The 57,671-nt window shown below is 41.5% G+C and carries 66 protein-coding genes (1 of these 66 running past the window's edge); 59 read left to right on the forward strand and 7 right to left on the reverse strand.

Annotated elements, in window-relative coordinates:
• Positions 1-76: 76 nt before the first annotated feature.
• Positions 77-208 (reverse strand): YpzI family protein, encoded by a 132-nt coding sequence (locus BA1_RS18570; RefSeq protein WP_008344525.1) that lies wholly within the window; start codon positions 206-208, stop codon positions 77-79.
• A gap of 119 nt (positions 209-327) precedes the next feature.
• Between BA1_RS18570 and BA1_RS05970 the strand changes: the two genes are divergently transcribed.
• From BA1_RS05970 to ypjB, 36 genes are all read left to right on the forward strand, one after another.
• Positions 328-930 carry a YphA family membrane protein gene (locus BA1_RS05970; protein ID WP_420196188.1) on the forward strand — a complete coding sequence of 201 codons (603 nt, stop codon included), beginning with the start codon at positions 328-330 and terminating at the stop codon, positions 928-930.
• Positions 927-1,811, forward strand: coding sequence for a YIEGIA family protein (locus BA1_RS05975; RefSeq protein WP_008356722.1), 885 nt, complete (start codon positions 927-929; stop codon positions 1,809-1,811). The genes BA1_RS05970 and BA1_RS05975 overlap by 4 nt, the downstream gene beginning before the upstream one ends.
• Before the next feature lie 6 nt (positions 1,812-1,817).
• Positions 1,818-2,012 carry a capping complex subunit for YIEGIA gene (locus tag BA1_RS05980; RefSeq protein WP_008344527.1) on the forward strand — a complete coding sequence of 65 codons (195 nt, stop codon included), beginning with the start codon at positions 1,818-1,820 and terminating at the stop codon, positions 2,010-2,012.
• Positions 2,013-2,173: 161 nt separating this feature from the next.
• Complete coding sequence (gene der / locus BA1_RS05985) at positions 2,174-3,484, forward strand: ribosome biogenesis GTPase Der (RefSeq protein WP_008356724.1); 1,311 nt, start codon at positions 2,174-2,176, stop codon at positions 3,482-3,484.
• 14 nt (positions 3,485-3,498) lie between these two features.
• Entirely contained in the window at positions 3,499-4,536 is a 1,038-nt protein-coding gene (locus BA1_RS05990; RefSeq protein WP_008356726.1) for an NAD(P)H-dependent glycerol-3-phosphate dehydrogenase, read from the forward strand.
• 266 nt (positions 4,537-4,802) lie between these two features.
• On the forward strand, positions 4,803-5,006 hold the full coding sequence (locus BA1_RS05995; RefSeq protein ID WP_008344530.1) for a DUF2768 domain-containing protein: 204 nt from the start codon (positions 4,803-4,805) through the stop codon (positions 5,004-5,006).
• Between the two features lie 18 nt (positions 5,007-5,024).
• Positions 5,025-5,750 (forward strand): hypothetical protein, encoded by a 726-nt coding sequence (locus BA1_RS06000; protein ID WP_008356728.1) that lies wholly within the window; start codon positions 5,025-5,027, stop codon positions 5,748-5,750.
• A gap of 205 nt (positions 5,751-5,955) precedes the next feature.
• Positions 5,956-7,434 (forward strand): stage IV sporulation protein A, encoded by a 1,479-nt coding sequence (gene spoIVA, locus BA1_RS06005; RefSeq protein ID WP_008356730.1) that lies wholly within the window; start codon positions 5,956-5,958, stop codon positions 7,432-7,434.
• A 375-nt stretch (positions 7,435-7,809) separates the two neighbouring features.
• On the forward strand, positions 7,810-8,088 hold the full coding sequence (gene hbs / locus BA1_RS06010; protein ID WP_008356733.1) for a non-specific DNA-binding protein Hbs: 279 nt from the start codon (positions 7,810-7,812) through the stop codon (positions 8,086-8,088).
• A gap of 190 nt (positions 8,089-8,278) precedes the next feature.
• Positions 8,279-8,848 carry a GTP cyclohydrolase I FolE gene (gene folE / locus BA1_RS06015; RefSeq protein WP_008356734.1) on the forward strand — a complete coding sequence of 190 codons (570 nt, stop codon included), beginning with the start codon at positions 8,279-8,281 and terminating at the stop codon, positions 8,846-8,848.
• 23 nt (positions 8,849-8,871) lie between these two features.
• On the forward strand, positions 8,872-9,102 hold the full coding sequence (gene mtrB, locus BA1_RS06020; RefSeq protein ID WP_008344541.1) for a trp RNA-binding attenuation protein MtrB: 231 nt from the start codon (positions 8,872-8,874) through the stop codon (positions 9,100-9,102).
• Positions 9,103-9,217: 115 nt separating this feature from the next.
• Positions 9,218-9,985 (forward strand): heptaprenyl diphosphate synthase component 1, encoded by a 768-nt coding sequence (locus tag BA1_RS06025; protein ID WP_008356736.1) that lies wholly within the window; start codon positions 9,218-9,220, stop codon positions 9,983-9,985.
• Between the two features lie 3 nt (positions 9,986-9,988).
• Entirely contained in the window at positions 9,989-10,693 is a 705-nt protein-coding gene (locus tag BA1_RS06030; RefSeq protein WP_008356738.1) for a demethylmenaquinone methyltransferase, read from the forward strand.
• Between the two features lie 24 nt (positions 10,694-10,717).
• Positions 10,718-11,680, forward strand: coding sequence for a heptaprenyl diphosphate synthase component II (gene hepT / locus BA1_RS06035; RefSeq protein WP_008356740.1), 963 nt, complete (start codon positions 10,718-10,720; stop codon positions 11,678-11,680).
• A 129-nt stretch (positions 11,681-11,809) separates the two neighbouring features.
• Entirely contained in the window at positions 11,810-12,256 is a 447-nt protein-coding gene (ndk, locus tag BA1_RS06040) for a nucleoside-diphosphate kinase (RefSeq protein ID WP_008356741.1), read from the forward strand.
• A 143-nt stretch (positions 12,257-12,399) separates the two neighbouring features.
• Positions 12,400-13,179: a CheR family methyltransferase gene (locus BA1_RS06045; protein WP_008356743.1), complete on the forward strand. Its 780-nt coding sequence runs from the start codon at positions 12,400-12,402 to the stop codon at positions 13,177-13,179.
• Between the two features lie 73 nt (positions 13,180-13,252).
• Complete coding sequence (gene aroC, locus BA1_RS06050) at positions 13,253-14,425, forward strand: chorismate synthase (RefSeq protein ID WP_008356745.1); 1,173 nt, start codon at positions 13,253-13,255, stop codon at positions 14,423-14,425.
• Entirely contained in the window at positions 14,425-15,516 is a 1,092-nt protein-coding gene (gene aroB / locus BA1_RS06055) for a 3-dehydroquinate synthase (RefSeq protein WP_008356747.1), read from the forward strand. Before aroC ends, aroB begins: the two co-directional genes overlap by 1 nt.
• A complete protein-coding gene (gene aroH, locus BA1_RS06060) occupies positions 15,513-15,896 on the forward strand; it encodes a chorismate mutase (protein WP_008356748.1) in 384 nt (127 codons plus the stop codon). Before aroB ends, aroH begins: the two co-directional genes overlap by 4 nt.
• A 231-nt stretch (positions 15,897-16,127) precedes the next feature.
• Positions 16,128-17,675, forward strand: a complete 1,548-nt coding sequence (trpE, locus tag BA1_RS06065; RefSeq protein WP_008356751.1) for an anthranilate synthase component I — start codon at positions 16,128-16,130, stop codon at positions 17,673-17,675.
• The gene (gene trpD, locus BA1_RS06070) at positions 17,647-18,669 is read left to right on the forward strand and encodes an anthranilate phosphoribosyltransferase (RefSeq protein WP_008356753.1); all 1,023 of its coding nucleotides are present in this window, start codon (positions 17,647-17,649) and stop codon (positions 18,667-18,669) included. Before trpE ends, trpD begins: the two co-directional genes overlap by 29 nt.
• Positions 18,662-19,414 (forward strand): indole-3-glycerol phosphate synthase TrpC, encoded by a 753-nt coding sequence (gene trpC, locus BA1_RS06075; RefSeq protein WP_008356754.1) that lies wholly within the window; start codon positions 18,662-18,664, stop codon positions 19,412-19,414. Before trpD ends, trpC begins: the two co-directional genes overlap by 8 nt.
• Positions 19,411-20,079: a phosphoribosylanthranilate isomerase gene (locus BA1_RS06080; protein ID WP_034738565.1), complete on the forward strand. Its 669-nt coding sequence runs from the start codon at positions 19,411-19,413 to the stop codon at positions 20,077-20,079. The genes trpC and BA1_RS06080 overlap by 4 nt, the downstream gene beginning before the upstream one ends.
• A complete protein-coding gene (trpB, locus tag BA1_RS06085) occupies positions 20,060-21,259 on the forward strand; it encodes a tryptophan synthase subunit beta (protein ID WP_008356758.1) in 1,200 nt (399 codons plus the stop codon). Before BA1_RS06080 ends, trpB begins: the two co-directional genes overlap by 20 nt.
• Positions 21,256-22,059 (forward strand): tryptophan synthase subunit alpha, encoded by an 804-nt coding sequence (gene trpA, locus BA1_RS06090; protein ID WP_008356760.1) that lies wholly within the window; start codon positions 21,256-21,258, stop codon positions 22,057-22,059. Before trpB ends, trpA begins: the two co-directional genes overlap by 4 nt.
• 11 nt (positions 22,060-22,070) lie before the next feature.
• Positions 22,071-23,168 (forward strand): histidinol-phosphate transaminase, encoded by a 1,098-nt coding sequence (hisC, locus tag BA1_RS06095; protein ID WP_034738567.1) that lies wholly within the window; start codon positions 22,071-22,073, stop codon positions 23,166-23,168.
• Positions 23,169-23,285: 117 nt separating this feature from the next.
• Entirely contained in the window at positions 23,286-24,401 is a 1,116-nt protein-coding gene (locus BA1_RS06100) for a prephenate dehydrogenase (protein WP_008356763.1), read from the forward strand.
• A 10-nt stretch (positions 24,402-24,411) separates the two neighbouring features.
• A complete protein-coding gene (gene aroA, locus BA1_RS06105) occupies positions 24,412-25,698 on the forward strand; it encodes a 3-phosphoshikimate 1-carboxyvinyltransferase (protein WP_008356765.1) in 1,287 nt (428 codons plus the stop codon).
• A 289-nt stretch (positions 25,699-25,987) separates the two neighbouring features.
• Positions 25,988-27,259 (forward strand): tetratricopeptide repeat protein, encoded by a 1,272-nt coding sequence (locus tag BA1_RS06110; protein ID WP_008356767.1) that lies wholly within the window; start codon positions 25,988-25,990, stop codon positions 27,257-27,259.
• 75 nt (positions 27,260-27,334) lie between these two features.
• Complete coding sequence (locus BA1_RS06115; RefSeq protein WP_008344562.1) at positions 27,335-27,874, forward strand: ReoY family proteolytic degradation factor; 540 nt, start codon at positions 27,335-27,337, stop codon at positions 27,872-27,874.
• Positions 27,875-27,935: 61 nt separating this feature from the next.
• Positions 27,936-28,382, forward strand: coding sequence for a YpiF family protein (locus tag BA1_RS06120; RefSeq protein WP_008356769.1), 447 nt, complete (start codon positions 27,936-27,938; stop codon positions 28,380-28,382).
• A 144-nt stretch (positions 28,383-28,526) separates the two neighbouring features.
• Positions 28,527-29,033 carry a ubiquinol-cytochrome c reductase iron-sulfur subunit gene (locus BA1_RS06125; RefSeq protein WP_007500911.1) on the forward strand — a complete coding sequence of 169 codons (507 nt, stop codon included), beginning with the start codon at positions 28,527-28,529 and terminating at the stop codon, positions 29,031-29,033.
• 2 nt (positions 29,034-29,035) lie between these two features.
• Positions 29,036-29,710, forward strand: a complete 675-nt coding sequence (gene qcrB, locus BA1_RS06130) for a menaquinol-cytochrome c reductase cytochrome b subunit (protein WP_003215804.1) — start codon at positions 29,036-29,038, stop codon at positions 29,708-29,710.
• Between the two features lie 41 nt (positions 29,711-29,751).
• A complete protein-coding gene (locus BA1_RS06135; RefSeq protein WP_008356771.1) occupies positions 29,752-30,519 on the forward strand; it encodes a menaquinol-cytochrome c reductase cytochrome b/c subunit in 768 nt (255 codons plus the stop codon).
• A gap of 101 nt (positions 30,520-30,620) precedes the next feature.
• Complete coding sequence (lhaT, locus tag BA1_RS06140; protein ID WP_008356773.1) at positions 30,621-31,214, forward strand: lipoprotein heptaprenylglyceryl N-acetyltransferase LhaT; 594 nt, start codon at positions 30,621-30,623, stop codon at positions 31,212-31,214.
• Between the two features lie 65 nt (positions 31,215-31,279).
• Positions 31,280-32,083, forward strand: coding sequence for a sporulation protein YpjB (gene ypjB, locus BA1_RS06145; protein WP_008356775.1), 804 nt, complete (start codon positions 31,280-31,282; stop codon positions 32,081-32,083).
• Between the two features lie 32 nt (positions 32,084-32,115).
• Here ypjB and BA1_RS06150 read toward each other — a convergent pair whose 3' ends face one another.
• Positions 32,116-32,988, reverse strand: a complete 873-nt coding sequence (locus tag BA1_RS06150) for a YitT family protein (protein ID WP_008356777.1) — start codon at positions 32,986-32,988, stop codon at positions 32,116-32,118.
• A 137-nt stretch (positions 32,989-33,125) separates the two neighbouring features.
• On the opposite strand from BA1_RS06150, the gene BA1_RS06155 reads away from it, so the two are divergent.
• The 17 genes from BA1_RS06155 (at position 33,126) to BA1_RS06230 (ending at position 48,084) form a co-directional block, all read left to right on the forward strand.
• Complete coding sequence (locus tag BA1_RS06155) at positions 33,126-33,461, forward strand: nucleotide pyrophosphohydrolase (RefSeq protein ID WP_008344575.1); 336 nt, start codon at positions 33,126-33,128, stop codon at positions 33,459-33,461.
• Between the two features lie 5 nt (positions 33,462-33,466).
• Positions 33,467-34,270 carry a 4-hydroxy-tetrahydrodipicolinate reductase gene (dapB, locus tag BA1_RS06160; RefSeq protein ID WP_008356779.1) on the forward strand — a complete coding sequence of 268 codons (804 nt, stop codon included), beginning with the start codon at positions 33,467-33,469 and terminating at the stop codon, positions 34,268-34,270.
• 19 nt (positions 34,271-34,289) lie between these two features.
• The gene (gene mgsA, locus BA1_RS06165) at positions 34,290-34,709 is read left to right on the forward strand and encodes a methylglyoxal synthase (RefSeq protein ID WP_008356781.1); all 420 of its coding nucleotides are present in this window, start codon (positions 34,290-34,292) and stop codon (positions 34,707-34,709) included.
• A complete protein-coding gene (gene bshB1 / locus BA1_RS06170) occupies positions 34,696-35,400 on the forward strand; it encodes a bacillithiol biosynthesis deacetylase BshB1 (protein ID WP_008356782.1) in 705 nt (234 codons plus the stop codon). Before mgsA ends, bshB1 begins: the two co-directional genes overlap by 14 nt.
• A gap of 2 nt (positions 35,401-35,402) precedes the next feature.
• Positions 35,403-36,548, forward strand: coding sequence for an N-acetyl-alpha-D-glucosaminyl L-malate synthase BshA (bshA, locus tag BA1_RS06175; protein ID WP_008356785.1), 1,146 nt, complete (start codon positions 35,403-35,405; stop codon positions 36,546-36,548).
• Positions 36,541-37,743, forward strand: a complete 1,203-nt coding sequence (locus tag BA1_RS06180) for a CCA tRNA nucleotidyltransferase (RefSeq protein WP_008356788.1) — start codon at positions 36,541-36,543, stop codon at positions 37,741-37,743. Before bshA ends, BA1_RS06180 begins: the two co-directional genes overlap by 8 nt.
• Positions 37,716-38,699 (forward strand): bifunctional biotin--[acetyl-CoA-carboxylase] synthetase/biotin operon repressor, encoded by a 984-nt coding sequence (locus BA1_RS06185; RefSeq protein WP_008356789.1) that lies wholly within the window; start codon positions 37,716-37,718, stop codon positions 38,697-38,699. The genes BA1_RS06180 and BA1_RS06185 overlap by 28 nt, the downstream gene beginning before the upstream one ends.
• A 197-nt stretch (positions 38,700-38,896) precedes the next feature.
• On the forward strand, positions 38,897-39,736 hold the full coding sequence (gene panB / locus BA1_RS06190) for a 3-methyl-2-oxobutanoate hydroxymethyltransferase (protein WP_008356791.1): 840 nt from the start codon (positions 38,897-38,899) through the stop codon (positions 39,734-39,736).
• The gene (panC, locus tag BA1_RS06195) at positions 39,733-40,599 is read left to right on the forward strand and encodes a pantoate--beta-alanine ligase (protein WP_008356793.1); all 867 of its coding nucleotides are present in this window, start codon (positions 39,733-39,735) and stop codon (positions 40,597-40,599) included. The genes panB and panC overlap by 4 nt, the downstream gene beginning before the upstream one ends.
• The gene (gene panD, locus BA1_RS06200) at positions 40,592-40,975 is read left to right on the forward strand and encodes an aspartate 1-decarboxylase (protein WP_008356795.1); all 384 of its coding nucleotides are present in this window, start codon (positions 40,592-40,594) and stop codon (positions 40,973-40,975) included. Before panC ends, panD begins: the two co-directional genes overlap by 8 nt.
• 115 nt (positions 40,976-41,090) lie before the next feature.
• Positions 41,091-43,883 (forward strand): ATP-dependent DNA helicase DinG, encoded by a 2,793-nt coding sequence (gene dinG / locus BA1_RS06205; protein ID WP_008356797.1) that lies wholly within the window; start codon positions 41,091-41,093, stop codon positions 43,881-43,883.
• A 135-nt stretch (positions 43,884-44,018) separates the two neighbouring features.
• Positions 44,019-44,189, forward strand: coding sequence for a YpmA family protein (locus BA1_RS18580; protein ID WP_008344594.1), 171 nt, complete (start codon positions 44,019-44,021; stop codon positions 44,187-44,189).
• Between the two features lie 12 nt (positions 44,190-44,201).
• Positions 44,202-44,687 carry a cell wall elongation/penicillin-binding protein regulator TseB gene (gene tseB / locus BA1_RS06210; protein WP_008356799.1) on the forward strand — a complete coding sequence of 162 codons (486 nt, stop codon included), beginning with the start codon at positions 44,202-44,204 and terminating at the stop codon, positions 44,685-44,687.
• A 115-nt stretch (positions 44,688-44,802) separates the two neighbouring features.
• On the forward strand, positions 44,803-46,095 hold the full coding sequence (asnS, locus tag BA1_RS06215) for an asparagine--tRNA ligase (protein ID WP_008356801.1): 1,293 nt from the start codon (positions 44,803-44,805) through the stop codon (positions 46,093-46,095).
• 98 nt (positions 46,096-46,193) lie between these two features.
• On the forward strand, positions 46,194-46,898 hold the full coding sequence (locus BA1_RS06220; RefSeq protein ID WP_008356803.1) for a DnaD domain-containing protein: 705 nt from the start codon (positions 46,194-46,196) through the stop codon (positions 46,896-46,898).
• Between the two features lie 17 nt (positions 46,899-46,915).
• Positions 46,916-47,578, forward strand: coding sequence for an endonuclease III (nth, locus tag BA1_RS06225; RefSeq protein WP_008356805.1), 663 nt, complete (start codon positions 46,916-46,918; stop codon positions 47,576-47,578).
• Entirely contained in the window at positions 47,575-48,084 is a 510-nt protein-coding gene (locus BA1_RS06230; protein ID WP_008356806.1) for a YpoC family protein, read from the forward strand. The genes nth and BA1_RS06230 overlap by 4 nt, the downstream gene beginning before the upstream one ends.
• Before the next feature lie 36 nt (positions 48,085-48,120).
• Here the strand turns inward: BA1_RS06230 and BA1_RS06235 are convergent, their stop codons facing one another.
• Together BA1_RS06235 and recU are read right to left on the reverse strand one after the other, a co-directional pair.
• A complete protein-coding gene (locus BA1_RS06235; protein ID WP_008356808.1) occupies positions 48,121-50,811 on the reverse strand; it encodes a PBP1A family penicillin-binding protein in 2,691 nt (896 codons plus the stop codon).
• A gap of 19 nt (positions 50,812-50,830) precedes the next feature.
• Positions 50,831-51,466 (reverse strand): Holliday junction resolvase RecU, encoded by a 636-nt coding sequence (recU, locus tag BA1_RS06240; protein ID WP_008356810.1) that lies wholly within the window; start codon positions 51,464-51,466, stop codon positions 50,831-50,833.
• A 46-nt stretch (positions 51,467-51,512) separates the two neighbouring features.
• Here recU and BA1_RS06245 point away from each other — a divergent pair, with 46 nt between their 5' ends.
• Complete coding sequence (locus BA1_RS06245) at positions 51,513-52,469, forward strand: DUF2515 domain-containing protein (RefSeq protein ID WP_008356812.1); 957 nt, start codon at positions 51,513-51,515, stop codon at positions 52,467-52,469.
• A gap of 23 nt (positions 52,470-52,492) precedes the next feature.
• On the opposite strand, the gene sspM is transcribed toward BA1_RS06245, so the two are convergent.
• The gene (gene sspM / locus BA1_RS06250) at positions 52,493-52,597 is read right to left on the reverse strand and encodes an acid-soluble spore protein SspM (RefSeq protein ID WP_008356814.1); all 105 of its coding nucleotides are present in this window, start codon (positions 52,595-52,597) and stop codon (positions 52,493-52,495) included.
• A gap of 196 nt (positions 52,598-52,793) precedes the next feature.
• Between sspM and BA1_RS06255 the strand changes: the two genes are divergently transcribed.
• The 3 genes from BA1_RS06255 (at position 52,794) to BA1_RS06265 (ending at position 54,014) form a co-directional block, all read left to right on the forward strand.
• Entirely contained in the window at positions 52,794-53,027 is a 234-nt protein-coding gene (locus BA1_RS06255) for a DUF5446 family protein (protein WP_232532035.1), read from the forward strand.
• 49 nt (positions 53,028-53,076) lie between these two features.
• Positions 53,077-53,457, forward strand: a complete 381-nt coding sequence (locus BA1_RS06260; RefSeq protein ID WP_237739192.1) for a YppE family protein — start codon at positions 53,077-53,079, stop codon at positions 53,455-53,457.
• Between the two features lie 107 nt (positions 53,458-53,564).
• A complete protein-coding gene (locus tag BA1_RS06265) occupies positions 53,565-54,014 on the forward strand; it encodes a YppG family protein (protein ID WP_008356821.1) in 450 nt (149 codons plus the stop codon).
• 18 nt (positions 54,015-54,032) lie between these two features.
• On the opposite strand, the gene BA1_RS06270 is transcribed toward BA1_RS06265, so the two are convergent.
• Positions 54,033-54,452 (reverse strand): Hsp20/alpha crystallin family protein, encoded by a 420-nt coding sequence (locus tag BA1_RS06270; RefSeq protein WP_008356823.1) that lies wholly within the window; start codon positions 54,450-54,452, stop codon positions 54,033-54,035.
• A gap of 168 nt (positions 54,453-54,620) precedes the next feature.
• On the opposite strand from BA1_RS06270, the gene BA1_RS06275 reads away from it, so the two are divergent.
• Positions 54,621-55,127, forward strand: a complete 507-nt coding sequence (locus BA1_RS06275; protein ID WP_008356825.1) for a PTS sugar transporter subunit IIA — start codon at positions 54,621-54,623, stop codon at positions 55,125-55,127.
• 53 nt (positions 55,128-55,180) lie between these two features.
• Here BA1_RS06275 and BA1_RS06280 read toward each other — a convergent pair whose 3' ends face one another.
• Positions 55,181-56,299 carry an NADH-dependent flavin oxidoreductase gene (locus tag BA1_RS06280; protein ID WP_008356827.1) on the reverse strand — a complete coding sequence of 373 codons (1,119 nt, stop codon included), beginning with the start codon at positions 56,297-56,299 and terminating at the stop codon, positions 55,181-55,183.
• A gap of 159 nt (positions 56,300-56,458) precedes the next feature.
• On the opposite strand from BA1_RS06280, the gene BA1_RS06285 reads away from it, so the two are divergent.
• Positions 56,459-57,671 carry the 5' portion of a DEAD/DEAH box helicase gene (locus BA1_RS06285; protein ID WP_008356829.1) on the forward strand. It continues 1,034 nt past the right edge of the window, so the window shows 1,213 of its 2,247 coding nt (coding positions 1-1,213); its start codon is at positions 56,459-56,461; its stop codon lies beyond the right edge, outside the window.

The raw sequence follows: 57,671 nt of genomic DNA on the forward strand, positions 1-57,671 counted from the left end.
CTTCCTAACTATAATACAAATTTTTTCTATCACGCTGGAAAGAAGACAAAGACATGTGATCATCACATGCCTTTTTTTATTGATTTCTTTTGCGAGCGTCTTCAGGACCTTCTAATGTTGTTGCCCCTTTGTGATGAATTGATTGATCGCGGTCAGATTCAACTCTTCTTGACGCCTTTAAGCGTTTTTCCTGTCTATCTTTACCCATCATACATCCCTCCTCAACCATTAGGGTGTCACCTCTTGTTCATTTCATACAAAGCCCAAGCGTTCTTATACGTTTAAAAAATGGAGATTTTCCCATAATGTAATTGAGGTGATGAGGCATTGGAGGCACTGTACTATTATTGGTCAATATGGTTCGTTTGGATTATGGTGACATTTATCATGGAAAAAAGCACGTGGCGCAACGTGCTAGGAGTGTGTGTTCTTGTTCATATAATATGCAGTCATGTCATGATAGCCATGGTAGGCGTCAGAATCAATGCGGGGTTTTTGCTGACCTTTTTATATGCTTGTATGGCATTTGTTATCTTTCGGCCTGTTTATCGAATCATAAGCATCATGCAATTAGGCTCCATGGTTAGCGCGTATGCCTTTTTTATGATTTTTGCATTATATGATCCAGTTTGGTTCACGATAATAAAAGTGGACTGGGTTGTATTTGCCTTGCTGATCTTGATGTGTTTGACATATGGGCATCAGTTAATGGAACGGATCACTTTATGGATGATGTCTGTGTGTCTTGGGGAAGCTCTTTATACGCTTGCGATTCACCGGCTCACATTACCCGTTGTCATAGGGGATCTCTCGTTTCTTTCCCTTGTTGTTCAAGGAGCCATCTTCCTATTAGGTGTAGATCAGTTTGAAAAGCTCTTAAGCACCCGTTCATCTAGAAAACCAGTAAAAGGGGCTGCAAAATCAACATGACGGATTACACATTTCCTGTGATCATTGGTGTCATCTTTGGGATGGCTGCAAGGCTGTATATGTTAAGAACAGATTACCGGCAATATCCTACATATATTCATGGACAAGTGATTCACATTGCGCTTGGTTTTATCGCATCAGGGCTAGGAGCCATTATTATGCCTGCACTAATCCAGGAGGAATTTACTGCAATTACGTTTCTGACGCTTGCAGCCACGCAATTTCGTGATGTACGTAATATGGAAAGAAACACGTTAACCCAAATGGATTCGTATGAGCTTGTCTCAAGAGGCAGTACATATATCGAAGGCATTGCGATTGCCTTTGAAAGTCGAAATTATATTTCCATCCTCACGGCTCTGATTACAACAACAGCCTGTATTTTTTTCTCGCTCGTCGTTGGGACAGTGGTCGGTATTCTTTGTTTTTTCATGGCAAAACGATTAATGTCAGGCAGCCAATTAAAGGATATTGTCAATATTCAAAAAGGCGAACTTCGCTTTGACGGGGCCGGGCTTTACGTGAATGATATTTACATGATGAATATCGGGCTTCCTGAAAAGCAAAAACTGATTTTAGAGCATGGAATGGGTTTCATCTTGACACCAAAGAATTTTAACTCTGCCACAACGATTGCAAACCTTGGACAGCGGCAAGCGATTTTATTTGATTTATCCAATGTGCTTGGTGTATATCGTGATTCTGGTGAACCATCGCTTTGTCCGCTCGCAAAACGTGATCTGAATAACGGCACACTTGGCGTGTTTATTTTGCCGCAGTGGAAACGAGAAGATTTGGCTGTATGTGTATTAGAAGAAGTGCCAATACTAGAAAATGCCATTAGAATGCCGACAGATTTCATTAAAAAGAAAGCGAGGTAATAGGGCATGGCGAATACGATTGAACAATTTATATTGGCTGTAGCCACGACAAATAAAGAGCGAGTCATTGGAGGAACAGCGGTTTTTTTCTGTGAAAACAAAGAAGAGCTCGACATGTATGCCATGAATTTAGAGGCCATTCTAGACGGAATTGCCCATGGTATTGGAGAAGATCTTTACTTGATTGTCAAACATTTTTAAGTTATTCATTGTGGTCTGATTAAAAATTGATATAATATATAAGTTGAACCCTTCATGTTTGAAGGGTTTATTTCATAACAAACTGAATGAAAATTTTAAATCCCGGTTGAAACATGATGATGAACATATTGAATCGCGGCTGGATTGAAAGGAAGGGTACTATGGGTAAACCTGTCGTAGCCATTGTTGGAAGGCCCAACGTTGGAAAATCTACAATTTTTAATCGAATCGCAGGCGAAAGAATATCGATTGTAGAAGACACACCTGGTGTAACAAGAGATCGAATCTATAGCTCTGCTGAATGGTTAAATTATGACTTTAATTTAATAGATACTGGTGGAATAGATATTGGAGATGAGCCGTTTTTGGCGCAAATTCGCCATCAGGCTGAGATCGCAATGGATGAAGCGGATGTCATTATCTTTATGGTCAATGGAAGAGATGGCGTGACATCTGCGGATGAAGAAGTCGCAAAAATTTTATATCGCACGAAAAAGCCGGTTGTACTTGCTGTCAATAAACTGGACAACCCTGAAATGAGAAGCGACGTGTATGACTTTTATGCACTTGGATTTGGCGAGCCGTATCCGATTTCTGGAACGCACGGACTAGGCCTTGGTGATTTGCTTGATGCAGTCGCAGAGCACTTTAAACACTTGCCAGATACACAGTATGATGAAGAAGTGGTCCAGTTCTGCCTAATTGGCCGCCCAAATGTAGGGAAATCTTCTTTGGTGAATGCTATGCTCGGAGAAGAACGTGTCATTGTCAGCAACATCGCTGGTACGACAAGAGACGCTGTGGATACGATGTTTACGTACAACCAACGTGACTTTGTCATCGTCGATACAGCAGGTATGAGAAAAAAAGGAAAAGTGTATGAAACAACGGAGAAATACAGTGTGCTTCGTGCGTTAAAAGCCATTGATCGATCTGATGTTGTCGCTGTCGTTCTTGACGGTGAAGAAGGCATTATTGAACAGGATAAACGTATTGCTGGCTACGCACACGAAGCGGGTAAAGCAGTTGTAATCATTGTAAATAAATGGGACGCTGTTGAAAAAGATGAGCGTACAATGAAGGAATTTGAGCAAAACATTCGCGAGCATTTTCAATTCCTCGATTATGCACCTGTCTTATTCATGTCTGCTCTCACGAAAAAGAGAATTCATACGTTAATGCCGTCCATCATTACAGCTAGTGAAAATCATGCCATGCGCGTTCAAACCAATATTCTAAACGATATTATTATGGATGCCGTTGCCATGAACCCAACGCCGACCCATAATGGACAGCGTCTGAAAATTTACTATGCGACACAGGTGGCAATCAAGCCTCCGTCCTTTGTTGTGTTTGTTAATGATCCAGAGCTTATGCACTTTTCTTATGAGCGTTTCTTAGAAAACCGGATTCGAGATGCATTTGGTTTTGAAGGAACACCGATTAAAATATTTGCAAGAGCGAGAAAATAAAAAGGGTGAGCAGGATGAAAAAAATTTCAGTACTTGGAGCAGGAAGCTGGGGAACTGCTCTTGCACTTGTATTAGCTGATAATCATCATGATGTACACATGTGGGGACATCGGCAAGAATTAATTGATCAAATCAATGAGAACCATGAAAATCATGACTACTTGCCTAATGTCGCGCTACCAGCGTCTATTCAGGCAACAACAGATATGAAACAGGCACTAGACGGGACAGATGTGATTATTGTCGCCGTGCCAACAAAGGCCATTCGAGAAGTATTGAAGCAGGCAAGTGAGTTGATTTCGTCGAAAGTGCCGTTTGTTCATGTGAGTAAAGGGATTGAACCAGATACGCTTCTCAGAATTTCTCAAATGATTGAACAAGAAGTGCCAGAAACGAAAAGAGAAGCGGTCGTTGTCTTATCAGGACCGAGTCATGCAGAAGAAGTAGGCCTGCGTCATCCGACAACAGTCACGGTCTCATCAGAAAACATTGAAGCGGCTCAATTTGTTCAAGATTTGTTTATGAACAATAACTTTAGAGTGTACACAAACCCTGATGTGATTGGTGTGGAAATTGGCGGGGCGCTGAAAAATATCATTGCGCTTGCGGCAGGAATCACAGACGGACTTGGATATGGGGATAATGCGAAAGCAGCACTTATCACAAGAGGGCTGGCTGAAATCGCCCGCCTCGGTACAAAAATGGGAGGAAACCCTCTTACGTTTGCTGGATTGACAGGTGTTGGAGATTTAATTGTCACATGTACAAGTGTTCATTCACGTAACTGGCGCTGCGGGAATTTACTTGGCAAAGGATATAAGCTTGAGGAAGTACTTGAGAAAATGGGAATGGTGGTAGAAGGCGTCCGCACAACAAAAGGCGCTTACCAGCTATCCAAAGAATATAAGGTCAGCATGCCAATTACAGAAGCGCTTTACCATGTCCTGTTTGAAGGGAAAAAGGTAGACGATGCTGTAGAATCATTAATGGCACGTGTGAAAACACATGAGATGGAAGACCTTGTGAACATGTTCGAAAACCAAACAAAGTAATTGAAAGACTGAACTTAGGCGTGTAGAGGATGCAAGAAAGGGAAGACTTGCATAACATAACAATGAAGTTTGAATAGAGCTTTGCCTCTACAGAATGAGGAAACATAGTCGACCTAATGACTGAAGCGGAGTCCCCCTCTTTGCTTCAGTTTTTTTATGCGCTTTTTTTTGAATGATTGGAAAAAAGATTGATATATCCCTTATTTTTGGTTTAAAATGAAATATAAACGCTTACAATTTGTTCGTGTTGAAGGGGGACAGGCACGATGAGTTTTGCTTTAATCAAGATGTGGTTTGCGCTTGGTTCAATGGGGCTCATGTTTTTAGCCGTTGTAACCATTTATTTGAGTAGGTTTAAGCTGAAGAGCCGATTTCTGAAAATAACAGCTTCGACCGTCGCATACAGCTTGATGCTCATATCGGGTATCATTGTGTTTTTAGTTGTATTTAGCGGGCCGGTCAATGAATAAAGAAAAAGGAAGAATGTGATGATCAAAGCAAAAGTCAGTGTCATGCTGTTAACACTCATTTTACTTACGGGTTGTCTATATCCAGAGAATCGCAAAGCTGAAAACCGGGTGCCATACGAGGAGCAGCTGCAAAGTGTGCAGACGGCGATCGAGGAATTTCAAAAAGCGACAAATGGTCTTCTGCCAATTGAAACAAAAGAAGGAGACACACCTATTTACCAGAAATACGTCATTGACTTTAAGCGTCTGTCACCAAGATATTTACACGATGTACCGTCAACATCCTTTGAAGGCGGGGGCGAGTATATCTATGTCCTCACAGACGTTGAAAAGAACCCAACTGTGAAACTGCTTGATGTCAAAATGACGCAAACGATCAGTGAGTTACGTCTAAGGATCAAAATGTATCAAGACGAACATACATATCCGCCATATGGCAAAGTGGTGTCCAAAGATTTATATACGTTAAATGAAAAAAAACTAGGGTTAAAAGCGCCGCCTACTGTGATGAGTCCTGTCACAGGACATTCGCTCCCATTACTGATTTCATCAAATGGTGAAATCTATGTTGACTATCGCAGTGATTTTGCCCAGATTTTGAAAAATACGAAACTAAAGCTAAAGCCAGGTGAAAATATTCAAGACGTATATTGGCAGGAAACCCCGTTTGTACCAGCGTTTTCTGTACCATATACGATCAACAAAAAAGGTGAGCCTGCCTTTTTAGAAAAAAAGACGTCATAAACAAGAATGAACCTTTCTCCTCTGCATATAAATGAGGAGAAAGGTTTTTTTATGGCTAAACATACTCTCAAAACAAAAAAGGTGTCATATTCAAATAGGACAACGTCATACACATATATTGTCCTGACACCTTTCAAGCACAGTTTGATTGAAGTATAGAGTATTTAATTTGAAAACGAGGATAGCAAGTCCGGGAGGGGATCACTTGGAAAAAGTCGATATTTTCAAGGATATCGCTGAACGAACAGGAGGCGATATATATTTAGGAGTCGTTGGAGCTGTTCGTACAGGGAAATCTACGTTTATTAAAAAGTTTATGGAGCTCGTGGTGCTCCCGAATATCAATAATGAGGCAGACCGTGCAAGAGCACAGGATGAATTGCCGCAAAGCGCAGCAGGAAAAACCATTATGACCACAGAGCCAAAATTTGTGCCAAATCAAGCGGCATCGATTCATGTGAGTGACGGCCTTGATGTCAACATCAGGCTTGTCGATTGTGTAGGATACACTGTCCCTGGTGCACGCGGGTATGAAGATGAAAATGGTCCGAGAATGATTAACACGCCGTGGTATGAAGAACCTATCCCGTTTCATGAAGCAGCGGAAATTGGTACACGCAAGGTCATTCAGGAGCATTCAACTATTGGTGTTGTGATTACAACAGATGGATCAATTGGAGAAATCCCAAGACATGACTATATTGAATCAGAAGAACGTGTCATTGACGAGCTTAAAGAAGTTGGAAAGCCGTTTATTATGGTGATCAACTCTGTGAGACCTTATCATCCTGAAACAGAAGCACTGCGGCAAGAACTCAGTCAAAAATATGATATTCCTGTACTCGCGATGAGTGTAGAAAGTATGAGAGAGCAAGACGTACTCAGCGTTCTTCGTGAGGCATTATATGAATTCCCGGTGCTTGAGGTGAATGTGAACCTGCCAAGCTGGGTCATGGTGCTGAAAGAAGATCATTGGCTAAGAGAGAGCTATCAGGATTCAGTGAAGGAAACCGTCAAGGATATTAAGAGATTAAGAGATGTCGACCGTGTCGTCGGTCATTTCAGTGAATTCGATTTTATTGAAAGAGCGGGCTTAGCAGGTATTGAAATGGGTCAGGGGATCGCAGAAATTGACTTGTACGCGCCAGATGATCTATATGATCATATTCTAAAAGAAGTGGTGGGTGTGGAAATTAGGGGCAAAGACCACCTGCTCGAGCTTATGCAAGATTTTGCGCATGCGAAGACGGAGTATGATCAGGTCTCAGACGCCTTGAAAATGGTGAAGCAGACTGGCTACGGAATTGCGGCACCCGCATTGTCAGATATGAGTTTAGATGAGCCGGAAATCATTAGGCAAGGATCAAGATTCGGCGTGAGATTAAAAGCAGTTGCTCCATCTATTCATATGATTAAAGTGGATGTAGAGAGTGAGTTTGCACCGATTATCGGCACAGAAAAACAAAGTGAAGAGCTCGTCCGTTACTTAATGCAAGACTTTGAAGATGATCCGCTGTCCATTTGGAATTCCGATATATTTGGACGCTCACTCAGCTCGCTTGTCAGAGAAGGCATTCAAGCAAAACTGTCTCTGATGCCGGAAAATGCAAGATATAAGCTGAAGGAAACGCTTGAACGAATTATTAACGAAGGATCAGGCGGCCTGATTGCGATTATTCTATAGCATGTGAGACCTCTCATTGATAGGGGTCTTTTTTTTGTGTGCGGTATCAGTCATAAAAAGACAATTGTATAAAGATTAGTCAGATTCAGGCTGAAATTAGGAATATTCGTTCGCAAAAGTGCCCTTAATCCTTGACGAATAAGGATTCTTCGCTTTAAAATGCTTGATATGGTATTTCATATGTGTTAATCTACTTACAGAAAATCTTCACTTTGTTGGACAAACATTCCTTCAAAGAGACGTTTTCTAATGAAAAGCCATGTATAACGCTTTCTAGACACTCTTTTTTTCAAAGAAAGTGTATAGAAAGAAGATGAATTGTGAAGAAATGATAACAATCTACTGAATGCATATTTTTGGGAGGAGGTGAAAGGCATGAACAAGACAGAACTTATTAACGCGGTTGCTGAAGCAAGCGAGTTATCTAAAAAAGATGCGACAAAAGCAGTTGATTCTGTTTTTGATACAATTTTAGAGGCACTTAAAAATGGTGACAAAATCCAATTGATTGGTTTTGGTAACTTTGAAGTACGTGAGCGTTCAGCTCGTAAAGGACGTAACCCACAAACGGGTGCAGAGATCGAAATCCCTGCAAGCAAAGTACCTGCTTTCAAACCAGGTAAAGCACTTAAAGACGCGGTGGCAGGTAAATAATCGTTATGTGTAATAATCCTATTTAAGGAGTTATACATATACAGTTTCACACTGGTCTAGAAAAGCCCCTTCGATAAGGGGCTTTTCCTTTTGAATCAAAAGGTTCGTTTAGAACGCTCTCCTTTGCTTTTAGGATCTGATGTGTGCTAGAATCTGAATGAAATGTAATTGCCTTTGGAGGATATAATACATGAGTGAAATAAATAAAGAACGAATCGAACGCGCTGTACGCGATATATTAGAAGCAATCGGAGAAGATCCGGATCGTGAAGGACTTCTTGATACCCCAAAACGAGTAGCAAAAATGTATGAAGAAGTGTTCTCGGGATTAAATGAAGATCCAAAAGAACATTTTAAAACCATTTTTGGTGAAGATCATGAGGAACTCGTTCTTGTAAAAGATATTGCTTTCCATTCAATGTGTGAACACCATCTTGTGCCATTCTATGGAAAAGCCCATGTCGCATATATTCCCCGCGGCGGAAAAGTAACGGGACTAAGTAAGCTGGCAAGAGCAGTAGAGGCTGTTGCCAAGCGTCCGCAGCTTCAGGAACGCATTACATCAACCATTGCTGATAGTATGGTGGAAACTTTAAATCCACATGGTGTGATGATTGTCGTTGAAGCAGAGCATATGTGTATGACGATGCGCGGAGTGAAAAAGCCTGGCGCTAAAACGGTCACTTCAGCAGTGCGCGGTACATTTGCAAATGATGCGGCAGCAAGAGCAGAGGTCCTTTCCTTTATTAAAAACGACTAATCAATAGATGGAAGGTGAACAGATTGAGTGAAAATAAAGCATCTGATTTTGTGGTGATTAAAGCCATTGATAATGGTGTAAATGTAATCGGCTTAACTAGAGGCTCTGATACAAGATTTCACCATTCCGAAAAACTTGATAAAGGTGAAGTCATTATCGCACAATTTACTGAGCATACATCAGCCATCAAAGTAAGAGGCGATGCTGTCATTCAAACAAGCTTCGGTGAAATTCAAAGCGAAGCAAAGAAATAACGCACGAGTATGCACTTGATAGCATGAAAGTCAGACTTGATATGGTATAATAAATGTCTATACAATGTGCAGGACTACATATGAAACTGTAATTTTTGGGACAAGGGTGATATCTTTGCAAGACATCTACGGAATTTTATCGAATCTGAATATAAAATTAAATAAAAAGCTTTCTCATCCTTATTTGGCCAAGCATTTGCGTGCGCCGCTCATCGATGAAGACAAGCTCCTTCTTTTCCATGCAATGTTTGATGAAGCTCAAATCGATGCTGAGAAAAAAGAAAATTATATTTTAACGGCGATGCTTGTGCAAATTGCCCTTGATACCCATGACGAAGTCACAACTGCTGCAGCCATCAAACAAGACGAATTCAAAAATCGTCAGCTGACCATCCTAGCTGGAGACTATTTCAGCGGTCTCTATTATTCTCTTCTCTCTGACATGAAAGACATTTACATGATCCGCACACTCGCTACGGCGATCAAAGAGATTAATGAACATAAAATTAGACTGTATGATCGGTCCATTCAAGATGCAGCCCGCTTTTACAAAAGTGTAGCTACGGTGGAATCTGCGCTATTCCAAAGAATTTCTGAGCACTTTCAATTAACGCATTGGAATGAAATTGCAAGTCGCTTCCTTGTGTATAAGCGTTTTATGAAACAAGCAGAAGACGACAAACATTTAAAACTTTTTTTGAACGATAGCTATACGGACGCCTATACATGTTTTGACAACTTTGAGAATGAAGGGTATGAAGAAGCCAGACGATCCATCCAGCAGCATCTTGTTTCATCTCCGGTCGTTCAAAAAGAGCTATTAAATCGCTTGGATCATATGAAAAATGAACCTGCGTACCATCAGAAAGTGGAAGAAGGGTAAGACATGCAGCAATCAAAAGAACAGCGAGTACACGGTGTATTTGAAAAAATTTATAAAAACTATGACCAAATGAACTCTGTCATTAGCTTTAAGCAGCATAAAAAATGGCGCGATAAAACAATGAAGCTTATGAATGTTCAAAAAGGAGCCAAAGCATTAGATGTATGCTGCGGGACAGCCGATTGGACCATTGCGCTTGCAGATGCCGTTGGAGAAAATGGCGAGGTCAAAGGCCTTGATTTCAGTAAAAATATGCTGAGTGTTGGGGAAACGAAGGTAAAAACAGGCGGCTACAATCAAATTGAACTGCTTCACGGTAATGCAATGGAGCTTCCTTTTGAGGATGACTCATTTGATTATGTCACGATCGGCTTTGGACTTCGAAATGTCCCTGATTACTTAACGGTGCTGAAGGAAATGACGCGCGTGGTGAAGCCTGGGGGGATGGTTGTCTGCCTTGAAACATCACAGCCTGAGATGATTGGGTTTAAACAAGGATATTATGTCTATTTCAAATACATTATGCCGCTTTTTGGCAAGCTGTTTGCCAAAAGCTATCAGGAGTATTCATGGCTTCAAGAATCAGCCAAAACGTTCCCTGGCATGAAAGAGCTGGCGGCTCTTTTTGAAGAGGCTGGTCTGTCAGATGTCACGTATCATCCATTTACAGGCGGTGTAGCAGCAACACATATCGGCAAAAAGCTTTGAATAAACGATATTTGGGTGAAAATAATGAAACTAAAAGCAATGATCTCTTTTTTAAATCATGATATCGATATCATCGAAAAAGAGCTTGAACAAACAGTTCGCTCTGATTATGCATTATTAAGTGAAGCGGGTCTTCATTTGCTGCAAGCGGGCGGAAAACGAATCCGCCCCGTTTTTGTTCTCCTTTCAGGCATGTTTGGCGACTATGACATTAATAAAATTAAATACGTAGCCGTAGCGCTGGAATTAATTCATATGGCGTCGCTTGTTCACGATGATGTCATTGATGATGCAGAATTAAGAAGGGGAAAACCAACCATTAAGGCAAAATGGGACAACAGAATTGCCATGTACACAGGGGATTACTTATTTGCAAGATCGCTTGAGTACATGACAAAAATCAATCACCCAATGGCACATGAAATTTTGTCAAAAATGGTCGTTGAGCTCTGTCTCGGTGAAATTGAGCAAGTAAAAGACAAATACAACATGGATCAAAACCTTCGTACATACTTAAGAAGAATCAAGCGGAAAACAGCCCTGCTTATTGCAGGCAGCTGCCAACTAGGTGCAATAGCAGCAGGGACAGATGAAAAAACACATAAGGCCCTTTACTGGTTTGGATACTATGTCGGCATGTCTTACCAGATCATTGATGATGTTCTTGATTTCACGTCAACTGAAGAAGAATTAGGCAAGCCTGTTGGCGGAGATCTTTTACAAGGGAATGTGACCCTCCCCGTTTTATATGCACTTCAGAATCCAACATTAGAAGGTCAGTTGAAGCTTGTCAATAGTGAAACGACAGAAAAACAGCTGAAGCCTGTCATTGAACATCTCAAACAAACAGATGCCATCGACCGGTCCATTCGAGTGAGTGAAATGTATTTGAAAAAAGCATTTGAACAGCTTGATCTGCTTCCGCGCGGGCGGGCTAAATCGTCTTTAGCCTCAATTGCAAAGTATATTGGAAAACGAAAATTCTGATCAACTTCTAGTTGATTGGTTTTTTTGTGAAAATTTTTGTCAAAAATTGATTATTACAAAAAAAAATGATACGATCACTTTGTAACAATGTAAGCCTATACATACATAACGACGGGGTGGAAAACGTATATGGACAAAACATTTCTTATGGTCAAACCTGATGGTGTGGAAAGACAATTAATCGGTGAAATTGTGTCAAGATTCGAAAAAAAGGGGCTCCAGCTTGTTGGTGCTAAACTCATGAGTATTCCGAAAGAAGTGGCAGAAACACATTACGGAGAACATAAAGAAAAACCATTTTTCGGGGAATTGGTTGACTTTATTACGTCAGGACCTGTATTTGCAATGGTATGGCAAGGTGAACAGGTAGTCGATGTAACAAGGCAAATTATCGGAAAAACAAATCCGAAGGAAGCACTTCCGGGTACGATAAGAGGCGACTATGGATTAACCGTTGGCAAAAACATTATCCATGGCTCAGACTCACCAGAAAGTGCTGAAAGAGAGATCAATCTTTTCTTTAAACAAGAAGAACTGACAAAATGGGATCAAACGATCTCAAGCTGGATTTATTAATGTTCAAGCCAAGGTGTTCATCAAATGATCACTTTGGCTTTTTTATATTGAGGTTTCTATACGAAATTCGCATGAGATGATACAAATTTTTGATAAAAACAGCTATACTAGGACAAAGATAGATGAGACAGGAGAGGACATTGATGGATCAATATCAAGTATTTGTTGGAAAATGGAAAAAACTGACTGGGGTTGATCTGAATTTATATAAAGAAGCACAAATGAAACGAAGATTAACATCACTATATGATAAAAAAGGATATAAAGATTTTGAAGCATTCGCAGCTGCTCTTGAAAAGGACAGAGCACTACTAGAAGAAACGATGGACCGAATGACCATTAATGTGTCAGAATTTTACCGAAACTATCAGCGTTGGGAAGTACTTGATCAAAAAATCCTTCCGCTGCTTTCGAAAAACAGTGGGAGTCTAAAGATCTGGAGTGCAGCATGTTCGACTGGAGAAGAGCCGTATACCCTTTCGATGCTGCTTTCAAGCCATCCCCTTGTAAAGGACTTCCAAATTATCGCAACAGATATTGATGATAAAGTCCTTCAATCAGCGCAAAAAGGGAGATACCATGAACGCTCCCTTCAAGAGGTGCCTGAACAGATCAAACAAAAATATTTCACAAAAGAAGATGCTTCATTTTACACGGTGAAAGATGAGATCAGAAGGCATATACAATTTAAGAAACACAACCTATTAGCAGATCCATATGAAAAGCAGCTTGATCTCATCGTCTGCCGAAATGTTCTTATTTATTTCACAGAAGAGGCAAAGGAAGAAATTTACTTAAAAATGAGCAACAGCTTAAAGAAAAACGGCGTGCTATTTGTTGGTTCTACAGAACAAATTTTTCATCCAGAAAAGTTTGGACTGACATCAGCAGACACTTTCTTTTATCAAAAGAAGGGGATCTAGCTGACTTTTTAGTAGTAAGTGTGTTATTATATTTTTACTTAAAAGCGTTAATGCGATGAAGGGAGAATAAGTCATGAGGTACTTAACAGCAGGTGAATCACATGGTCCACAATTGACCACTATTATTGAAGGAGTTCCAGCGGGACTTTACATAGAGCAGGATGACATCAATTATGAACTGGCTAGAAGGCAGAAAGGTCATGGCCGCGGAAGAAGAATGCAGATTGAAAAAGATCAAGCGAAAGTGTTAAGTGGTGTTCGCCATGGGAAAACATTAGGCTCTCCTATTACACTTGTCGTTGAAAACAATGATTGGAAGCACTGGACAAAGGTGATGGGAGCAGAGCCGATTACCGAAGAAGAAGAGAGTGAGATGAAGCGTCAAATCTCTCGTCCAAGACCTGGGCATGCGGATTTAAATGGAGCGATTAAATATGGCCACCGTGATATGCGTAATGTATTAGAGCGTTCATCAGCGCGTGAGACAACAGTTCGTGTTGCAGCAGGAGCAGTAGCCAAACAAATTTTAGCCCACCTTGGAATCAAAGTAGCTGGTCACGTCCTTGAAATCGGCGGAGTGAAAGCAGCTCATACTGCATATGAATCTATTGAAGATTTGCAAAAAGTAACAGAAGAATCACCTGTTCGCTGCTATGACAGTGAAGCTGGTCCAAAAATGATGGATGCCATTGACGAAGCCAAGAAAAACGGTGATTCAATTGGCGGCATTGTTGAAGTGATCGTTGAAGGCATGCCAGTTGGAGTCGGCAGCTATGTTCACTATGACCGCAAATTAGATAGCAAGCTTGCTGGCGCTGTACTTAGCATCAACGCTTTTAAAGGCGTGGAATTCGGTATTGGCTTTGAGGCAGCTTCTAAATATGGCAGTGAAGTCCATGATGAAATCATCTGGGATGAGGAAAAGGGCTATACGAGAAAAACAAATCGTTTAGGCGGTCTTGAAGGCGGAATGTCAACAGGCATGCCGATTGTCGTAAGAGGGGTTATGAAACCAATCCCAACGCTTTATAAGCCTCTGCAAAGCGTTGACATTGAAACGAAAGAACCGTTCTCTGCAAGTATTGAGCGTTCTGATAGCTGCGCTGTTCCAGCCGCAAGTGTTGTGGCAGAAGCGGTGGTCGCTTGGGAAATTGCCAATGCAGTGGTAGAGCAGTTTGGTCTTGACCAAATTGACCGGATTAAAGAAAATGTTGACAAAATGCGCCAGCTTCAGAGGGAGTTTTAATGAAAACACTGGAAGTGAAGACGTCTTCAGCCACTTATCCTGTATATATCGGTGACGGGATTAGACACAATATTGTAGACTTGATGACTTCCACTGGGCGTTCCTTTACGAAGCTCCTCGTCGTGACAGATTCAGCCGTTGATGCCATTTACGGAGATGAAATGGTTCAACTACTGAAGCAGAAATGGTCTGTGCAAAAAGTGGTTGTGCCAAACGGAGAGCAATCAAAAGCTTTTACGCAGTTTGAGCAGATTCATACGAAAGCCATCCAATTTCAGCTCGACCGCTCCTCCTGCATCATTGCGCTTGGAGGCGGGGTGATTGGGGACTTGGCTGGCTTTGCTGCTTCCACTTATATGAGAGGCATTGATTTTATTCAAGTTCCAACCACGCTCCTTGCACATGACAGTGCAGTCGGCGGAAAAACAGGAATCAATCATCCGCTCGGCAAAAATTTGATTGGTGCGTTTCATCAGCCGGCGGCCGTCATCTATGATACAAGTATGCTAGAGACGCTCTCACAAACAGAGCTGAGATCGGGCTTTGCCGAGGTCATCAAGCATGCGCTGATTTCAAGTGAAGACTTTTTATCAGAACTGATGTCCATTCGTTCTTTGACGGAATTATCAAAGGGCGAGCTGGCACATATGCTGTATCAAGGGATTCAAGTGAAAGCGTCGATTGTCCAAGAAGATGAAAAAGAACAAGGTGTACGTGCATTTTTGAATTTTGGACACACACTTGGGCACGCCATTGAAGCAGAGTATGGATACGGAACCATCACGCATGGAGATGCCATTGCGATTGGCATGCAGTTTGCTTTATATGTGAGTGAAAAGCAGCTAGGACTCAGCTTAAATCGTGAGAAATTCAAACTGTGGATGAAAGAATTAGGATTCCCGGTACAAGTCACGCAAGATATTTCAACTACTACATTTGTCGATCGCATGATTGGCGATAAAAAGGCAAGAGGCGGGAGCGTTCAATTTGTTTTATTAAAACAAATTGGAGACGTCACCTTGCAAGCTTTCACAAAAGATGAGCTATATCACTGGCTCGAAGAATGGAAACGGGAGGAGGGATGTCTGTGATGTTTCGCGGGATACGTGGGGCTACAACCGTAACAGAAGATACAGAAACAGAAGTGTTAAACAAAACGAAACAGCTGCTAGAAGCCATCATTTCAAAAAACCAAGTAGATCCAGAACGTGTCGTGCAGATCTTGATTTCAGCTACACAAGATATTCACTCCGTTTTTCCGGCAAAAGCACTTCGTCAGTTTGAAGGCTGGACCTATGTGCCTGTCACTTGTATGCAGGAGCTGGACATTCATGGAGGCTTAAAGCAGTGCATTCGCGTCTTAATGACCGTCCAGACAGATACAAAGCAGGAAGATATACAGCATGTATACTTGGAAGGAGCCGTCACGCTTCGTCCTGATTTACAGTTGACAAAAAACAAAGAGTTATAATACGATATGAACAGCCGAAGTTTACATACAGGTGTAAACGGCATTGCAAGCTTAGAGAAGATGAGAATGAGACTAGGGTAGTTGAGATGAGTAGAGTTGAGCAGAGATACGATACTTCTATTTAATCATACTGCCTAAAAGAGCGAGCCTCTTTTAGGCTTATTTCGTATACTCATACAAACCCTCTATATGTCCCCTCATTCTCCTTAATCCCATTTAAGGAGTGTGCTTATGAATTCCCAATCAAACCTGACTCAATTTTTAAAAGACAGTACGTCTTACAAAACGATTCCGATTGTTGAAACCATTACAGTAGATACCCTGTCACCGATTCAAATTGTTGAGAAACTGAAACAGGATATTGTGTATCTACTAGAAAGCAAAGACGAATCTTCCAGTTGGTCGAGATATTCCTTCATCGGATTACACCCTTTTTTAACTTTACATGATGAAGAAGGCCAATATGTTGCACGTGACGCTACGGGAGAGGCAGTGATGCAAAAAGCAGAACTGAAAGATTTACTCGACTGGATGAAAGAGCAATATCAAATCAAGACGCCGGATGTTGATATCCCGTTTACAGGCGGAGCTGTTGGGTACTTAAGCTACGACCTTATCCCAAACATCGAACCTTCTGTCATGCCACATAAGAAGGCATCAACAACAGATAATTGCACATTATTTGTTTGTCAAACGATGATTGCGTTTGACCACGAAACAAATCATGTTCATTTTATTCAATATACTCAGCTGTCCGGTCATGAGACAGAGGATGAAAAAATACAAGCATATAAGAAAAATCAAAAACGACTCGAACGTATGATTCAGCAGCTTCACACAAAGATTGATATGAAAGAACTGATTTTATCAGGGAATATGAACGAAGCGCCGTCCTTTGAACAGGTGACTTCAACATATGAAAAATCGCAATTTTTAAAGGACGTCGAAAAAATCAAGGAGTACATTAGAGCAGGCGATATCTTCCAAGGTGTACTATCACAGCGCTTTGACATTCCTGTGACGGTGAGCTCATTTGAATTGTATCGCGTGCTTCGGATTGTCAATCCATCTCCGTATATGTATTTTATGAAACTAAAAGATCGAGACTTAGTCGGCAGCTCGCCAGAACGATTAATCCATGCGAAAAATGGGCACTTAGAAATTCATCCAATTGCAGGTACAAGAAAACGAGGAATGTCAAAAGAAGAAGACGCTGCTTTAGCAAGAGAACTGCTAGATGATGAAAAAGAAAAAGCAGAACACTACATGTTAGTAGATCTTGCCCGAAATGATGTTGGACGCGTGGCAGAATACGGCAGCGTGTCCGTCCCGACTTTTACAAAAGTCGTGAACTTTTCACACGTCATGCACATCATCTCTATTGTGACAGGAAAGCTGAAGCAAGATACGCATCCAGTTGATGCGCTCATGTCCGCTTTCCCAGCAGGTACATTGACAGGTGCTCCGAAAATTAGGGCGATGCAATTATTAAATGAAATGGAGCCTGAGCCAAGAGAAACGTATGGTGGCTGTATTGCTTATATTGGATTTGACGGCAATATTGACTCCTGTATTACCATTCGCACGATGAGTGTGAAAAATCAAACCGCTTCTATACAAGCAGGTGCTGGCATTGTCGCTGATTCTGTTCCGGAAAACGAATGGGAAGAGACATGCAACAAGGCCGGGGCACTTTTGAAAGCCATTCAGCTTGCTGAACAAATTTTTTCAGAGAAGGAGAGTGTGCAAGATGAATCAACGACTATCAGCTCTTGTTAATGGAGGATGTCTATCAGAAAATGAAGCGAACCGGCTGATGCATGATATGATGAGCGGCTCTTTAACAGATGCTGAAGTCGCTGCCAGTCTTGCCATTTTAGCACATAGAGGGGAAACCTCTGAAGAGATGACAGGATTTGTGAAAGCCATGAGGAAAAATGCAGCGCCAATGGAAGGATCGCTTGATGTCGTTGATACGTGCGGAACGGGAGGCGATGGTTTATCGACATTTAATATATCAACCGCCGCCGCCATCGTTGCTTCCGCCGCCGGTGCTAAAATCGCCAAACATGGAAATCGTTCGGTCTCATCCAAAAGCGGAAGTGCCGACGTGCTAGAATGCCTTGGCATTCAAATTCAGTCCACACCTGAAGAAACAAGACGGCAAATACAAGAGAAAAACATGGGCTTTTTATTCGCCCCTCTCTATCATTCATCTATGAAACAAGTAGCAGCTGTTCGCAAGCAGCTCGGATTTCGGACGGTATTTAACCTATTAGGGCCGCTTTGCCACCCGATGCAAGCCAAAAAGCAAATCATCGGTGTGTATTCAAAGGAAAAGGCAAAGCTCATGGCAAAAGCGCTTGCCCCTTTAGAGCCAGAACATGTGCTGTTTGTTTGCGGAGAAGATGGACTGGATGAATTAACCATTACAGCGAATTCGTATGTTATTGAACTTAAAAAAGATGTGATGACAGAATATACGTTAAACCCAGAAGACTTTGGACTTGAAAAAGGGCATTTATCAGACATTCAGGTTCAATCACCGGAAGAAAGTGCCAAATTGATTCAGAATATATTGAATCATCAAACAGGAGGAGCGCCCCTTCATATTACAGCGCTGAACGCAGGAGCCGCTTTATATGTGGCAGGAAAGTCAGAGAGTTTGATGGCAGGAACAATCAAAGCGTTAGAAACGATTAAAAACGGGGCAGCCAAAGAACAATTAGCCCGTTTAAAACAAAAAACGAAAGAGGAAGAGATCTATGCTTAATGACATTATTACCCGCAAAAAAGAACATGTCCAAACCTTGCAATTACCTGCTGATGGACATTTTGAAAGACGATCATTTAAAGAAGCACTGATGAACCCTCACCGCTCAATCGGACTCATTGCTGAGGTGAAAAAAGCATCTCCCTCAAAAGGAGTCATTCAGCCTAACTTTGATCCTTTACAGACAGCAAAAGCATATGAATCATCAAACGCAGATTGTCTATCTGTCTTAACGGATGAACCGTTTTTCCAAGGGAAAAACGAGTACCTGTCCCTTATCAAAGAACACATCACACGCCCTATTTTAAGAAAAGATTTCATTATTGACTCCATACAAGTAGAAGAGTCAAAACGCATAGGGGCTGATGCCATTTTATTGATTGGAGAAGTACTTGAACCGAAAAAACTGCACGAGCTTTATATTGAAGCAAGCGAAAAAGGGCTGGATGTCCTCGTTGAAGTACATGCAGCACAAACACTAGCGAATATTTTGAATGTGTTTACTCCTGAGATCATTGGAGTGAACAACCGGAATTTAAATACATTTACAACAACACTCGAACAAACAAAAGAAATCGCACCACTTGTTCCAAAGGATGTATTACTAGTGAGTGAAAGCGGCATTCAGACATTTGATGACCTGACCTATGTGAAACAGCATGGAGCAGGTGCTGTCCTTGTTGGTGAATCTTTCATGAGAGAACCATCACAGGAAAAAGCCGTTCAGGCATTGTTTGGAGAATGAATAGAATGAAGCCTTATTTAAAATATTGCGGAGCTGTCTCACAAGAGGATGTCGCTTGCATCTCGCAATCTCATGCGGATGCCATCGGATTTATCCTTGCGCCAAGTAAAAGAGAGGTCCATCCAGATCAAATAAAGCACTGGCTGTCACAAGTCAATTGCACGAAAGATATTGTGGGTGTGTTTGTGAATGAAAAGATACAGAGAGTGTGTGATATCGCAAACGACCTACCCTTAGATATCGTGCAGCTTCATGGAGATGAGACACCAGAAGATGCAATGGAAATCAAACAACAAACAGGGGCTGCAGTTTGGAAAGTGTTCCATCACGAGCCCCATTTAAACGACACACTTAAAAATATGACGACATTCGCGCCATTTGTCGATGGTTTTCTCATTGATTCGAAAGTAAAGGGAATGAGGGGCGGTTCTGGAACAGCTTTTGCATGGGAGGCGGTGCCTTCATATGTTCAGCACGCAAAACAGCTGGGGAAAACTTGCGTGATTGCAGGCGGGGTGACGCCAGAAACAATAACAGACCTGCTTGCTTATGGTCCAGACGCCATTGACCTTTCAAGCGGAATAGAAGAAAACGGGAAGAAAAGCACGACAAAGATAAAAGCGCTCGAAGAAAGGATGTTAAACGATGTACGCATATCCAAATGAGCTTGGCAGATATGGAGAATTCGGAGGGAAATTTGTTCCTGAAACGCTCATGCAGCCACTAGAAGAAATCGAACAAGCTTTTCGTGAATTAAAAGAAGATCCTGCTTTTCAAAAGGAGTATATATCGCTTCTGCAAAACTATTCAGGCAGACCGACTGCCCTCACATACGCGGATCAATTATCTGCATATCTCGGGGGCGCAAAAATCTACTTGAAAAGAGAAGATTTAAATCACACAGGCGCTCATAAAATTAACAATGCGCTTGGGCAGGCGCTGCTAGCGAAAAAAATGGGGAAATCAAACATCATCGCCGAAACAGGAGCAGGACAGCACGGCGTAGCTGCTGCCACTGTGGCAGCAAAATTCGGCTTATCCTGCACTGTATTTATGGGGAAAGAAGATGTGGAAAGACAATCCCTCAATGTGTTCCGAATGAAACTGCTCGGCGCTGAGGTCATACCTGTCACAAGCGGGAACGGAACATTAAAAGATGCAACCAATGAAGCCATCCGTTACTGGGTTCAGCACTGCAGTGACCATTTTTATATGATTGGATCAGTTGTAGGGCCTCATCCATATCCTCAAATCGTCAGTGAATTCCAGCGGATGATCGGTGATGAGGCAAAAGCACAGATACTTGAAAAGGAAGGCCGGCTTCCTCATAAAGTCATTGCCTGTGTTGGCGGCGGTAGTAATGCCATTGGCATGTACCGGGCGTTCCTAGATGAAGAGGTCGATATCATTGGCGTAGAAGCTGCTGGGAAAGGAATTGACACCCCGCTTCATGCAGCAACCATCACAAAAGGAACAAAAGGTGTCATACATGGATCTTTGACATACTTAATTCAAGACGAATTTGGTCAAATTATTGAGCCATATTCTATTTCGGCGGGTTTAGATTATCCTGGAATTGGACCAGAGCACGCATACTTGCATGCGAGCGGACGGGTTCAATATGTGAGTGCCACAGATCAAGAAGCCCTAGATGCATTAAAGCTGCTCACAGAAAAAGAAGGCATCCTGCCAGCGATTGAATCGGCACATGCTTTAGCCAAAGCGTTTGAAGTGAGCCAGAACATGAATGAAGACGACATTGTCCTTGTCTGCTTGTCAGGAAGAGGAGATAAGGATGTGCATACATTAATGAATGTGCTTGAAAGTGAGGGCGAAACAAAATGATCACATTTCAATTAGAACAAGGTGAGAAATTATTCATTCCCTTTATCACGGCAGGTGATCCATCAGAAGAGGTGACCATTGATTTAGCCGTCGCTCTTCAAGCAGCGGGTGCACATGCGATTGAATTAGGTGTTCCTTATTCCGATCCATTAGCGGACGGTCCTGTGATTCAAAGAGCTTCTAAAAGAGCTTTACATCATGGCATGAATATCGTAAAAGCGATAGAATTAGCAGGGAAGATGAAAAAAAACGGTGTAAAAATTCCTCTAATTCTATTTACGTATTATAATCCTGTGTTACAATTAGACACAGAATACTTTTTCGCTTTACTGCGCAAAAATCATATTTCGGGACTCTTAACACCCGACTTGCCGTTTGAAGAGAGCAGCGAGCTTCAGAAGAACTGTCAAACACATGACATTTCATATATATCGCTCGTTGCACCAACAAGCAAGGAGCGATTAGAAAAAATTGTAGAGCAGGCAGAAGGTTTTGTGTATTGTGTTTCATCTCTCGGCGTTACAGGTGTCAGACAATCCTTTGACGCGTCGATTACTGATTTTATTCAGCAAGTCAAACAGCAGAGTCAAATTCCGGTTGCTGTAGGTTTTGGCATTTCAACAAGAGAACAGGTTGACTCAATGAATAAAATAAGTGATGGTGTCGTTGTAGGCAGTGCCCTTGTGAAAAAAATTGAAGAGCTTCAAGAACAATTGATCGCAAGTGATACACGTCAGGAGGCACTAAGAGAATTTGAAACATATGCAAAAACGTTTAGTCCCCTCTATTCATTCAAATGAGGTGAAACATGTTGCAAATCAAAGATCAATTAAAACAACTAAAACCGTATCAACCTGGGAAACCAATTGAAGAGGTCAAAAAAGAATATCAATTAGATAAAATTGTGAAATTGGCTTCAAATGAAAACCCTTTTGGATGTTCCACACATGCAAAAGAGGCCATACAAGCTGAGCTCGAACACTTAGCGATTTATCCAGATGGATACAGCGCAGAGTTAAGATCGGAGCTAGCTGCATTTCTTCAAGTAAATGAAAAACAATTAATTTTCGGGAATGGCTCAGATGAACTTGTGCAAATTATTGCTAGAGCATTCCTTGACCAACATACAAATACCGTTATCCCATCTCCATCTTTTCCGCAATATCGTCACAATGCAGTGATTGAACATGCAGAAATTCGTGAAGTGCCGCTTTTAGACGGAGGAGCTCATGATCTGAAGGGGATGCTGGCTGCGATTGATGAAAACACGAAGGTTGTTTGGGTATGTAATCCAAATAATCCGACGGGAAATCATTTGTCAGAATCTGAGCTCGTGTCATTTTTAGATCAAGTGCCAGCTCACGTGCTTGTCGTTCTAGATGAAGCGTATTTTGAATATGTTCGTGCGGAAGACTTTCCGGATAGTTTATCTTTATTAAACTCCTATCAAAATGTCATTGTGCTCCGAACGTTTTCTAAAGCATATGGACTGGCAGCACTTCGAGTAGGGTACGGGATTGCGTCAGAGGAACTGATTACTGCCATTGAACCAGCGAGAGAGCCATTTAATACAAGTCGTATCGCTCAGGCAGCTGCGCGTGCTGCTATAAAAGATCAAGACTTCATTCAATCGTGCAGACAAAAAAATGAAGCAGGTCTCAAGCAATATCAAGCATTTGCAGACCGCTTTGGGCTGTTTATCTATCCATCTCAAACAAACTTTGTGCTGATTGATTTTCAAAGAGATGCAGATGAACTGTTCAATGCCCTATTGAAAAAAGGCTATATTGTTCGTTCTGGTAAAGCACTCGGCTTTCCAACTTCTTTGCGTATTACTGTTGGAACGAAGGAGCAAAATGAAGAAATTTTAACTACACTCGCCAATTTATTAGAAGGCATTCGTGCGTAGCATAACAATGAAGTCATATCCTGTTTATAGGATATGGCTTTCGTTGTAGCTCATCCACTATACATATCAGCTATTGAAACGGCTTGTTTAATTTTCACGAAAAATCAGGTGATGAACATGAATGAAGCAAACGAAACCATATTAATCGCTGGACTTGGTTTAATTGGCGGTTCCATTGCACTGTCAATTAAAAAAGAGTTTCCTCATAAAAAAATTGTAGGCTATGATGTTGCTAAAGAGCAAATGGTTGCTGCAACAAAGCTTGGCATCATTGATGCAACAGCCGATTCATTTATGGAAGGTTTACATGAATCAGCAACCATTATTTTGGCAACGCCAGTTCAACAAACAATCAAAATGCTAAGTGATATTGCAGCATCTGGAATTGAAAGAGAGCTAACGATTACGGATGTGGGTAGCACAAAGCAGAAGGTTGTTAATTTTGCGGAAAAAACGCTGCCTGATCACTACCAATTTATTGGTGGACATCCAATGGCCGGTTCTCATAAATCAGGTGTCATTGCAGCGAAAGACTTCTTATTTGAAAATGCATTCTACATTTTAACGCCAGCAAAGGTAACAAGTCGTCAGGCTATTGATCGTTTGATGGAATTGCTGAAGGGAACGAATGCTCATTTTATAGAAATGACGCCGGAAGAACATGACGCCGTGACAAGTGTCATCAGTCACTTTCCGCATATAGTCGCGGCTAGTCTTGTGCATCAAGCGCACCATTTTGAAGAGCAATTTCCTCTTGTCAAACGGTTTGCAGCTGGTGGATTTCGGGATATTACCCGTATTGCATCAAGTAATCCTGCCATGTGGCGCGATATCCTTTTGCACAATAAAAACAAGATTTTAGACAGATTCCAGGAATGGAAAAAAGAGATTGAGCGCATCGAATCCTTTGTGCAGCAAGAAGACGCTGAGAGATTATTCTCTTATTTTCAAGATGCAAAGGAATATCGTGACGGCCTTCCTCTAAGAAAAAAAGGAGCGATCCCTGCTTTTTATGATCTTTATGTGGATGTTCCGGATCATCCTGGTGTTATTTCTGAAATTACAGGTTATCTAGCAAGTGAAAATATTAGTATTACGAATATCCGTATTATTGAAACACGTGAAGACATTAACGGGATTTTACGCATTAGTTTTCAAACAGATGACGATCGCAAGCGGGCAGAACTCTGTATAAAAAATAGAGCGAATTACGATACATTTTATGCTGACTGAGGTGACGAACATGAAAATTCATAAACATGCTCCTATGAACGGAGAAATTCATATTCCTGGCGACAAATCCATTTCTCATAGATCCGTGATGTTTGGTGCTATCGCTGATGGGACAACAGTAGTGAAAAACTTTCTTCCTGGAGCTGATTGTTTAAGTACGATTGATTGCTTTAGAAAGATGGGTGTAGACATCGAACAAAAAGGAACAGATGTTGTCATTCACGGCAAAGGACTGAAAGAGCTTAAAGAGCCGAGTGATATCCTTGATGTTGGTAATTCTGGCACCACCATTCGTTTAATGATGGGAATCTTAGCTGGCTGTGAGTTCCACAGTACGCTGATCGGTGACGAAAGTATTGCCAAACGACCAATGAAACGAGTAACAGGTCCGCTAAGACAATTAGGCGCCAAAATAGATGGCAGAGCAAATGGCGAGTATACACCACTTTCTATACGCGGGGGCAATCTAAAAGCCATCTCTTACAAGTCTCCGGTTGCAAGTGCGCAAATTAAGTCGGCTGTCCTTTTAGCTGGACTGCAAGCAGAAGGAACAACGACGTTAACTGAGCCCCATAAATCAAGAGATCATACCGAAAGAATGCTCTCAATGTTTGGTGTCTCGCTACATGAAGACGCACAAAGTGTCTCCATTGAAGGGGGACAAACATTAAAAGCGACAGATATATTTGTCCCAGGAGATATATCTTCAGCTGCCTTTTTCCTAGTAGCTGGATCTATCGTTCCAAACAGCCGGATTGTATTGAAAAATGTCGGCTTAAACAAAACAAGAACTGGCATTATAGATGTACTGAAGCAAATGGGTGCGAACCTGGACATTCATGAAGTGGATGCAAAAGGCGGAGAACCATACGGTGATTTAATCATCTCTACCTCTTCCTTAAAAGGGATTGAAATTTCTGGTGATATCATCTCCAGACTCATCGACGAAATTCCTATTATTGCGCTTCTAGCTACTCAAGCAGAAGGAACAACGATCATTAAAGATGCGGCTGAGTTAAAAGTAAAAGAAACCAATCGAATTGATACCGTCGTTTCAGAACTTAAAAAACTAGGTGCTCATATTGAAGCAACTGATGATGGAATGAAGATTCATGGTAAAACCAGCCTTAAGGGCGGCGCAGTCGTCTCCAGCTACGGAGATCACCGAATTGGTATGATGTTAGGAATTGCTGCATGTATCACAGAGCAAGCAATTGAAATTGAAGATACAGATGCAGTGCGTGTATCTTATCCAAATTTCTTTGAACACATTGAATACTTAACGAAAACAGTCTGAGGATTTCCTCAGGCTTTTTCTTTCCTTTTGCATATTTGAAAGAATGATAGCATAGCTTGTCTCAAGGTGAAACCTTGAAAAAAAACGTTTTGTTGATTCAAACATGATTTTTTAGCGTTTACGGTTTACAAATCGTCAGTTTAGTAAAGTATTGATTGAAAAAGAGTCTTTAAAAGACAAAAATGGCTTCATGTGAAAAGAGCAACATATTTGCTGGATATGCAGCTGTCGATTATGATATGAAGTAACAACAGTTTAGGTTTTTGGAAACAGAAAGGAACGGTTTGATTTGAATAGTTCATTACAAGAAGCCATAAAATTAGTTGAGGCAGGTGAGACTGAAAAAGGACTCCAAACACTTGCACAAGCAGAGAAGCATCTACACGATGAAGAAAAGGCGCAGGCAGCTCAGTTATATTATGAGTGGGGAGATATTGGCAAAGCGCGGAATCTCATCAGTGATTTACATGATTTATATCCAGAGGAAACTGGATTAACCTGTTTTTATGCAGAGCTACTCATTGACTCTGATGAAGAAGAGAAGGCAATTGCTGTACTTGAAACGATTCCTGAAGATGACGATGCGTATCCAGAGAGTTTATTGTTAATGGCGGATTTGTATCAAATGCAAGGGCTATTTGAAGTGAGTGAACAAAAGCTTTTAAAAGCGAAAGAATTATTACCTAATGAAGCCGTCATTGACTTCGCGTTAGGTGAATTGTACTTTTCTCAAGGTCTTTCAAAGAAAGCAGCCGATTATTTCTACAAAGTGGCCGATCAACAAAATGAGGTTGGCGGCGTCAATGTATATCAGCGTCTCGCTGAATCGTTAAGCACAGCTGGAGAATTTGAAGATGCGCTTGAATGGTATGAAAAGGCGGTAAAGGATCAAGCAGACCCAAATACACTCTTTGGCTACGGATTTACAGCAATGAGGGCTGGCAGAACGAAGACAGCTATTCAGCAGCTTTCAGTACTAAAAGAGATGGATCCATCTTATTCGTCACTTTATATGCCTTTAGCCAAAAGCTATGAGGAAGAAGGACTATATCATGAGGCGTTAGAGGCAGTAAAAGAAGGTATTAAAATGGATGAGTATAACAAAGAGTTATATTTATATGGGGCAAAGATTGCTTTGAAAAATGGCGATTCGGAAGATGCGAAAAAGCTGCTTCAAGAAGCACTCGCCCTTGATCCAGGATATATTGAAGCGGTTCAAACACTGCTAGCGATCTATTTAAATGAAGAGCTGTATGATGACATTCTCGATGTCATCAAAGAAGTTAAGAGTTTTGGAGAAGATGATCCAAAATGGAACTGGTATGCTGCTTCTGCTTCTGTTGGACGAGAGGAATACGAAGAAGCAGCTGAGTATTTCAAACTTGCTCTGCCTGATTTTGATGAGGACCGTGACTTTTTATACGAATACGCTTCGTTCCTTTTAGAAGAAGGCAGACAAAAAGAAGCCTTACCGTTATTACGTAAAGTTCTTCAAAAAGATGGCGTGAATGAAGAAATTCAAGAAACAATTTTAAGAATTGAAGACGAAATTTCCTTATAGTTTGCAGGAATGAAGAACTGGTTTGTTGAATAATTCAGGTATAGCAATTTAATTTACGATAGAGGAGGGAATAACATGCAGACCCCTGTTTCTGTCAATGAAAAAAAGGAATTTATCCGGTGGTTCTTAAACCATTATCAGTTAAAGCGAAGAGAATGTGTTTGGATATTAAATTATTTAATGAGTCACGACTCTTTGATGGAAAAGGTTCATTTTGTAGAGCAAGCAGAATTTTGCCCAAGGGGAATTATTATGTCAACACACTGTGTGGATGAAGTTCCCTTTAGATTTTATAAAGAAAACATCATGACGACAGATGCTGAAAAATCATTTCATGATATTCGTTTGAATAAACAGCAAGATTTGTTTATTCAGTTGAATTTCCGCTCCGCTTATCGTTCGCCGGAATATGCAGCCGTTCTAGAAACAAATCCTCATATTCCTAAAGATCTTTATGAAAATGAAAAAGATAAGGATCTTGCTGAGAAAGTATTAGAGCACTCTATCGCTACTTTCCAAAAAGAACGGCTTATGAAAGAAATAGATGAAGCGCTTGACCGTCATGATCAAGAAACGTTTAATAAGTTAGCCAAAGAATTAAGCCTATTATCATAAAGTCAGCCAATAAGCCTTGCCCTATTCAGGCAGGGCTTATGTGATGAAAGAGGGGAACTAGATGAAGTTTCAGGCGGAGGACGCGGAACGCTTTTTACAATCTAAAGATTACATTGATACCGCTATCATTCCATTAATTAGGATCAGTGCAAACCAAATTAAACAAACCGCATCTTTAGGGGAGTTTACAATTCTAGTGGCAGAGGATCTTGAAAGGCAGCTAAAAGGCAGAGTGTTTCTTTTTCCTCCACATACATATTTAGAAGTCAATGATCGTAAACAAGACGACATACTTGCAGTGAAACAATCATTACAAGAACATTTTCAGCATGTCGTATTTATCACTTCCGATCATCAGTGGAAAGAGCAGTTAGAAGTGAATGAGTCGCTATTTTTGCTGCACCCGGTTCCATTGGAGCATTTAAAGGTCGAATTAAAACAAAAAGTCATTCAAGACAGTGTAGAACAAATTTTGAACTTTTTGTTACAAAAATGGAACCCTTCATAAAAACCCTTACATTTGCATTGTACATAGCTTTTTAGGCTGTTGACCTTGTGAATAGATTGATATATTATGAGGGTGTCCTAGTTTTATGAAATTTTTTCTAATTCAGTTATAAAGTAGCTGACGACCTGAGGGGGGGAGAAAAAAATGAGCGAGAAGAGACATGGAGTGTCCAGGCGTCAATTTTTGAATTACACGTTGACCGGCGTGGGGGGATTTATGGCCGCTGGAATGCTCATGCCTATGGTTCGCTTTGCGCTTGACCCTGTGCTAAAAGGAACAGAGGATCAGGATATGGTTCAAGTTGTCAGTGTGGATGAATTGACAAAGGAACCGAAGCGCTTTGACTTTAAAATTGACCAAGTAGATGCATGGTATGAGTCAAAGGAATCTAGGTCAGCATGGGTGTACAAAGAAGGGGATGAAATTGTCGCTTTATCGCCAATCTGTAAACATTTAGGATGTACAGTGAACTGGAACAGTGATCCGAAAAATCCAAACAAATTTTTCTGCCCGTGTCACTATGGGCTGTACGACAAGGATGGTACAAACGTACCCGGAACTCCGCCGCTTGCGCCGCTTGACCATTATAAGCAGCAAGTGAAGGACGGATACCTCTATCTTGGAAAAGCTGTGCCGAAAGGGGAAGGGTAACGATGCTTAACAAGATTTATGATTGGGTAGATGAGCGGCTAGACATTACACCGATATGGAGAGATATTGCGGATCATGAAGTGCCGGAGCACGTCAATCCAGCGCATCATTTCTCTGCTTTTGTGTATTGTTTTGGCGGTTTAACGTTTTTTGTGACTGTCATTCAAGTCCTTTCGGGTATGTTTTTAACGATGTATTATGTGCCGGATATTAAAAACGCATGGGAATCTGTCTATTATTTGCAAAATGAAGTCGCATTTGGACAGATTGTCAGAGGGATGCACCACTGGGGTGCGAGTCTAGTAATCGTGATGATGTTTTTACATACGCTACGGGTCTTTTTCCAAGGGGCGTATAAGAAGCCGAGAGAGCTAAACTGGATTGTAGGTGTGCTCATTTTCTTTGTGATGCTTGGACTTGGTTTTACAGGGTATCTTTTACCATGGGATATGAAGGCGCTGTTTGCGACGAAGGTTGGTCTTCAAATTGCAGAGGCGACACCTTTCATTGGAAAAGAGATTAAAACGCTGCTTGCAGGTCATCCTGACATTGTAGGAGCACAAACGCTGACGAGATTTTTCGCTATCCATGTCTTTTTCTTGCCAGCGGCATTATTTGGGCTGATGGCTGCCCACTTTATTATGATTCGTAAGCAAGGAATTTCTGGACCGCTGTAAAATTTTGCGTTTGATGAATGTTCAATGAGGAGGGGATGACTTTGCATAGGGGAAAAGGGATGAAGTTTGTCGGAGATTCCAGAATACCGGCAGAAAGAAAACCTAACATACCTAAAGACTATTCCGAATATCCGGGAAAAACAGAAGCCTTTTGGCCGAACTTTCTTTTAAAGGAATGGCTTGTAGGTGCCGTTTTTTTAATTGGATTTCTTGTCCTAACTGTTGTTCATGCACCTCCGCTTGAGCGGATGGCTGATCCAACAGATACGGGCTATATTCCGCTGCCAGACTGGTATTTCCTATTTTTGTACCAGTTGTTGAAATATGAATTTGCTGCAGGAAGCTATACGGTTGTGGGCGCGATGATTATGCCTGGAATTGCGTTTGGTGCTCTTTTACTCGCACCATTTCTCGATTCTGGTCCTGAACGTAGACCATATAGAAGACCGATTGCAGTCGGTATGATGATTCTTGCCGTTGGTGCAGCAACATATTTAACGTGGGAATCTGTTGCTACTCATGATTGGGAAGCAGCAGCGAAGCAAGGTGAAATTAAGAAAGAAGCAGAAATTGACACCTCAGCCGAAGAGTATAAAATTTATCAAGAGCAGACATGTATCTCCTGTCACGGGGATAATATGCAAGGCGGTGCAGCTGGGCCGTCACTTGTTGACAATGGCTTAACACCTGAACAAATAGCGAAAATCGCTGTAGAAGGAAAAGGAAACATGCCTAAGGGCATCTTCAAAGGCAGTGATGAAGAACTTGAAAAACTCTCGAAATATTTATCTGAGGTCAAATCTAAATAATTCAGTTGTTTAAATGCAAGTACAAGGATATACTCAAAGGAGAAAAAAGCTGGCGCTGTCAGCTTTTTTCTGATTTTAACAGATCGTGAGTGAAGAGAAATATGAGATGGATTCAATATCTGCTAGCCACACGCTACATGCTTGTGCTGGTGCTCATTGTCAATTTTCTTGGCACTGTGTACGGCTATTACTGGTATATTCCGCAGCTTGTAGAGACGCCGGCTATCTTTTTACCTTTTGTTCCAGACAGCCCAACGGCAAGCTTTTTCTTTTTATTTGTATTACTAGCTTTTCTGATGAAACGTCACGCTCCTTATTTTGAAGCACTTGCCCTTGTCACCTTGATCAAATATGGGTTATGGGCCGTAGGGATGAATATCTTCGTGCTGGTTTCTGTTGAAGATTTTCCGTGGGAAGGGTATATGCTGATTGGTTCACACTTTGCCATGGCGGTTCAGGCTGTATTATTTGCCCCATATTACCGCTTTCAAATGCGCCACTTGGTTGTCGCTGGTATATGGATTTTACATAATGATGTGATTGATTATGTATTTGGTATGATGCCGCGTTATTCTATGCTTTCTGCGTATTCGAATGAGATTGGCTATGTCACATTTTGGTTAAGTATCGCTGTTCTTCTCGTTTCGTATTATCTGGTCATTTCCAAAAAATCGGCCAAGCTTGAACTCCCTTAACAATGTTGGTCTAACCTTGTCCTTTTCTTCATACGCTGTATGGAGAAGGGCTAGGAGGGACTTGCATGAAACGAAAGCCAATTGCGATGATTCTATTATTTTTTCTCGTCTTACATCCAGCTGCTGCGGAAGGTGAGGAAACAACCGCTAAAGCGCTGCAAGAATTGACGGAACTATCAGATTCAATCTTTCAATTAACGAGACAAGCTAAATATGATGAGGCGCTACAAGTCGCATTGTATGTTGAAAAGACATTTAAAGCTGAGAATTGGCGTGGAACTCTGACGAATACGCAGGTCCGGCAAATTACACTTGGCTATCAAGATATCATTAAAGGACTCCCGCAGGAAGACTTAAATGAACGCGAAAAACTTCGATATGCCTCTCAGTTTAGAATGCTGATCGATGCGATTCAATCTAGTTCAGAGCCTCTTTGGGGTTCGTTAGAGAAGCCGATTATGGGGTCATTTCCTGCATTGAAGAAGGAAGTGAAAGATCCAGAATCAACGGCGTTCTATGAAACTTGGAATGAGCTGGTTTCTTTATACGATATGATTTATCCGAGTTTAACCATTGATATTTCGCCTGAAAGGCTTCACACGATTAAGCAGCACATGGACGTGATTGAGCAAGGTGAATTTTTAAAAGCTTCGAGTGGGACAAAGCTTGAGCGTCTTACCAAGCTGGAAGAGGATTTATCAAGTGTGTTCGCTCATGTCGATCAAGATGAAGCCGATCCATCGCTTTTTTGGGTCATCTTAACAACAGGGAGTATCATTTTATTCACTTTAACGTATGTTGGGTTTCGTAAATACCGTGCTGAAAAAGAGAAGAAGCAAAAGCGGCAAGCTGATTACCCGAAGTCATAAAAAAAAGAAGCACTGCTTTTGTGCTTCTTTTTTTAATGGGGATTGAGCGGCTTTTTATGTTCATCTAATGTAAATCCTTCACCGAGTACATCATGAACGTCACTCACTGATACAAATGCATGAGGGTCAACGGACGTGACGACACTTTTGAGATGGGCAAGCTCATTTTTTGGAACGACACAGTAAAGGACATTGCGTTCTTGTTTCGTATAGGAGCCGACACCTTTTAGAATCGTCACACCGCGCTCCATTTCTTCAGTGATTTTCTTTTGAATAATGTCATCCTTTTCAGAAATAATCATTGCTCCTTTGGCAGCGTAAGCGCCTTCTTGCATGAAGTCGATCACTTTCGCAGCAACAAATACGGCGACAAGTGTATACATGGCTTCTTTGTAATTTAAATAGGTAAGAGAGATGGTAATGACGCACGCGTCGAAAATAAACATCGTTCTTCCCATTGCTACTTGATAATGCTTGTTGATCAGTCTGGCAATAATGTCCACGCCGCCTGTTGTACCGCCGAATTTAAAGATAATCCCGAGGCCTGTTCCGATAAACACACCTGCAAAGAGGGCGGCTAAGGCTAAATCGTGCTGAAGAGGCATATGTATTTGAAAGCGCTGGAAGATAGCCAGAAAGACTGAAAGACTAACTGTTCCTACAATTGTATAAGTAAACATCGTTCTGCCAAGCATTTTCCAGCCGATAAAAAAGATCGGAATGTTTAAGACAAGGTTTGAAATAGACGGGTCAATGTGAAATAGAAAATATAAAAGCAGTGTAATACCTGTAAATCCGCCTTCCGCCAAGTTGTTTTGCATATTAAAATGAACAAGACCGAAAGAAAAAATCGCAGATCCTATCAAAATAAAGACGATATTTTTAAGACGAATTTCTTTTAGCAAAAGATCACTCCTTTTTTTGCTTAGACAGCGATAATATTATATGGTATGGGAGAGAAACAAGCAAACTGAGTTTTAAACATTTGTCAAATATTTATGATTTCGCTAACATGTAAGAGATGGATAGGAGGATGAGCTTCATGACGAATGAAAAAACGCTGCGTCACGTGCAGCAAGAAGTAGATGATTACATAGGACAATTTAAAGAAGGTTATTTTAGCCCGCTTGCCATGATGGCCCGTCTGACAGAAGAATTAGGTGAGCTGGCAAGAGAGGTTAACCATTATTATGGAGAAAAGCCGAAAAAAACAACCGAAACGGAAAAAAGCATGGAAGAAGAAATTGGCGATGTGTTGTTTGTATTAACATGCCTTGCCAATTCACTCAATATTTCACTTGAAGAAGCTCATGATCGTGTGATGCATAAATTCAATACAAGAGACAAAGACCGCTGGACGAAAAAAGAAGGGAAGTAGAGACGATGACGAATCAAACCATCAAAGTAGTAATCGCTGGAGCAAGAGGAAGAATGGGGATAGAGGCTGTCAAGCTGGTAGAAGAAACAAGCCATTTTGAGCTGGTGGCAGCACTTGATCATACACACGAGGGACAAACATTATCTGATGTCATTCATACAACATCTGATGCACCCATTTATACGGATATTGATGTGTGTCTTTCAGAGACAGCACCTGATGTACTAATTGATCTGACGACACCAGAAATTGGGAAAGTACATACGAAAAAAGCACTTGAACATGGTGTACGTCCAGTCGTAGGGACAACTGGTTTTTCAGAGGCTGACCTAAAAGAGCTTCAGCAATTAACAGAAGAAAAGGGCATAGGATGCATCATTGCCCCTAACTTTGCTGTCGGTGCAGTTTTAATGATGAAGTTTGCCAAAATGGCAGCGAATTACTTTCCTGATGTTGAGATCATTGAGCTTCATCATGATAAAAAACTGGACGCTCCAAGCGGTACGGGCTTAAAAACAGCTGAAATGATTGCAGAAGTAAGAGAAAGCAAAAAGCAGGGACATCCTGAAGAAAAAGAATTAATCGAAGGTGCACGTGGAGCAGATTACGATGGCATTCGCTTGCATAGCGTACGGCTTCCAGGCATGATTGCACATCAAGAAGTGCTGTTTGGAATGGACGGACAGACTTTGACCATTCGTCATGATTCTTATAATCGTGCATCATTTATGTCAGGTGTGAAGCTGTCGGTGGAACAAGTAATGCATATTGATCAACTCGTCTATGGTTTAGAAAACATCATCGACTAATATAAGGAGTGGATTCCTGATGAACATTGCTTTAATCGCTCATGATAAGAAAAAAAGTGACATGATTCAATTTGCCATTGCGTACCGAGATATTTTGGCAGATCATACACTTTATGCAACAGGAACAACAGGTTTAAGAGTGAAAGAAGCGACAGGGCTTCCCATTCATCGTTTTCAATCAGGACCACTTGGAGGAGATCAGCAGATTGGTGCTTTGATTGCTGATAATGCAATGGATCTTGTGCTCTTTTTTAGAGACCCGTTAACCGCACAGCCGCATGAACCTGATGTATCTGCACTCATCCGGCTTTGCGATGTGTATGCCATACCACTTGCAACCAATATGGGGACTGCTGAAATTTTAGTCAGGAACTTAAATAAAGGGACGTTTGATTTTCGAGAAGTAGCAAAAAACGGAGGAACAAATGAAACCACTTGATATCCTTGCATTCGGTGCCCATAGCGACGATGTAGAGATCGGAATGGGCGGTACGCTTGCAAAATACGTAAAAAAAGGGGCGCGTGTCGGGATCTGTGACTTGACTCAGGCTGAATTATCTTCAAATGGAACGGTTGAGAGCCGTAAAGAAGAGGCGAAAGCAGCCGCCGCTGTTTTAGGCGTCAAAACTCGAATCCAGCTCACGCTGCCAGATAGAGGACTTTATATCAATGACGAAGCGATAAAGGAAATTGCAGGTGTCATTCGAACATACAAACCAAAACTTATTTTTGCCCCGCACCACCAAGATCGACATCCTGATCATGGTCATGCGGGTTCACTTGTAGAAGAGGCGGCTTTTTCTGCAGGTATACATAAATTTGAAGATTCATACAAGCAGCCGGCGCATAAAATAAGCCAGATGTATTATTACATGATTAACGGTCATCATCGTCCAGATTTTGTGATTGATATTTCAGACGAGATGGATCAAAAAATGGAGAGTTTACATGCGTATCAAAGCCAATTTGTGAAATCGGCAAATTCGGTGGAGACACCGCTTGTAAATGGTTATATTGATTTTGTCAAAATGAGAGAGTCGATGTATGGAAGGGAAGTCAATAAAGCTTTTGCAGAAGGGTTTCTGACAAAGAAACCACTTCTGATGGATGATGACTTACTTGGGGGGTAATTATGAAAAAATTGAAGGTCGGAATCACTTGTTATCCGAGTGTCGGTGGTTCGGGTATTATTGCCACAGAGCTTGGAAAACGTTTAGCTGAAAAAGGGCACGATGTTCATTTCATTACCTCAAGTATTCCGTTTAGACTCAATAAAGTGTATCCGAATATTTATTTTCATGAAGTAGATGTCAATCAATATGCTGTGTTTCAATATCCGCCTTATGACCTTGCACTAGCAAGTAAACTCGCAGAAGTAGCAAAACGAGAGAAGCTAGATATTATTCATGCGCATTATGCAGTCCCGCATGCTGTCTGTGCGTTTTTGGCCAAGCAAATGACTGGACACTCTGTGAAAGTCGTGACCACGCTTCACGGGACGGATATTACGGTTTTAGGCTATGATCCATCATTAAAGGAAGTCATCCGGTTTGCCATCGAATCATCTGATCGCGTAACGGCGGTGTCGCATTCATTAGCCGCTCAAACGTATGATCTGATTAAACCGGATCAAAAAATTGATACGATCCATAATTTCGTCGATGAGCGCGTGTATTTACGTGAAGATCATGAAGTGCTGAAGAAACATTATGGGCTGTTACAGGATGAAAAGGTCGTGATCCATGTATCGAATTTCCGCAAGGTGAAGCGAGTGCAAGATGTCATCCAAGTGTTTAAAAAGATGTCTGAACAGGTGGATGCAAAACTGCTTCTTATTGGGGACGGTCCTGAAAAATCGGTTGTATGCGAACTTGTGAAAAAACTGGGACTTACGGACCGTGTGTTATTTTTAGGAAAGCAAGAGAAGGTGGAGGAGCTTTATTCGATTAGTGATTTGAAGCTGCTGCTTTCTGAGAAAGAAAGCTTCGGCCTTGTGCTGCTTGAAGCAATGGCGTGCGGAGTACCTTGTATTGGGACAGATGTTGGCGGAATCCCAGAGGTCATTACACATGGAGAGACAGGATTTCTTGTCCCGCTTGGCGATGTAGATAGAGCAGCAGCATATGCAATCTCTTTACTCAAAGACAAATCGCTCCATGAGCAAGTGTCGATGGCAGCCAAGTCTAGTGTTGAGGCTCATTTCTCTTCTGAAAAAATTGTGAGAGAGTACGAAGATCTTTACTTAGAATTGATCGAAGGTGATGATGAAGATGAATGAACCATTCACACATGCGCTCCCTATTTTACATACGCTGCACGAACATGGGTATCAGGCTTATTTTGTCGGCGGTGCGGTGAGAGATGTCCTGTTAGGCAGGGAAATTGGGGATATCGACATTGCGACAGATGCCACACCTGATACAGTAGAGTCTTTATTTGATAAAACAGTGGATGTAGGCAAAGCGCATGGCACTGTCATTGTTTTACTTGATGGGATCAGCTATGAGGTCACGACGTTTCGAAGTGAATCTGAATATGAAGACTTTCGCCGTCCTAAAGAAGTGACGTTTATCTCCTCGCTCAAAGAAGATCTTTTAAGAAGAGATTTAACGATAAATGCAATGGCCATGGATATTCATGGTGACATCATTGACCATGTAGGCGGTAAACAGGATATCGAGCGGAAATGGATCCAAACGGTTGGCGATCCTGCATGCCGATTTCAAGAGGATGCGCTTCGCATGATGAGAGCTGTACGTTTTTTAAGCGAGCTCGGGTTTGAGCTTTCTCCTAAGACGGAGGCAGCCATGAAAAAAGATAAGCACCTGCTTGCCAACATTTCTGTTGAGCGCAAAAAGATTGAAATGGAAAAGCTTTTAAAAGGCCGCTACTGCGAAAAAGCCATTCAGGTCCTCATATCAACACAATTGTATGAAGAATTGCCAGGCCTTGAAACGTATGGGCTTAATGAATCCTTGCAAGCCTTCCCTTATTATTTACTGGATGGATTAGAGGAGGTATGGGGGGCCTTTAACCATTTGCTTGGTCTTGATGAGGCGGAGGCAGTGTCTTTCTTAAAAGAATGGAAGCTGTCAACGAAAGTTCTAAAAGAAGCAGTGGCCATTAGCAAATATGTCGATTGTGACTGGGATGAGGAGAAGATGTTTGAAGCTGGTGAACATGTGCTGCTATCTAGCCTGAAAATCACGCAGCTCAAACATGAGCGCCGCATTTTCTTTGACGAGCTGGAAGCGGCGAAGCATTCATATGATGCGCTGCCGATTAAAAAGCTTCAAGACCTTGCAGTGTCAGGAAAAGATTTAATGGCCTTTCGGCAAAAGCCATCAGGTAAATGGATTGCAGAAGAGCTTGCTTGTGTAAAAAAAGCGGTTTTGCAAAACCAGTTGGAAAACCGAAAAGAAGCCATAGAGGAGTGGCTTATAGCATGCGATCAGCGATTAGAAAACGATTAATTGAACTATTTACAGCATCTGAGCAAGACTTTGTCTCAAGTCAGCAAATATGTGATGAGCTTGGCTGCTCTCGAACGGCGGTATGGAAGCATATAGAGGATTTGCGAAAAGAGGGATATGAGGTCGAAGCGGTCAGAAGAAAAGGGTACCGGCTGCTTCGTAAACCGGACAAAATTAGTGAAGACGAAATTCTGTTTGGTTTGGAAACAGAGCTGTTTGGCAGGCATATTTACTTTCAAGAAGAAGTGGCCTCAACTCAGCTGATCGCCCATGACTTCGTCAATGAAGGAGCGCCCCACGGCTCGCTTGTTGTCAGTGATCATCAGACAAACGGAAAAGGACGCCTTCAACGAGCGTGGTATTCACCAAATGGGACAGGCATTTGGATGAGTCTGATTCTAAGGCCTGAAATCCCATTACATAAAGCGCCGCAAATGACGCTTTTGGCATCTGTAGCGATTGCAGAAGCCATCGCACAAGAAACAGGACTCAGCCCATCTATTAAATGGCCAAACGATATTTTATTAAACGGTAAAAAGGTCGTGGGCATTTTGACTGAATTAAAAGCAGAAGCTGATCAGGTTCATGCGGTGATTATTGGTCCGGGTATAAATGTGAACCAGACGGCAGAGGATTTTCCTGATGAACTAAAGGGGATCGCTACGAGTTTGAGAATGGAACTAGATAAAAAGGTAGACAGAGCGGCACTCATTCAAACCATCATGTCCACCTTTGAAAAAAGGTATGACGAATATAGAAAACATGGATTTGCTCCGATCAAGCAATTATGGGAATCGTTTGCGGTGACCATCGGTAAACGTATTGTCGCCCGCACCTTTCATGAGCAATATATTGGAACGGCGCTTGGAATCAATGATGAAGGTGTTCTACTCCTTGAAACGGAGGATGGAATCCAAAAAATCTATTCCGCAGACATCGAGATCAAATCAACTTAAGTGGAACACCCGGCACATTTTTGATATACTTCGTGTGGACAGTATCTGAAAAAGAACTGTACCTGTTAGAAAGAAAAATTCGATAAATTTCTGCCTTGATCCTAAGGGACTTGGACAGAGGGATGATTCGCCTGCACATGAGAGGCAAGAGCATGTGATGAGGCAAGCCATCTCCTCTCCAGAATGAGGAGGAACAAATGAAGACAAAGCTAGATTTTTTCAAAATGAAAGAACAAAACGAACCTATTGTGATGCTGACAGCATACGACTATCCAGCTGCAAAGCAAGCGGAAAAAGCGGAAGTCGACATGATCTTAGTTGGTGATTCACTTGGGATGGTTGTACTTGGGCTTGATTCCACAGTACAAGTGACGATGGATGATATGATTCATCACACAAAAGCGGTCAAAAGAGGCGCAAAAGACACATTTATTGTAACCGATATGCCCTTTATGTCTTATCATTATTCATTAGAAGAAACGATGAAAAATGCAGCTCGCATGATGCAAGAAAGCGGGGCAGATGCCTTAAAGCTAGAAGGAGGAGACGGAGTTTTCGAATCCATTCAAGCTATGACAAGAGGCGGAATTCCGGTCGTCAGTCATTTAGGACTCACACCTCAATCAGTCGGTGTACTTGGCGGGTATAAAGTCCAAGGAAAAGATAAAGAGAGTGCGCAAAAATTGATTGAAGATAGTCTGAAATGTGAGGAAGCAGGTGCAATCGCCCTTGTGCTAGAATGCGTACCTGGTGAGCTGACAAAACGCATTACCGACATGCTGAAGATTCCTGTCATTGGAATTGGTGCAGGAGCTGAGGCAGATGGACAAGTTCTCGTTTACCATGATGTGGTAGGATACGGGGTGTCTAGAACACCTAAATTTGTGAAACAATACGCGCAAATCGATGCTGTCGTAGAAGAAGCGCTCATACAATATACAAAAGAAGTAAAAGCACGCACATTTCCAGAGGACATGCACACATTTCATATCAAAGAAGAAGTCCTTGAAGGTTTATATGGGGGAATCAAGAAATGAACGTTGTCACCCATATCCATGAGCTAAAAGAACTCATAAAGCAGCAGCAAAAGAAGCAGCATTCCATTGGTTTTGTGCCAACAATGGGCTTTCTTCATGAAGGACATTTGACTTTGGTGAAAGAAGCAAGAGAACAAAATGACATTGTGGTGATGAGTATTTTTGTGAACCCTTTGCAATTTGGACCGAACGAAGACTTCGAATCCTATCCAAGAGATATAAAAAGAGACCAGCGCCTTGCTGAGGAAGCCGGAGTGGATATTTTATTTACACCTGATGTGAAGGAAATGTACAAAGGTGAACCATCTGTGACGATGACCGTTCAAAAGCGTACAGACGTCTTATGCGGGAAGAAACGTCCAGGGCACTTCGACGGCGTTGTCACTGTGCTCACAAAGCTGTTTCATCTTGTAGCGCCAACAAATGTCTACTTTGGTCTAAAAGATGCACAGCAAGTCGCGGTCATCGATGCGATGATCAAGGATTTCTTCTTTGATCTTCACCTTGTGTCTGTTCCAACCGTTCGAGAAGAAGACGGTTTAGCAAAAAGCTCAAGAAACGTGTATTTGTCTGAAACAGAAAGACAAGAAGCACCTGCATTATACCGGGCATTAAAAAAAGGACAGACAGCTGTTGAAAAAGGTGAACGTGATATAAATCATATTTATCAGTTGGTGGAAGAGGAAATTCTTCAAACGAGCGGGGAAATTGATTATATTGAGATTTATTCCTACCCAGAACTTGAACCACTTCAGCATTTAACTGGCAAAGTGATCATTGCCATTGCTGTGAAGTTCTCTCATGCAAGACTAATTGATAATGTGATTTTCCATGTTCCTGAAAGCGGTGAAAAACATGTATAGAACCTTTATGATCTCTAAGCTCCATAAAGCGACTGTGACAGAAGCAAACTTACATTATGTAGGCAGTATTACAATCGACGAAGATTTACTTGATGCAGCAGGCATGATGGCAAATGAGAAAGTGCAAATTGTTAATAATCACAATGGAGCGAGACTTGAAACATACATTATTCCTGGAGAAAGAAAAAGCGGTGTCATTTGTCTAAATGGTGCGGCAGCAAGATTGGTCCAGCCAGGGGATGAAGTCATTATCATCGCTTATGGGATGTTGTCAGAGGAAGAAGCAAAATCGCACACACCAAAAGTGGTCGTGTTAAATAAACAAAATCAAATTGAACAAATGATTGGGCAAGAGCCTGCGAGAACGATTTTATAACGCACGCTAAAATGGAAACAGAACAGTTTCAAGAAAAGGAAGCTGTTCTGTTTCAGCTATATTGCCCAGAGCGTGTTTCACTTAGAGTGGAACGAGGAATTGAGGTGTCCATTTTATGACCGATCAAAGGTTTGTTGTCGTTGATATTGAAACCACCGGAAATTCACCAAAAAAAGGTGATAAAATCATTCAAATTGCTGCGGTGGTCATTGAAAATGGACAAATTGTCGAACGGTATTCAAGATATGTGAACCCAGGGAAAACGATTCCTGGATTTATTGAACAGCTGACAGGTATTAAACAGCACATGGTTGATGATGCGGTGTTTTTTGAGGAGATTGCCCAAGAGGTGTATGACCTCATACATGGCGCTTATTTTGTTGCGCACAATGTTCATTTTGACTTGAATTTTTTAAATGATGAACTACGCGCATGCGGGAAAAATGAGCTGGATGTGCTAGCGATTGATACAGTTGAAATTTCTAGAATTCTTTATCCTGAGCTTGAAGGTTATAAGCTAACTGAATTAAGTGAAGAGCTCATGCTTCCACATGACCACCCGCACAGGGCGGATAGTGATGCGGAAGTTACTGCCATGTTATTTTTAAACCTACTACATCAATTGAGACATACACCGCCAAATGTGTTAAAGCAGCTGCGCAGATTATCTTCATATCTTCTAAGTGATATAGGCCTGTTAATTAAGCAGCTTGAAACAAATCATTCTAATCAGGATGATTCTTTGGTGGAAGTCGGATCTTTTGTTGTAAAAGATGTGACCAATCGTATAACTGATACGACAGATTCAGTAGACGCGGGCGACGAGCAGCTGTTTGAGGAGATCAAAGAGAAGCTTCCTCAAACGTTAGAAGGTTATGAAGTAAGAGAAGGCCAGCTCACGATGATGAATAAAGTAAGAGATGTGTTCAATGAAAGAGCCTATGCTTTAATTGAAGCGGCACCAGGTATTGGGAAAACACTAGCTTACCTCATCCCAGCTGCTTTAGAGGCAAAGAAATCAGGAAAGCCTGTTATTATCAGTACATATTCCATTTTATTGCAGCAGCAAATGCTTCAGCGCGATGTCCCGTTGCTCAATCAATTGCTCCCATTTGAACCAGCTGCTTGTGTATTCAAAGGGAGAGCACATTATATTTGTTTGGATAAGTTTGAGCATGTACTGCATGAGGAAGATGATAACTATGATATTGTCTTAACAAAAGCGCAAATTTTAATGTGGCTGCTTGTAACCGAGACGGGGGATTTATCTGAACTGAATTTACCGTCAGGAGCTGCAAATATAAAAGACCGAATCTCCTGTGTACACATGCCGTTTACATCAAAAAAACGCCGCTTTAAAGAGTATTGTTTTTATGAACGAGCGAAACGAAAGGCGCAGACAGCTGATTTGATTTTGACGAATCACCGCCTGCTTTTATCTCAAACGGAAGCATCGTCTATCTTTCAGCATGCTGACGTCTATGTGATTGATGAAGCCCACCAATTTGAGAAAACGGCCAATGAAACACTTGGTGACAGTACTTCTTATATTCAGCTTCATGCAAAATTAACACAGCTCGGTTCCTTACAAGGCGGACTGTTAAAGAAACTGAAAAAGAGATTCCATGGTGCCGGTTTATCAACGGATACCTTTATTGAAATGGACGAATATCTTTATCAGCTTCAAATGGAAAGTGATGCGTTCTTTAGTACCGTCCATACTTTTGTGAAAAGGACAAAACCAAAAGCGGACATTAATCGTCTCATTCATAGAGTGCGTCATCATTCGAAACATGCTCAGTGGGTACGAATTAAAGAATCAGCGAGTAAGCTTTGTTCATTGTTAATTGCTTGTGAAAAGCTGTATGAGCAGCAAAAAAACGAGCTGCTTCACAAAAGGGATCAACTGACAGAACACTTTGCATTTGAAGCAGAGGAATACGATCAAGTCATGTCATTTATGCAGACATTTTGCAGTACGCTGTACCGGTTTATGTTTGAACCGAATAATGATGAAACGGTTTGGATTGAGATTGATGCAAAAGGTGCCAAAAATGCTGTCTTTATGCATGCGCAGCCGCTAGATACAGGAGAGCTTTTGGCGGATCGATTTTTTATGAACAAAAAAAGTGTGGTGCTTACATCAGGAACCCTTACAGTCAATCATCGTTTTGACTATTGCATGGAGAGATTTGGACTGCAGGACTTTTATCCGCACCTGATCCAAATCGATTCACCTTTTGAGCTTGAAAAGCAGCTCAAGGTTGTTGTACCGGCTGACATGCCGCCGATTACAAACCGTGATGAGAGAGATTATGTGAAGCAAGCTGCAAAATATATTAAGATTATGGAAAAGCAGGATCAAGCGAAAATATTGGTTTTATTTAATTCACATGAGATGTTAAAAGCAGTGTATGAAGAGCTAAAAACAGAAGGCATGAAATCGGCACTGCTTGCTCAAGGGCTGACAGGCGGGAGTCCTGTGAAATTGACGAAAATGTTTAAATTAGCAAAGGAAGCGATCTTGCTTGGTACGGGCAGTTTTTGGGAAGGTGTGGATTTTCCCGGCTCAGAGCTGACGACCGTCATTATGGCAAGACTGCCTTTCCGGCCGCCTGATTCACCGCTCATTGAAGCAAAATGTGAAGCGGCTAAAAAACAGGGGAAGAATCCGTTTAAAGCCGTCGCTCTTCCAGAAGCTGTATTAACCTTTAAGCAAGGTGCCGGCCGCCTGCTGCGCTCTGAAAAAGACATTGGTACATTGCTCATTTTAGACCGCCGAGTGAAAACAGCCTCGTACGGAAAACTATTTTTAGAATCACTCCCTCATGCGCCGGTTCATGAGATGTCAAAAGAGTCACTTGAGGCGTATATAGAGAGGCTCAACAACGAAAAGCCGCTGTCATAAGCGGCCTTAAGCTGGTGGTGTGGGTTTGGAGTTAATTTATCTTAACGGTTTTTTGTGTTCCGTTGTAAAAATAGTATCTGTTCCTGCGTGAAAAAGTATGACTAACAATATTTACGTACCGAGGAGGAATTAGAAGTGGAAAGTAAAATAGAGGTACTTTCAACTGTTCAAATTAAACATTCGGAAGACCTATACAAAATCGTTGATTTGCTGAACAGAACGCTGAAAAGGGAAGATCTTATGTTTGGATTAGCATTAGATCAAGAAGATCAAAATCAAGCGATATTTACCATATATCGCACTTAGGGGAAGCTTGACATGAAAAGAATAGTTTGGATTATTTCGTCCGCTGCGGCTCTCGTTTTGCTCATTGGCATCATTAGTTTTTCGTGGATTTATCAAATTGCTATGGGGCAAAAAGAACAAGGTCATGAGGCAGCGATTGAACGAGCAAAAAAACAAGTAGCATTAGAACAAGTGGAGCAAGTGGAAACCTTTGTCGGGAAAGAAAAACAATTTATTGTAGAAGGTAAAGACAAACAAAACGACACGATCTATGTATGGGTACCTGCCAGCAAAACAGAAAAAGTGATCGCCAAAAAAGCAAAAGAAGGCATTACCTCAAACCAAGCAGTACAAGCCGTTCAAAAGGAGAACACGATTTCTAAGTTAAAGGGTGTCAAATTAGCAAGAGAAGGTGATGTACTCCTTTGGGAAGTGACATACTTAAATGAGAACAACCAATATAGTTTCAGCTATGTCGATTTTACGACAGGACGCGTAGAAAAAAATTTAACACCTTAGTTTCTGCTGTCTTGCGTTGACCGTGCTGATTTAGAACGGTTATAATAAAATGTATGAAAAAAGAATCACACCTTTCTACTAGGTGAGTTTCTTTCTGGCTTTGGAGGGAAATATGTTGAAAACAACTATTAATCAAGTGTTCAAACACGTCGATGAAGAAGTAACGATCGGCGCATGGATTGCCAATAAACGTTCAAGCGGAAAAATTGCATTCTTGCAGCTGCGTGACGGGACAGGCTTTATTCAAGGAGTCGTTGTAAAAGCAGAAGTGGATGAGGAAGTCTTTAAGCTTGCGAAATCAGTGACACAAGAAACATCTGTCTATGTAACAGGACAGGTGACAAAAGACGAGCGTTCACCACTTGGTTTTGAATTACAAGTGAAATCCATTGAAGTGATTCACGAAGCAACAGATTACCCGATTACACCAAAAGAACATGGAACAGAATTCTTAATGGATCACCGTCATTTATGGCTTCGTTCAAAAAAACAGCATGCCATTATGAAAATCCGTAACGAAATCATTCGTGCTACATATGAATTTTTCCATCAAGAAGGCTTCGTAAAAGTGGATCCGCCAATCTTAACAGGAAGTGCACCTGAAGGAACGACAGAACTATTTGCTACTAAATATTTTGATGAAGATGCGTACCTTTCTCAAAGTGGACAGCTTTACATGGAAGCTGCTGCGATGGCACTTGGAAAAGTATTCTCATTTGGCCCAACATTTAGAGCTGAAAAATCGAAAACGAAACGTCATTTAATCGAATTTTGGATGATCGAGCCTGAGATGGCGTTTGTAGAATTTAATGAAAACCTTGAGTACCAAGAAAAGTATGTGTCTCACGTTGTTCAAAGTGTACTTGAAAACTGTAAGGTGGAGCTACACACACTTGGCCGTGATACAGCAAAATTAGAAAACATCAAAGCACCATTCCCGCGCATCACTTATGATGAAGCGATTAAATTTTTGCAGGATAAAGGGTTTGATGACATTGAATGGGGAGATGACTTCGGTGCACCTCACGAAACAGCCATCGCCGAAAGCTATGATAAACCAGTGTTTATCACACATTACCCAACGTCATTAAAACCATTTTATATGCAGCCAGCACCGGACCGTGATGACGTAGTCCTCTGTGCAGACTTAATTGCACCAGAAGGCTACGGAGAAATTATCGGCGGTTCTGAACGTGTTCATGATCTAGATCTGCTTGAAGCGAGATTAAAAGAACACGGGTTAGATCAAGAAACGTACAAATGGTACACAGAATTGAGACAATACGGTTCTGTACCACATTCAGGTTTTGGTCTTGGACTCGAACGAACAGTTGCTTGGATTAGCGGAGCGCCGCATGTGCGTGAAACCATTCCATTCCCAAGATTATTAAACCGTTTATATCCTTAAGACGTGAAAGCCTCCAACATATGGAGGCTTTTTCAAACGTCTTTTCCAAGGGCACGTATCATAAAACGTGATATACTGAAAGTGAAGAGGTGTATCCGATGAAAAGGCAGCAATTTATAGATATGCAGCAAATGGGTTCAACCAGTTTGCCAAATTTGCTGATTGCTCACTATGAGCAGTTAGGACTGAATGAATCACAAATGATGGTCATGTTAAAGATTAAAATGAATGAAGAACAAGGCGTCTTTTTTCAAACCTTTGAAGAGCTTTCAAATGGTATGACCATTTCAGCCGAAGAGTGTGCCTATATGGTGCAGCATTTAATTCAAAAAGGGTTTATTTCAATTCAGCCGTTTGAAGACAGATCCGGCATACAGCATGACCGGTACTCAGTAGAGCCTTTATGGGGCGTGCTGTACGACTTTTTAGAAGCAAAACAGGCAAAAGAAGTACAAAAGAATGATATGCAGGCCGAAAAGTCTTTATATGCATTATTTGAAGATGAATTCGGCAGACCGCTGTCTCCTCTTGAGGGCGAAACACTCTCGATCTGGATGGATCAAGATCATCATGATGCGGAGATGATTCGTCTAGCACTGAGAGAAGCGGTTTTATCAGGAAAATTAAATTTTCGTTATATTGATCGAATTTTGTTTGAGTGGAAAAAGAAAGGGCTGAAAACAGCGGAAGAAGCGAAAGAGCATAGCCAGCATTTCCGTTCGCAGCAAAAAGCCCCACCTTCAAAAGAAGAAACGTCATCTTATAAACGACAAGTTCCTTTTTACAATTGGCTGGAACAATAACCAATAAAGGAGAAGGCATGTTATCAAAAAAACAAATCAATGAGTGTTTAGATATTATAGGAGACATGTTTCCAGAGGCTGAGTGTGAGCTTGTTCATTCCAATCCATTTGAACTTGTGATCGCTGTCGCACTCTCAGCGCAATGTACAGACGTTCTAGTGAACAAAGTGACCAAACATTTATTTCAAAAATACAAAACACCAGAAGACTATGTAAGTGTGCCGCTTGAAGAATTGCAGCAAGATATTCGCTCGATTGGTCTTTATCGCAATAAGGCGAAAAACATTCAAAAATTAAGCAAAATGCTCATTGAAGAATATGGCGGTGAAGTACCAAGGGATCGAGATGAGCTCATGAAGCTTCCCGGTGTTGGGCGAAAAACAGCAAATGTCGTCGTGTCAGTAGCTTTTGGGATTCCTGCTATTGCAGTCGATACACATGTAGAACGCGTCAGCAAACGCCTCGGAATTTGCCGCTGGAAGGACTCTGTTCTTGAAGTAGAGCAAACCTTAATGAAGAAGGTGCCAAAAGAAGATTGGTCTGTGACCCATCACCGCCTCATCTTTTTTGGCCGATACCACTGCAAGGCGCAGCGGCCGCAGTGTGAATCCTGTCCGCTTCTTGATATGTGCAGAGAAGGGCAGAAAAGACTGAAAAAAGGGCTGGTGAAACTGGCATGAGCGGGGCAACTGTTTTCACCTCATATGTCGAAAAGCTAAAAGATAAACAGGTAGATTTCAGCGCTGAAAGAAAGGATATACTGAGGAGTCATCCACTTGCGTTTGACCTGTCTTCAAAGCCTTTATCAGACGGGCTTCCGTGGCAGAAAACGGAAGAATTTGTTCCTGTGATGTTCGAACTGTGGAATGAATTAAAAATAAAAATGCTTCCTCGCTTTCAAACAAGAAAATCTCGCTGTGAACAGGATGATATGCTGCAAGGCATCGTTAGTATGATGGCGATGTTTTACTGGATCAAAGGGGAGCGGCTCCAATCGGTTGATTGGGAGGAGATCAAACAACAGACGTTTCCTGTTGCCCCTATTAACTGGACAGAACGAGTAGAGTTTATTTTGCTAAAACCTACTCAATATCACTGCTTTATTCAACTGGACGAGCTGTATACAGAACTTAAAAAGCAGTATGGAAAATACGAAGCACTCAGAAAGTTAAAACAAAATCGTTAAAAAAAGCACTTGCCGAATGAGGCAAGTGCTTTTTCGTTATTCGTCTTCTTTTCGAGAAGTAGTATTTGACTGGGTATTTGCGCTTTGAGAGTTGGCTTTATTGTCATCTTTCTTTTTCGTGGTATCACTCTGTGAGCTGCTGTTCCCATTTGTAGTATCTGAGCCATCGTCAGAATCGCCAGTACCATTTTCCGTATTTCCACTTTGATCTTGATCTTTTTTATCATCTTGCTTCTGTTCATCCGTGCCTTGATTTTGATTTGTAGTATCGTCTGTCTGATCTGTCTGCTCATCATCAGACTGCTGCGTTTCTTCGTCTTCTTTGTTCTCATCATCTGCTTTTTCTTCTGTCTCTTCGTCATCCTTAATGGTGAGGAAGGTAGAAGCTGCTTTACTTGTGACATCCTCTACAGTGGCTGTCACTTGGAATTTATAGGTAGAGCCAGGCTTCACATCAGAGATGACCGCTTCTTTAGCAGAACTGTTTTGAATTTCTTTATAGCCGCCATTATCGACCGCTTGCTTCACGTTAAATGTAGCATCTGCGTCGTCATCATAGCTCCATGTCAGTGTGATGGACTTTTTCTCTTCGTCATACACTGCTTTTAAGTCAGATGGTTTATCGGCTTCTTTTTGATCATATGTGTCAGAAACTTTTGTCGGAACCGTTCCTTTCACGAAGTATTCGGTTGTTTTCTTATCACTTGGTGTATTTGGTCCGGCTAATTTTGCTGGATCTGATCCTTTTTCAATCGTTGCTTCAACGACGCTGTCTGGCTTTTCAAATGAGCCGCTTCCATCATCAATTTGAGAAATTAATTGCTTGAATACAATTTTTGCAACGCGCTGCTCATCCGTTGTGAGCCACATTTTACCGTCCGCATCTTTTGAGTTGCCGATTCCAGTCCAAACAGCTGCTGTGTATTGCGGCGTATAGCCGACAAACCACGAATCTTTCGCACCGCCAGACGGGATATTGTATTTGTTAATATCATCTTGTGTAAAGTTGGTTGTACCTGTTTTACCAGCTACTTGAACGTTCGGTACTTGTGCGAGTGTACCAGTTCCAGATTGTACAGCTGTTTTCAGCATATCAGTAATCATAAAGGCTGTGTAATCACTCATAGCCGCTTTAGAATCTGGCGTGAGGTCAAGCTTTGTTCCGTCATTAAATTCAACAGACGTGACAGCGTGAGGCTCATTATAGTACCCATTATTACCGAATGCACTAAACGCACCAGCCATCTTTAGGGAAGATACACCATCTTCAAATCCACCGATTGAATAGGATTCTGGAATATCAGAAGGTAAGTCCATACCTAAGTTATTGGCAAATTGAACGGCATGATCTGTGCCAGCCGCTTGGAATGCTTTTAGGGCAGGGATGTTTCGTGATTGTGCCAACGCATTTCTCATTGACATTTTCCCTAAATGTCTTTTGTCAAAGTTATTAATTGGTGTGCCATCTGAGTACGTATACGGCGCATCATCTATTTGCTGATATGTTGACCATTTTTTATTTTCAATGACTGGGCCGTAATCTAAGATTGGTTTAATGGTTGACCCTGGCTGGCGCTTTGCGTCAGTGGCATAGTTAAAGCCGCCGACTGGAACGTCCCGGCCACCGCCAATGGCACGAATTTCACCATTTTTTGTATCGAGCAGGGTAACACCAGCTTGCATGCCTTTCGTAAATCCGGCTGAATCTCCATTTATAATATCATCCAGGTGATCCTGTGCATTTCGATCAAGTGAAGTATAGATTTTTAAACCATCAGTTGATACATCCACTTTGGCTTTTTTCTGAACTTCTTCCATGACTTCTTCGATATAAGCAGAGTATTTACTTGAGTTTTGGCTCTTGTATTTATCAGCTGAAACGACGGTTTTGCTTACAGGTGTTGCTTTTGCTTCCTCATATTCTTTATCTGTAATGTAGCCTTGTTTTTTCATCAGGCCTAAAACGATATTACGGCGTTTTTCCGCTGCCTCGGGATGTTTCACTGGGTTATAGGCAGTAGGACTCTGCGGCATACCTGCAAGCGTGGCAGCCTGTGCAACAGTTAGTTTATTTAAATCTGTAACGCCGAAAAATTGTTCAGCCGCTTTCCCAACACCATAAGCATAAGGCGAGAAGAAAATACGGTTTAAATACATTTCTAAAATTTCATCTTTAGAGTATTTTTGCTCAAGCTGTATAGAAAGCCATACTTCCTGCACTTTACGCTTTAATGTTTTTTGGTTGTTTAAAAGGGTGTTTTTTACAACCTGCTGTGTGATCGTACTACCGCCTTCGGCTCCAAAACCGTCCTCGACGTTTGCGACAAGAGCACCGCCAATACGGATGGGATCAATCCCGTGGTGTTTATAAAAACGAGCATCTTCAGTCGCAATAAATGCGTTTTTTACAACATCGGGTATATCTTTAATCGAGACATACGTTCTTTTTTCCGCCCCGACTTCTGCAAAGACTTTTTTGTCTTTATCATAAAGCTTTGAAGAATACGGCGTTTTAAGCTTGCTATCATCAATAGAAGGAGCGCTTGATGCAAAAACGGCAAAAGTTGTGATTCCGGCTACTACACAAAGAAGACCGATCACGAGTAAAGATAAAAATATTTTTTTAAATAGACCTGCTTTCTTTTTGCCTTTTTTGTTTTTTTGCTTCCTGTTTTTTTCTTGACTGGCTTTTCGTCGCTGTTCACGACTTGTAAATTGATCAGACATCACATCTCAACCTTTCGTGTTAAACCTTTTTCGAACGTAAATGTTGCTGACTTTCATCCGAAAAATGAAGTGTCTCCACTACTTTAATATAATCAATTCTTGGCGAATATCCAAGTGTCATTAAGTGGCCAGCTTCCATTAATTCGTCTTTACTAATGGATTTGCGCCCATTTCGCTGCTGCCGCTCCCAAAAGAAGAAGAGGTCAGAAGCGGATAAATAATAAACGGAGCCAAATGCGGATATAATAACAAAACAAATACCGCCTTGCTTTTCAACCTGTTTCATATGCTCAATTTGATGGTCGTGGAAATTTTTGAGCGGAAACGAGGTGGTGCTTTTGGTTTCCTTTGCTTCAAAGTCGATATACCGCCCTTTGTACACCCCGTTATAGTCTGTCGTAGATGATTGTTTAAAATAAGCTTCTTTAATGACAGCGGCACTTCTTTTCGGATAGTCCACATTGACAATTTGAACTGGGGTAGGCTTTTTATGAATGACTGCGATCCCATTGACCAAATAGTACTGGTTGGTTTCATTTAAGTCAGCTTCAAGCGTCATCCCGCGATTACTATAAGAGGATTCGCCCCTGACTCTTTTTTTTGTCCCAATTTGTTGAATGGGCTGATACGATTTTCCGTTTGGATACCGAATCATCAAGTTTCAGCCTCCTTTTAATGCATTTTGTATTGGAGAGATCACCATGTTGTCACAACAAGAGCACATCATCACTCAGCATATTCTACATGAAACGAAAGCAAACAATAAGGACAACGTGACGAGGACAAATGCGTACAAGCGTTTTTATGACCGCCATCCAGAAATAAAATGGTCTCTGCTTGCTTCCTTTGTCTCGAGAAATGCTGGATGGTCAATGACAGATTTAAAAGGCGAGCTCTTCCATCCGGGCTTAACGGATCAGCAAGGGCATCTGTTTTTCACAGCGTATGAAAGAGCGAATTGGCTGATCTTTTCAGATGCTTACCCGCAGCTTCTTTTGTATGAATGGTCAAAGCGATTAAGCAAGCCTTTATTTCATCTGCTGCCATATTTCGGCGTGTCTCGTTTTATGAGCGCTGAGTGGGAACGTTTTTGGCTAAAGCGTGACACAGAGCGTCTGCTTTATGCGCTCATCATAAATGAACAATATACTATACAATCTCCTATTATACAAAATCCTCTTCTGAAAAAGAATGTTTTTCACTCGATTCAATATCTTTTCAGCGAGTGGGGACATTTTCAAACCGTTGTTTTTCCGACAGTTGACGGGCATTTGTACGGGTTAACCATACGAAAGTTTTCCCGTGTAAAGGAGCGCATTACATTAGGAAAAAAACTAGCGAAACTATTATTTCGAGCCGATTTATTTTCGAGTTTTTATCATTTTTTGCATACCGTACCGCATACGGGGTCTCGGTTTGATTTCGAGCCGTTTTTAGGGATCGCTAGAAGGTCAACGCCTTTCCTTCGAACGGTTTATCCGGTGATGACACATTCATTAGACGATCAACGGGAAGATTGGTTTCAGAAGAAATTGAATCCATCCTTATTCGACGCAGAACCTTTACCAAAACAAATTGAGCTGACGGACTGGTATTTCCATAAAAAAAGACAGCTTCGTTTTCTTTTCTCATTAGAGCACTATTTTTTGCATAAATAAAAAGCAGGGGGTACCTGCTTTTTTTACGTGGATGGACGGTTAGGACCGCCGAGCTTTTTATCAAGTTGATCTGTACTGTTCTCTTTCCCTTTTGGCTTTTGCTCTTTTGGTGTTTGCTGTTTTTTCATGAAATCTACCTCCTTTGTCCTTAGAATTTACACAATCGGACGCAATCATACAAAGAAGGACAAGCACATGTCGAAAAGGAAGAAATCGTGCTTAAATGCACTTAGATTGGCGATTTGCTTCTAGTTTTGTCATGTATGAAGGAGGGGGCAAAAGAAAAGAGAATGTAACGAGAGACGATAAAGGAGGAATCTGATGATGAGTAAATTTGTATCAAAAGAATCCATTATGCAGTTATTAGAGGAAATCGAGCGAAAGATTGATGCGGTGGAAGAGAAACTGTCTCTAGCTGTCAAGGAAACAAAACACGCTGCCATAGAGGAGCAAGAACAAATGATTGACCGTCTTGAATCAGAAGTGAAGGACTGTGAATTGAAAATTCATGCAGCAGAGGATCAATTGGCGGCAAGACCTGCATACCACGCTGGCTAGTTTTCATATTTGAGCAATAAGTAAACGTTTGATAGGATGGTTCATAGAGGTGAACACTTTGGATAATCAAACATTACTTAAATATACACAAGAGCTAAGAACGTGGATTGAAGAAGCATATGAGCAGTATCAAAAGGGAAAGGCGGAAGAGGAATACCCCGTATATGATTTTTACAAGGATATTCAGCCCGCCATTGATAAATTTGACAAGCAAATGGAAGAGTGGCTGACTGCTGCCATTTCGTTTGTTCATCAGGTCAAACCTAGATACTTACATCAAGACCAGCTTGATGCCGTAAAAGAAAATGGCAAAGAGGTTGTCCTGCAATCTTATTTTGGCAAACAGCATGCACCCCGTGTGAAAAATTTAGTTGAGTCAGTGATTTACACACTGAATCTTTTAATAGAAGAAATCAAAAAACGCAGCTGATGAAACAGCCTGCGTTTTTCTTATCGCTGTTTTAGGCACACCTTCTGTTTTTGAACATAATATATCATTGACTTCAATATGTTTTGAGAGCGAGAGGAGCGAGATACATGGTCCCTTATTCACATCAGCCATCTTATGAATTGAATCAATTCAATCAGAACCCCTTTACGTATCCAGATATGCAGCAACCTCCGCAGCCTCCAGAGTATTTCATGCCACCACATCAAGGTGGAATGAACCAAACACCATCTGCAAGCTATCAGCCGCCATTTGGATACCAAGAAAACTTCCAGCCTTTTCAGCAGACTGAAGTGATGAATCAGCCGCAAATGCAGCCTTCAGGTATGATGCCCATGCAGCCGCCTATGAATCCTTATCCTTTGCCAAGGCCTCAAAAGCAGCAATCATCTCAATTTAAAAATGTGCTGTCACAATTTAAAAAGACAAATGGGCAATACGATTTTAATAAAATGTTTGATACAGCTGGGCAAATGATGAGTACAATGAATCAAGTGGGCTCATTGGCGAAAGGATTTACAAGCATATTTAAAGCATAGTAAACCCAATAGATACATCTATTGGGTTGTTTGCTTTGGCGCGGTCACACGAAGTGATTGATCTTTCCAAACACTCTTCATGCTTGTTTCATCTATTTTTGCAGGCATTAAAATGGTTTTGGTAAAGCTTGAATAGGAGGAAGACGTGTCTGTTTTGATTTTTTCCTGCACCGATAAGTGTAAATATTGAGCCTTCACTTCCAGTGCGATATCACCTTCGACAAAATGGTCTGGAAATCGAATGTCAATATACACATATTGATCATCTTCTGTCACATCGGTAGTAATGGATGCCAGTGAATGGGACGTGGTCATGAGCGCCTCCGCACTATTTAAAATCTCGTGAAACGGGGAGGACGCAAAAAATTGTTCAATCGCTTCATATAAAATGTCTTCATTTGCCAACAAATCATGTTTCTTTTCGCCATCTTGTTTCATTTGAATCACCTCTCATCTATAGCCTATGCAAAAAGGGCTCAGGCGGTTATCAATTGATGGGAGGAAAAAATTATGATTAAATAGTGTTGAATAAAGCAGGGTGTATGAGCATGAAGGTTTATACGCTGAATAGATCTAGGAGCAAAGCTTGAAGGGAGCAAATGAACATTGCTGAAAAAATTATTCGGTTTCGGAAAAAACCAAGATGATGTAAAGGAAGAAATCATTTATTCTCCAGCTGATGGAGAGTTAATGGATATGACGGATGTACCAGATCCCGTCTTTTCTCAAAAGATGATGGGAGACGGCGTCGCCGTAAAACCAAAAAGTGGCACCATTGTGTCACCAGTAGAGGGTGAAATTATTCAGCTCTTCCATACAAAACATGCAATTGGGATTCGCACACTCTCAGGGCTTGAGCTTCTGATTCATATCGGACTTGAAACGGTTGGATTAAATGGTGAAGGGTTTGAATCGCACATTAAAGAAGGGGACAAAGTAAAAGCCGGTGATCCACTCATTACGTGTGATTTAGCACTCATTGAAGAAAAAGCGGCAAGCACAGTGACTCCTATTGTCATCATGAATGGTGATCTAGTCGAGAGACTTGATAAAGAACCAAAGGGATCTGTTGAAAAGCAGACGTCCAAGCTCTTTACAGTGAAAATGAAATAATTCATGAACATAAAAAAAACTACCCGCGTGATAGGGTAGTTTTTTTGAGGAAGTTAATCCTCCATCGGAAGCCAGCCTTTGTTTGCTTCCATGATCGTCCACAATCTCTCTGGAATCAAATATTTGTCTTTTTGACTGCGTTTCATAACAGTTTCGATCTCACTTTCTCGACCTTCTTTAATCTTCAGTGCCCAATCTGGATCAACAATCAGTTCTCTTGCGACAGCGATGAGCGGAATTCCTTGATTGTACGCATTCAGTGCATCCTCAGCTGTAATGACGCTGCCGACGCCGATAAGCGGAAGGGTATCGCCGCAGCGCTCTTTTAATAGCTCCATGCGCGTCTTACTAGTATCAGCACCGCGTCTTGCCTTAGCGTCAATCTCCATTAACGAAATATGCAAGTAATCAAGGCTTTTCGTCTTGAGTACATCAACTAACGTGAATGTTTCTGTCATGGTTAAACCAGGTGTTTCTGGTTCCTCAGGGGATAGACGATAGCCAAAGATAAATGGTTTTGTCACATGCTCCTTGATCGCTTCTTTGACTGCGTCTACAACCGCAATTGGAAATGCGAGACGCTTTTCTTCACTTCCGCCCCATTGATCTGTGCGCTGATTGCTATGCGGGGAGTAGAATTGCTGTAATAAATACCCGTTTGCTCCGTGGATTTCCACACCATCAAAGCCTGCTTGGATCGCTCTTCTTGCTGCTTCTTTAAATGAGTCGATAATATGGATAATTTCTTCTTCTTTTAAAGCGCGTGCAACCTGTTTGCCATCTTTGAACACATCACTTGGTGCAACGACATCACCGTTTGGAACCAAATGAGGGAGAGCTTGAGAGCCGCCGTGATGAATTTGAATGATTGCTTTTGTTCCTTTCGCTTGGATCGCAGAAGCTAACTTCTTAAGGCCAGGTATATCTTCATCTCTTGCAATGGAAGGCTGTCCTTCAAACGCCTTACCATCTGGCGTCACGTTTGCGCATGCTGTGATGACCATGCCCATTTCCTTTGATCTAGCTGTAATGAAATCAATTTCTTCCTTTGAGATCGTGCCATCCTCATGAGAACCGAAGTGTGTCATTGGTGCAACCACTAGCCGGCCATCAATAGAAGCACCCCCCGGGAATGTAAAAGGTTCAAATAAAGGCTTAAATTCGTTTTTCAATCTGATCAACTTCTTCCTTCGTAAAATCATTTCACTATAGAAGTGTAATAGATACTGTTACACCACTTCAAAATATTTGCTCACAGGCGGCGCATCAAAAAATTGCCGCCTAGTCATGCAAACAAATATTCGGTACACTAGAATGAGAGGTGATGCCATATGAAAAAGAAAACAATGAACGAACTCATAGAAGACTTAAAAAAAGACGAACAGGTCGAGCATTGGCATGAAATTGAAGCGAAGCCTGCAAAGACCTCTCCAGTTCCTGAAAGAGTAAATGACAGGCTCAAAAAGGCGCTTGAGAAACGAGGCGTGAGCGAACTCTATATTCATCAAAAGGAAGCCTTTGAACGTGTGATGAATGGTGAGCATGTGGTGACTGTGACGCCTACAGCTTCAGGTAAAACGCTTTGCTACAATCTGCCTGTCCTTCAGTCGATCGCAGAAGATCAGACAAGTCGCTCCCTTTATTTATTCCCAACAAAAGCGCTCGCGCAAGATCAAAAAAGTGAATTAAACGAAATCATTCATGAGATGGATGTTCCAATTCATAGTGAAACCTATGACGGGGACACCTCCCCGGCGATTCGCCAGCGCGTCAGACAAGCAGGACATATTGTGATCACAAATCCGGATATGCTGCATTCAGCCATTTTGCCTCACCATACGAAATGGGTCAGCTTATTTGAGAATTTGAAGTATATTGTTATTGATGAGCTTCATACATATCGAGGTGTATTTGGCAGTCATGTCGCCAATGTCATTCGCAGGCTAAAACGCATTTGTGCATTTTACGGAAGTGACCCGATCTTTATTTGTACATCTGCGACCATTGCGAATCCAAAGGAGCTTGCAGAGCAGCTGACTGGAAGCAAGATGCATCTAATTGAACGAAACGGAGCGCCTAGCGGTAAAAAGAACTTTGTCTTTTACAACCCGCCAGTTGTCAATCAGCCATTAAACATTAGACAAAGTGCAGCCACTGTCGTCAATCAGCTGGCTAAAACCTTTTTAAAAGAAAAAATCCAAACGATCGTTTTTGCTAGAAGCAGAGTGAGAGTTGAAGTGATTTTAAGTCATATTCAAGAGCTAGTAAAAAAAGAAATAGGTCCAAAATCGATTCGTGGTTATCGGGGGGGTTATTTGCCAAAAGAGCGGCGCATGATTGAAAAGGGATTAAGAGAAGGAGACATATTAGGGGTTGTCAGTACGAACGCACTAGAATTAGGGGTGGATATTGGCCAGCTAAAAGTATGCATCATGACGGGGTATCCTGGCAGTGTAGCAAGCACGTGGCAGCAGGCAGGGCGAGCTGGAAGGCGTCATGAGGAAGCGCTTATTATCATGGTCGCCAGCTCATCACCGCTTGATC

The organism is Bacillus xiamenensis (genome assembly GCF_000300535.1).
Lineage (GTDB): Bacteria > Bacillota > Bacilli > Bacillales > Bacillaceae > Bacillus > Bacillus xiamenensis.

Coding starts and splice junctions, on each gene's coding strand:
- BA1_RS18570 (WP_008344525.1), bottom strand. CDS start 208: ATGGGTAAAGATAGACAGGAAAAACGCTTAAAGGCGTCAAGAAGAGTT.
- BA1_RS05975 (WP_008356722.1), top strand. CDS start 927: ATGACGGATTACACATTTCCTGTGATCATTGGTGTCATCTTTGGGATG.
- BA1_RS05980 (WP_008344527.1), top strand. CDS start 1,818: ATGGCGAATACGATTGAACAATTTATATTGGCTGTAGCCACGACAAAT.
- der (WP_008356724.1), top strand. CDS start 2,174: ATGGGTAAACCTGTCGTAGCCATTGTTGGAAGGCCCAACGTTGGAAAA.
- BA1_RS05990 (WP_008356726.1), top strand. CDS start 3,499: ATGAAAAAAATTTCAGTACTTGGAGCAGGAAGCTGGGGAACTGCTCTT.
- BA1_RS05995 (WP_008344530.1), top strand. CDS start 4,803: ATGAGTTTTGCTTTAATCAAGATGTGGTTTGCGCTTGGTTCAATGGGG.
- BA1_RS06000 (WP_008356728.1), top strand. CDS start 5,025: ATGATCAAAGCAAAAGTCAGTGTCATGCTGTTAACACTCATTTTACTT.
- hbs (WP_008356733.1), top strand. CDS start 7,810: ATGAACAAGACAGAACTTATTAACGCGGTTGCTGAAGCAAGCGAGTTA.
- folE (WP_008356734.1), top strand. CDS start 8,279: ATGAGTGAAATAAATAAAGAACGAATCGAACGCGCTGTACGCGATATA.
- BA1_RS06030 (WP_008356738.1), top strand. CDS start 9,989: ATGCAGCAATCAAAAGAACAGCGAGTACACGGTGTATTTGAAAAAATT.
- hepT (WP_008356740.1), top strand. CDS start 10,718: ATGAAACTAAAAGCAATGATCTCTTTTTTAAATCATGATATCGATATC.
- ndk (WP_008356741.1), top strand. CDS start 11,810: ATGGACAAAACATTTCTTATGGTCAAACCTGATGGTGTGGAAAGACAA.
- BA1_RS06045 (WP_008356743.1), top strand. CDS start 12,400: ATGGATCAATATCAAGTATTTGTTGGAAAATGGAAAAAACTGACTGGG.
- aroC (WP_008356745.1), top strand. CDS start 13,253: ATGAGGTACTTAACAGCAGGTGAATCACATGGTCCACAATTGACCACT.
- aroB (WP_008356747.1), top strand. CDS start 14,425: ATGAAAACACTGGAAGTGAAGACGTCTTCAGCCACTTATCCTGTATAT.
- trpE (WP_008356751.1), top strand. CDS start 16,128: ATGAATTCCCAATCAAACCTGACTCAATTTTTAAAAGACAGTACGTCT.
- trpD (WP_008356753.1), top strand. CDS start 17,647: ATGAATCAACGACTATCAGCTCTTGTTAATGGAGGATGTCTATCAGAA.
- trpC (WP_008356754.1), top strand. CDS start 18,662: ATGCTTAATGACATTATTACCCGCAAAAAAGAACATGTCCAAACCTTG.
- BA1_RS06080 (WP_034738565.1), top strand. CDS start 19,411: ATGAATAGAATGAAGCCTTATTTAAAATATTGCGGAGCTGTCTCACAA.
- trpB (WP_008356758.1), top strand. CDS start 20,060: ATGTACGCATATCCAAATGAGCTTGGCAGATATGGAGAATTCGGAGGG.
- trpA (WP_008356760.1), top strand. CDS start 21,256: ATGATCACATTTCAATTAGAACAAGGTGAGAAATTATTCATTCCCTTT.
- BA1_RS06100 (WP_008356763.1), top strand. CDS start 23,286: ATGAATGAAGCAAACGAAACCATATTAATCGCTGGACTTGGTTTAATT.
- aroA (WP_008356765.1), top strand. CDS start 24,412: ATGAAAATTCATAAACATGCTCCTATGAACGGAGAAATTCATATTCCT.
- BA1_RS06115 (WP_008344562.1), top strand. CDS start 27,335: ATGCAGACCCCTGTTTCTGTCAATGAAAAAAAGGAATTTATCCGGTGG.
- BA1_RS06120 (WP_008356769.1), top strand. CDS start 27,936: ATGAAGTTTCAGGCGGAGGACGCGGAACGCTTTTTACAATCTAAAGAT.
- BA1_RS06125 (WP_007500911.1), top strand. CDS start 28,527: ATGAGCGAGAAGAGACATGGAGTGTCCAGGCGTCAATTTTTGAATTAC.
- qcrB (WP_003215804.1), top strand. CDS start 29,036: ATGCTTAACAAGATTTATGATTGGGTAGATGAGCGGCTAGACATTACA.
- lhaT (WP_008356773.1), top strand. CDS start 30,621: ATGAGATGGATTCAATATCTGCTAGCCACACGCTACATGCTTGTGCTG.
- ypjB (WP_008356775.1), top strand. CDS start 31,280: ATGAAACGAAAGCCAATTGCGATGATTCTATTATTTTTTCTCGTCTTA.
- BA1_RS06155 (WP_008344575.1), top strand. CDS start 33,126: ATGACGAATGAAAAAACGCTGCGTCACGTGCAGCAAGAAGTAGATGAT.
- dapB (WP_008356779.1), top strand. CDS start 33,467: ATGACGAATCAAACCATCAAAGTAGTAATCGCTGGAGCAAGAGGAAGA.
- mgsA (WP_008356781.1), top strand. CDS start 34,290: ATGAACATTGCTTTAATCGCTCATGATAAGAAAAAAAGTGACATGATT.
- bshB1 (WP_008356782.1), top strand. CDS start 34,696: ATGAAACCACTTGATATCCTTGCATTCGGTGCCCATAGCGACGATGTA.
- bshA (WP_008356785.1), top strand. CDS start 35,403: ATGAAAAAATTGAAGGTCGGAATCACTTGTTATCCGAGTGTCGGTGGT.
- BA1_RS06180 (WP_008356788.1), top strand. CDS start 36,541: ATGAATGAACCATTCACACATGCGCTCCCTATTTTACATACGCTGCAC.
- BA1_RS06185 (WP_008356789.1), top strand. CDS start 37,716: ATGCGATCAGCGATTAGAAAACGATTAATTGAACTATTTACAGCATCT.
- panB (WP_008356791.1), top strand. CDS start 38,897: ATGAAGACAAAGCTAGATTTTTTCAAAATGAAAGAACAAAACGAACCT.
- panC (WP_008356793.1), top strand. CDS start 39,733: ATGAACGTTGTCACCCATATCCATGAGCTAAAAGAACTCATAAAGCAG.
- panD (WP_008356795.1), top strand. CDS start 40,592: ATGTATAGAACCTTTATGATCTCTAAGCTCCATAAAGCGACTGTGACA.
- dinG (WP_008356797.1), top strand. CDS start 41,091: ATGACCGATCAAAGGTTTGTTGTCGTTGATATTGAAACCACCGGAAAT.
- tseB (WP_008356799.1), top strand. CDS start 44,202: ATGAAAAGAATAGTTTGGATTATTTCGTCCGCTGCGGCTCTCGTTTTG.
- BA1_RS06220 (WP_008356803.1), top strand. CDS start 46,194: ATGAAAAGGCAGCAATTTATAGATATGCAGCAAATGGGTTCAACCAGT.
- nth (WP_008356805.1), top strand. CDS start 46,916: ATGTTATCAAAAAAACAAATCAATGAGTGTTTAGATATTATAGGAGAC.
- BA1_RS06230 (WP_008356806.1), top strand. CDS start 47,575: ATGAGCGGGGCAACTGTTTTCACCTCATATGTCGAAAAGCTAAAAGAT.
- BA1_RS06235 (WP_008356808.1), bottom strand. CDS start 50,811: ATGTCTGATCAATTTACAAGTCGTGAACAGCGACGAAAAGCCAGTCAA.
- recU (WP_008356810.1), bottom strand. CDS start 51,466: ATGATTCGGTATCCAAACGGAAAATCGTATCAGCCCATTCAACAAATT.
- BA1_RS06245 (WP_008356812.1), top strand. CDS start 51,513: ATGTTGTCACAACAAGAGCACATCATCACTCAGCATATTCTACATGAA.
- sspM (WP_008356814.1), bottom strand. CDS start 52,597: ATGAAAAAACAGCAAACACCAAAAGAGCAAAAGCCAAAAGGGAAAGAG.
- BA1_RS06255 (WP_232532035.1), top strand. CDS start 52,794: ATGAGTAAATTTGTATCAAAAGAATCCATTATGCAGTTATTAGAGGAA.
- BA1_RS06265 (WP_008356821.1), top strand. CDS start 53,565: ATGGTCCCTTATTCACATCAGCCATCTTATGAATTGAATCAATTCAAT.
- BA1_RS06270 (WP_008356823.1), bottom strand. CDS start 54,452: ATGAAACAAGATGGCGAAAAGAAACATGATTTGTTGGCAAATGAAGAC.